Origin of the sequence: Janthinobacterium sp. TND4EL3, assembly GCF_900156175.1 — a bacterium.
Classification (GTDB): Bacteria; Pseudomonadota; Gammaproteobacteria; order Burkholderiales; family Burkholderiaceae_D; genus Janthinobacterium.
This window is the reverse complement of the sequence record NZ_FTMV01000012.1, coordinates 56,342-114,012: the sequence shown is the minus strand read 5'-3', so window position 1 is coordinate 114,012 and position 57,671 is coordinate 56,342. Positions and strand designations below refer to the sequence as shown.

Here is a 57,671-nt window from a genome sequence, read left to right as displayed (position 1 = left end):
CTGTGCAACCTGCTGGCCTTTGCCGCCGGTCCCGCCCTGCAAGGCATCATCTCGAAGTCATCGGGCGCCGGCGAACAGGGTGAACTGATGGGCTCCCTGCAATCGATCAGCAGCCTCGGCATCATCATCATGCCCTTGCTGGGCAGCATGATCCTGGGCGAAGTGAGCCACCTGCCGGCGCAGGACTGGCGCATCGGCAGCACCTTCTATCTGTGCGCCATCATGCAAACCCTGGGCATCATCGTGGCCTGGCGCTACTTCCAGGCGCAGCGCCAGGCCAGGCTTGCGGTTTCCACCACAAAGTAGTCGGCAGGATAATATTGCATTTGAGAAATAAATAGGCGAAAATGGACAATCCGCCGCGCGTCACCGACGCCCGGCATTCGATGGTGAGCAAGGATGGGTATGACTGACTTTTATTCCAGCGCCTGGCGCCGAACCGTGGCCATGCTGGCGCTGGCGCTGCCGTCGCTGGCGGCGGCGCAATGCTCGCGCGACATCCAGGTGCCCGTCTCGGCCATCGGCGCCAGCGTGGTGATCAATGGCGCCACGATCAGCGGCATCTACCCTGACTTGCTGCGCAGCATGGGGGCCAAGCTCGGCTGCAACTTCATCTTCACGCCCGTGCCCCGCGCGCGCCTGGAAGCCATGTTCGAGGCAGGCAAGGCGGACCTGCTGATTCCCGCCAGCAGCACGCCGCGGCGCGACCAGCACGGCCTGTTCATTCCCCTGATGGGCAACCGCCCCCTGCTGATCTCGCTGCAGGGGACGCGCGCGCCCATCAACACCATGCAGGAACTGATCGAACGGCGCGAGCTGCGCGTGGCCCTCGTGCGCGGCTACGACTATGGCGTGTCCTACCAGGCGCTGGCCAAGGAATTGAGCAGCCAGGGCCGCCTGTTCTATGAAGTCGACGCCCTGTCCGTGGCGCGCCTGATGCAAAGCGGCTTCATCGACGCCACCATCATGAGTCCCACCATCCTGGCCGGCGTGGCGCAGAACGATGCGCGCGTGTATGGCCTGGCCGACCGTTTGCGCCTGGAAGCCTTGCCGGAATTGCCATGGGGCATGAGCGGCGTCTACCTGTCGCGCAAGTCGCTGACGGCGGAAGACCAGGCGGCCCTGCGCGAACTGCTGGAAAAAGCGGGCCGCTCGGGCACGCTGATGGAGGGTTTCCAGCGCCATCACCGCCAGGAACTGCTGTCGCTGAGCATACGCCCCCGCTAAGGCGCCCATGTCCGGCCTGGTCGTCGCCGTCGTGCTGTTTGCCGCCCTGCTGCATGCCAGCTGGAACGCCATCGTCAAGGCGGGCAAGGATACCTTCCTCACGACCGTGCTGGTCTCCGCTGGCGCGGCCCTGATCTCGCTGGCGGTCTTGCCCTTCGTCAATACTCCCGCTCCCGCCAGCTGGCCTTACCTGGCAGCCTCCTCCGTGGCACAGCTCGCCTATTACTCGCTGCTGGCGGCCGCCTACAAGGCGGGCGACATGAGCCACGCCTATCCCCTGATGCGCGGCAGCGCGCCGCTGCTCGTGGCGCTGGCCAGCTGGCCGCTGATCGGCGAACGCCTTTCTTCCATGCAGATGGGCGCCGTCGCCTGCATCAGCGCGGGCATCTTTGCCCTGTATTTTGCCGCGCGCACGCCCGCCATGCCTGGCATCGCGCAAAGCGCAGGGCGCGCCACGGCCTTTGCGCTGGGCAACGCCTGCGTGATTGCCAGCTATACCCTCATCGACGGCATCGGCGTGCGCCTGTCCGGCGCGCCGGCCGCCTACACGATGTGGATTTTTGTGCTGAACGGCGCCGGACTGCTGCTGTGGACCTTGCTGCGCCGCCGCGCCGGCTTGTTTGCGTATGCGCAAACGCAATGGCAGCTGGCCGCCTTCGGCGGCTTCGGCACCCTGGCCTCGTACGGCCTGGCCCTGTGGGCCATGACGCAGGCGCCCGTGGCCGCCGTCGCGGCCCTGCGCGAAACGTCGATCCTGTTCGCCATCGCCATTGCGGCGCTGTTCCTGCGCGAAAAAATCAGCTCCCGCCGCTACCTGGCCATCGCCCTGATCGCGGCGGGCGCCATCCTCATGCGAATCGCTTAGCGGGCGTCGAGCGGCGCGATCGGCAATTCGATCGCGCTGGCCGCCCCTGCCGCGTGGTACACGCGCTGCGTCGCCTTCTTGTAATCGCCTGGCTGGGCCAGGAAGATGTTCGGCACGAAGGTTTGCGGGTTGCGGTCGTACAGGGGGAACCAGCTCGACTGCACTTGCACGGCAATGCGGTGGCCGGGCAGGAAAACGTGATTCGCGTTCGGCAAGGCGAAACGGTAGCGCTCCACTTTACCGGCCGGTATCGGCGTCGGGTGCTCGAAGCTGTCGCGGTAACGGCCACGGAAGATGTCCATCGCCACGCCCAGCTGGTAGCCGCCCATGGCCGGCTGCGACGGCACTTCGTCCGGATACACGTCGATCAGTTTCACCACCCAGTCCGCATCCGTGCCGCTGGTGGCGGCAAACAGCTTGACCACGGGCGCACCGGCGATGCGCACGGCCTCCTGCAACGGCTCGGAAATGTAGCTGAGCACGTCCGTGCGGTCCGCATAGCCGCGCTGGTCGCTGACCAGCCAGGGTTTCCACTGCTCGCCGTCGCCGAGGCGCACGGGACGCGCGACGAAGGGCACGGGTTTGGCCGGATCGGCCACGTATTCGTCGAAAGCGCCTTGCGCCGCATCCGCAGCGCCCGCTGGCGCCGCAAAACCCAGCCTGGAACCGTCTTGCAGGTAGATCGGCGTCAGCTTGGTGTCGCAGGTCTCGCAAGCCAGCGGCCACTGCTGCAGGCGCTGCCACTGGTTCGTGCCGCTCTGGTAGGACACGACGGGCGCCGTGTTCGCCTCCGGCGCGCCATCCTTCAGGTATTGATTGAGGAATGGCTGCATGACTTTTTCGCGGAACTGGCGCGCCGTGTCGCCGTCGAACTTCAGGGCGCCCAGGCTGGAACCGTCATAGTTGACGCCGCTGTGGCGCCACGGGCCGATGGCCAGGTAATTGAGGTTGTTGCGCTTGTCGCGCCCTTCCATCGCCGCGTAGCTGGCATAGGCGCCATAGATATCTTCCTGGTCCCACTGGCCCACCACATGCATGGTGGGCACGATCAGCGGACGCTTGGCGAGGATTTTATCGAGCGCCTGTTCCTGCCAGTAACTGTCATAGGCCGGATGCTCGAACAGCTTTTTCGTGTACGCCAGCTTGTCGATGCCGAATTTCTTCGCGTAATCACCGGCCGAGCCGATGCGCAGATAGGCGTCGTACTCGTCATAGACGCCCAGCACGGGCGACTCGGCGCTGCCGCGCACGCTCGTCTGCCACGCCAGGTAGGACAGGCTCGGCATGCGGAAGGCGCCGTTGTGGAACCAGTCGTCGCCGCGCCAGCCATCGACCATGGCGCTCATGGGGATGGCTACCTTCAGCGCCGGATGCGGATCGACCAGGGCCATCAGCACCGTATGGCCCTCGTACGAGGAACCCAGCATGCCCACCTTGCCATTGCTTTCGGGAACATTCTTCGACAGCCAGTCGATGGTGTCCCACGCATCGGTCACGTTGTCGACCTTGGTATTGTTGAGCGGGCCGCGCACGGGGCGCGTCATCACGTAATCGCCTTCGGAGCCATGCTTGCCGCGCACGTCCTGGAATACGCGGATGTAGCCGTTTTCCACGAGGGTATCGTCGCCCTGCGGCAAGGTGGCCAGCATGCTGGCGCTCGACGCGCGCTGGGCCCGGCGGGCCGCATTGTACGGCGTGCGCGTGAGCATGATGGGCGCCCGTTTGGCGTCCTTTGGCACGACGATCACCGTGTACAGCTTGACGCCGTCGCGCATGGGAATCATCACCACGCGCTTGACGTAATCATTGACATCCGGCATGACCAGCCTGGCGCCGATGTCGGGCGTCATGGGGGGCGTTTGCGCCATCGCGGGCGCGGCAAACAGGGAACTGATAACAAAAGCCAGGCCGGTGAGCCGGACGGGGGACGACACGCGCATACTGTTCTCCAATGATTCATGCCACGCAAAAGTGGCCGAATGGCAATAGTACCCGGAAAGCAAGTTCCGCAACAGGCAAGCCTGTGACGCGGCGCAGCAGATAAATCGGAGCGCAACTTGACAGAACGCGCCTGAACTGCAACCATAACGCCATGAAATTTATCCCGTCACAACACGCCTGCTTGAATTGGTGGTCCCGCTCACTTTCGCGCGGCCACTCTATAGTGATGTGAATTTGATCCACGCCGCCTCGATCGGTGGCGTAACAGGCTCAGCCTGGATCATCCCCGATGCAGGCGGCTCAAAAGGAAACTTGATGAGCTTGCCTAATACCCCCGATACCCCCGACACCGACAACACCCCGGCAGCACCGCTGTCGGCTGCCGCCATCGCTTCGCAATCCGTGATCCTGACGGGCGACCGCCCGACCGGCCCATTGCACCTGGGCCACTTCGTCGGCAGCCTGCGCGACCGCGTCGCCTACCAGAACAGCTACAAGCAATTCATCATGCTGGCCGACGCGCAGGCGCTGACGGACAATATGGACGACATCGACAAGGTGCACCGCAACGTCGTCGAAGTGGCGCTCGATTACCTGGCCGTCGGCATCGACCCGACGAAGACCACGGTCTTCATCCAGTCGCAGATCCCGGAACTGGCCGAGCTGACGTTTTACTACCTGAACATCGTCACCGTGGCGCGCCTCGAACGCAACCCCACCGTCAAGGAAGAAATCCGTTTGCGCGGCTTCGAGCGCGACATCCCGGCCGGCTTCCTGACCTACCCGGCCAGCCAGGCGGCCGACATCACGGCCTTCAAGGCGGGCGTGGTGCCCGTGGGCGAAGACCAGATTCCGATGATCGAGCAGACGAATGAAATCGTGCGCCGCTTCAACCGCATGTACAACCGTGAAGTATTGATGGAATGCAAGGCGCTGGTGCCCGATATCGGCCGCCTGCCCGGCATCGACGGCAAGGCGAAGATGAGCAAGTCGCTGGGCAACACCATCAACCTGGGTGCGACGCCGGCCGAAATCACGGCTGCCGTGAAAAAAGTCTACACGGACCCGCTGCACCTGCGCGTGGAAGACCCGGGCCACCTGGAAGGCAATGTGGCCTTCACTTACCTGGACGCCTTCGACCCGGAAAAAGCGGCGCTGGCCGAAATGAAAGCCCATTACGTGCGCGGCGGCCTGGGCGACAGTATCGTCAAGAAGCGCCTGGACGTGGTCTTGCAGGAATTGCTGGCGCCGATCCGCGCCCGCCGCGAAGAATTCGCCAAGGACAAGGGGCAAGTCATCCAGATGCTCAAGGAAGGTACCTTCAAGGCGCGCGAAGTGGCGGCCCGCACGGCCGATGAAGTCAAGTCGGCGCTGGGCCTGAATTACTTCTGATTATCATTTACCAATAGCAAACTGATGCGCCTTGGCGGAGTCGGGTAAAATCCCGCTTTCGCCAGGGCGCAATGCATTTGGCACCGTGGCATCAGCAATCAGTAGAGAAGAAGACAAACGCGCAATGACCGATACCGCTATCGAACGGCTGCTGCAGCAGCATTTTTCCATCGATGCGCTGCAGCAGGCGCCCGCGCCCCTGCAGCAGGCGCTGCGCATGCTGGGCGGCTGGCTGGCCGCCGGACGCGACACGGCCTACCCGCACACGCCCTACACGGAACTGCTGACGCAGCTGTCCGACATCAGCCTGCCCGCACACGGCATGCCCGTGGCCGATTTCCTGCAAGAACTTGACGCCACCGTGCTGGCCAATACGGCCCAGCTGAACCACCCGCTCTACATCGGCCACATGACGCAGGCCCTGCCCTGGATCAGCGTGCTGGCCGAGGCGTTCACGGCCACCCTGAACCAGAACCAGGTCAAGATCGAGACGGCGTATGTGTCGACCCTGATCGAAAAGCAGATCCTCGGCTGGCTGCACCGCCAGGTGTACCGGCAGCCGGATGCGGTCTACGCGCAGGCCATGGCCGCCACCAGCGGCGCGCTGGGCAATGTCGTCAATGGCGGCACCATGGGCAACCTGACGGCGCTGGCCGTGGCGCTGGAAAGCCAGTTGCCCGGCACGCGCAAGCGCGGTTTGTTTGCCGCCATGCAAGAATCCGGCTACGCGGGACTGGCCGTGATCGGCTCGGCCCGCAGCCATTATTCCGTGAAAAAGGCGCTGGCGACCCTGGGCCTGGGCGAAAACGCCCTGCACCTGGTGGCCGTCGACCGCGACAACCGCATCGACATCGCCGCGCTGGAAGCCACCATTGCCGATTTAAACTTGCGCAAGATCAAGGTCGTCGCCATGATCGGCATCGCCGGCACGACGGAAACAGGCGCCATCGACCCGCTGGCCGCGATGGCGGCCATTGCCGCGCGGGAAAACATCTGGTTCCACGTGGATGCGGCCTGGGGCGGCGCCCTGCTGATCGCGGAACAATACCGCCCCCTGTACGACGGCATCGCCCTGGCCGACTCCGTCGTCATCGACGGGCACAAGCTGCTGTGGGTGCCGATGGCGCAAAGCATGGTGCTGTTCAAGGACAGCGCCAGCCTGAACCTGTTGAAGCACAACGCCAACTACATCCTGCGCGACAACTCGGGCGACCTGGGCCAGACCTCGCTGGAAGGCTCGCGCCGCTTTGACGCCTTGAAACTGTGGACTTCGTTCAAGGTGCTGGGCGTGTCCGGCTACACGACCCTGCTGCGGCAGGCGGCCACCCTGTCCGGCCAGTTGCAGGATTTATTGGCCGACCAGCAGGATTTCGAGCTCGTCACGCGCTCCGACACCTTCATCCTGACCTACCGCTACGTACCCGCGCCCTTGCGCCAGCGCATGGACAGCTTGCTGGCCGGCGGCCAGGTGGAGGCGGCGACCGAGCTGAACAAGCAACTGAACACCTTGACCGCCAAGCTGCAAAACCGGCAAAAGGCCGAAGGCCACAGCTTTGTCTCGCGCACGGTGCTCGAATCGACGCGCTACCCCGGCCCGACGAATGTATTGCGCGTGGTCATGACGAATGTCAAGACGCGGCCCCACCACCTGCGCGCCATCCTGGCCGAACAGCGGGCCATCGGCCAGGCGCTGGTGGCGGAACTGGGCCTGTAAGGAAACACCCACCCATCAGCCTTGACTGGATGCCCGATGCACCGCCTGAGCGCCCTCGCCGATCTGCTACAGCATCTGTTGAAATGGCTGCTGCTGGCCTTTGTCGTCGCCGTGCTGGCCGGCACGGCCTCGGCCGCTTTCCTGGCCGCCTTGGACTGGGCCACGCGCACGCGCCTGGCGCACGCCTGGCTGATCTGGCTGCTGCCCGTGGCGGGCTTTGCCGTCGGCTGGCTGTACTTGCGCTACGGCAGCAGTGTCGAGGGCGGCGCGAACCTGCTCATCGATGAAATCCACGATCCCAAGAAAATCATTCCGTTGCGCATGGCGCCGCTGGTGCTGGGCGGCACCGTCATCTCGCATCTGTTCGGCGCCTCCGTCGGGCGCGAAGGCACGGCCGTGCAGATGGGGGGCGCGCTGGCCGACCAACTCACGCGCATGTTTCACCTGCACAATGAAGACCGCCGCATCATCCTGATGGCCGGCATCAGCGCCGGCTTTGCCTCCGTCTTCGGCACGCCGCTGGCGGGCGCCCTCTTCGGCCTGGAAGTGCTGGCCATCGGCCGCTTGCGCTACGAAGCCATGCTGCCCTGCCTGGCTGCCGCCGTCATCGCCGACCAGGTGGTCCTGCTGTGGGGGCCGCTTTTGCACATTGGCCATACGCATTACGCCGTGCCCTTGATTCCCGCCCTCTCCGCCTGGACCTTGTCCGCCATGGTGATCGCGGGCGTGCTGTTCGGCGTGACCGGTAAACTGTTTGCGCAAGCCACGCACGGCTTGAGCGGCTTGATGAAGCGCAAGATTGCCTACGCCCCCCTGCGCCCGCTGGCAGGCGGCCTCGTCGTCGCGCTCGCCGTGTGGCTGCTGGGCACCGACCGCTATATCGGCCTGGGCATCCCCACCATCGTCGACGCCCTCCAGCAGCCTCTGCCCGCGTGGGATTTCCTCGGCAAGATGGCGTTTACCATCGTCTCGCTGGGCACCGGTTTCAAGGGCGGCGAAGTCACGCCCCTGTTCTTCATCGGCGCGACCCTGGGCAATGCGCTGGGGCCTGTGCTGCACCAGCCCGTCGCCTTGCTGGCCGCCATCGGCTTCGTCGCCGTGTTTGCGGGTGCCGCCAACACACCGATCGCCTCGACCCTGATGGCGATGGAACTGTTCGGCGCGGACATCGGTGTGTACGCGGCCATCGCCTGCGTCGTCGCCTACCTGTTTTCCGGCCATGCGGGCATTTACCGGGCGCAACGCGGCGGACATGCCAAGCGCCAGCCGGCCAAGGATCTCGACACATGACACAGAACATCTACGACAACGACGCCTTCTTCACGGCCTATAGCCAGCTGCCCCGCTCCGTTGGCGGCCTCGACAGCGCTCCCGAATGGCCCGCCCTGCGCGCCATGCTGCCCGATTTGCAGGGTAAAAGCGTGCTCGACCTGGGCTGCGGCTATGGCTGGTTCTGCCGCTGGGCGGCAGAACAGGGTGCACAGCGGGTCTTGGGCGTGGACGTGTCGGAAAAGATGCTGGCGCAGGCGAATGCCATGGGGACGCACGCGTCCGTCGGCTATGCGCGGCTGGATCTGGAACAACTGGCCTTGCCGCCGGCCAGCCATGATCTCGTCTACAGTTCGCTCGCCTTCCACTACATCGAGGATTTTGCCGCCCTGCTGGCCGCCATCCGCGAAGGCTTGAAGCCGGGCGGCAAGCTGGTGTTTTCCATCGAGCATCCGATCTTCATGGCGCCGCGCCAGCCTGGCTGGCTGACGGATGGGCAAGGCCGCAAGACCTGGCCCGTCGACAGCTACCAGCGGCAAGGAGCGCGCGTGTCGGACTGGCTGGCGCCCGGCGTGATCAAGCAGCACCGCACCCTGGGCACGACCATCAATGCGCTGCTGCAAGCGGGTTTCCAGCTGGAACATGTGGAAGAATGGGGACCGAGCGACGAACAGGTGGCGCAGCAGCCGGCCCTGGCGGAAGAGCGGGAACGGCCGATGCTGCTACTTGTCGGCTGCGGCCGGCCGTAACTGCGCCCTCAGCTGGCCACATTGCGCGTAAAGCGCACGGGGACCTCGCCCGCATTCACATAGCTGTACGCTTGCGCGCTGCTGAACACAAAAAAATCGCCCGTGGCCAGCTGCCGCGTTTCCGCCGCCAGCACGAGCTGCAGCATTCCTTCCAGCACGTAGAGCATTTCACTGAAACCGGCCGGATCGGCTTGCGCATCGTAGCGCTCGCCCGGCGCCAGGGTCCACGACCACAATTCCACCTGGCGGCTGGCGGGCGCCGCGCCCAGCAGCACGGCCTGGCTCGCCTGCGATGCGCTTTGCCACATCAGTACGCGCAGGCTGTCGTGCGGCCGCTGCGGCGGCTGCACCAGGTCGACGAAGGCGACACCCAGCGCCGCCGCCACGTGGTCGAGGTTGGCCAGGCTGATATTGGTGCTGCCCGCCTCGACGCCATTGACCATGCGCCGGCTCAGGCCGGACTGGCGCGCCAGTTCCTCCTGGCTGAGGCCGGCGGCCTGGCGCAAGCGCCGCAGATTGGTGGCCAGGTGTGCCAGCACGCCACCGGCCTCGGCTTGACTGCGCAATATATTGCTCCTATTATGATGGGAAATATTTTGCTCATAGCATAGCCTCCCATGAAAACACACGCAAGTCCCCCACCCGCCCTCGGCCTGCCCGAACTGGCCCTGATCGCCATCACCTTCATCTGGGGCGGCACGTTTCTCGTCGTGCAGCATGCCGTGACGGTCAGCGGCCCGCTGGCCTTCGTGGCCGCCCGCTTTGCCGTGGCCGCCAGCATCGGCGCCCTGATTTGCCGGGGCCAGCTGCGCCAATTGACGAAGCCGGAGTTGCTGACGGGAATGGCCATCGGCGTGAGCATCTTTGGCGGCTATGCACTGCAAACCTATGGCTTGATGCATATCACGAGCAGCAAATCGGCCTTCATCACGGCCTTCTATGTGCCCATCGTGCCGCTGGTGCAATGGCTGGTCTTCAAGCAGCGGCCCCGTCCGGCCGTGTGGGCGGCCGTGGCGCTGGCGTTCGTGGGATTATTATTGCTGACGGGCACGGATGGCCTGAACATGGCCTTCGGCAAGGGCGAAGTGATGACGGCCGTGGGCGCCATCGCGATCGCGCTGGAAATTATTCTGATCAGCCGCGTCTCGCCGCAATTGAACATCTTGCGCGTGACCATCGTGCAGCTGGCGACCGCATCCCTGATCGCCCTGCTGCTGATGCCCGTCATGGGCGAAGCGCCGCCGGTGCTCGGCAAGACCTTCATCCTCAGCGTGCTGGCCCTGGGCTGCGCCAGCGCGCTGATCCAGTATGTGATGAACTGGGCGCAAAAGCGCATTTCCGCCACCAAGGCCACCTTGATCTATGCGGGCGAGCCAGTGTGGGCTGGCGTCATCGGCCGCATCGCCGGCGAACGCCTGCCGGCCCTGGCCATCGTGGGGGGCATATTGATCATTTGCGCGGGCATCCTCAGCGAGTGGCGGCCGAAGCGCAGCATGCCCGATACAGCCAAGGCGGTGCAACCGTAAGCCGGCATGGATGGCCTGCATTGAGCAATATCAAGCGGCCAGCATCGACCCGGCGTGCCGGACTTTCAGCGCACACCCATCTCGTCCAGCCAGCCAGGCACGCCCAGCGCATGGGCGGCCCGCACCAGGCTCGCTTGTTCTTCCGCGCTGGCATGCCGTAATTCGGCCGCGACCGATTCCAGTGCGGCAATATCGGCATCAGGATCGCCTTCGTCCTGGCCTTCGATGTAAGTGGTGGCAAGTATCAGTGCGCGGGCCAGGGTATCGATATGCTGCTCCAGTAGTGGTTTAACAATGAGGGGTCAATCGGTGGCACGCCGCAGCGCCGTATTTCCCCGCAAGGCCAGCGGCACGGCCCTGGCCCAGCGGTTCGACGACAGGGAAAACGTCAGCGCGCGCACCTGGTGGTACCAGCCGGCGGGCACGTACAGCATGTCGCCCGGTTCGACGAGGCATTCGATCATGGCCGCCTGGCTTGCTAAGGGGAAACGCTGGAAATCGGGCGCTTCCGGGTCGAAGGGCGAACCGAACAGGATGGCGTTCGCCTCGCTGGGATACAGAAATTCGTCATGGTGCGGCGGCGACAAAAAGATGCGCTTGCGGCCCCACACCTGGGCGAAGATATTGTCGTCGTAATCGCAATGCAAGGGCGTCACCGTGCCGGCCGGCCCCACCCAGAAGCGCGGCGGGCCCATCTTGTCGAAATACGTGGGCCAGTGGCACAAACGGTTCAGCTCGCGCAATTCCAGGTTGCCCAGGTACGGCGGCAAGGCGTGCGTCCCCTCTGCCACCAGGTCCAGATATTGCCCCATCGACATATCCTGCATGGCGCGGTCGGCCGCGAACGCCGTGTTGATGTAGTCGCCCACCCGCGCCCGCACGGGCACGTGGCTGAACTGCTCGCGCAACACCTCTGGCCCCAGTGCCGACAGGGGCCAGCGCTGCACCAGTCCGCGCATCAGGAAGGGCAAGCCCAGCGCGGCCCGCGCGCGGAAGGCGGCGGCGCCCAGCATGGCCAGGCGCGGCACTTCGGTGATGGCGGGCAAGCCCCGCGCCGCCTGCCTGATGGCTTCGCGCATGGCGTCGATGGAGGTGACGCCGCGCACCTGCGCATCCTTGTCTTCGCGCGCCTGCTTGTGCGCGAGGGCCGCTTCGGGCGAACTGAATTCTGCTGGCGGGCGCGGCGGCAGCGTGCGCGGCGGCGTGACTGGCGGCATTTGCCACGGGGCAGATGAATTTTTCTCTACTGACATAAACCTTCTTTGCTATCGATGCCTTGCGCGGCAGCGGCCCGGCGTGCGCTATTTTAAGCGAATGCGGCCTGGCCGGTGCCGGCCAGCGCCAGCAGCACGGGAGCGATGCCCGCGAGGGGCAAACGCCAGTCCACGTCCACATGGGCCAGCGCCCTTTGCGGCATCGCAGGGGCTTGCGCCTCCCGTGGCTCCTGCACCAGCGCCTTGCCGCCACAGGCCTTGATCGTCCGCAAGCCGTCCGTGCCGTCATCGAGATAGCCGCCGAGGATCACGCCCGCCACCTTCGGCCCGAAAACGGCGGCCGCGCTGCGAAACAGCGGGTCGATGGCGGGACGCGTGTGGTGCTCCATGGCACCCCGGCTCAGCTCGATGGTAGCCCGGCCAGCCAGCCCGGTGACGAGCATGTGCCGGTCCGGCGGCGCCAGCAGGACGCACCCGGCCCGCACGGCTTCGCCCGTTGCGGCAAAGCGCACGGGCAAGGCGGAGTGTTTATCGAGAATATCAGGCAGCACGCTCTTGCGCGCCCCCACGTGCATGACGGCCAGGATGGCTGCAGGAAAACTCGCCGGCAAGGCGGCAAAGATGGTGGACAGCGCATTCACGCCGCCCACGGAAGCCCCCATGACGATCAGCGTTACCATGCCAGCCCCTTACGCCCACATCCGTGGATTCTGCAGCGCTTCGCATCATGATTCCGTGCGCCGTCTAACACTGTACGCCGCGTCAGACACGCCTCCACGACGCATCGGCGCCTGGCAAAAGCGTCGCGAGCGGAAGGGAGAGGTGGCCGAGAAGCGCAACCGCACTGACGTGCGGTGAGCATCGCAGGCCGCCTATGCCGACGCGCAGCAGCTTAGGCCAGGCGTCCTCAGACAGGGGTCTTGAAGATGGGATCGACGATAAACTGCTGCGCCTTGATGCGCAGGGTGCGCTCCTCGTCCAGTTCGGCGCGCGTCTCGCCCAGCTCTTCGCGTTCCGCTTCCAGTTCCAGGCGCACGGCGGCCAGTTCCGTTTCCACGCGCGTCAGGCTTTCCAGTTTCAGCTGAACCTGGATCAGTTCCGCGCGGGCCGCTTCCGCCGCCTCTTCCAGGCGCGGGATGCCTTCGAGCTTGAACTGCGCCTTGGCCAGGTCCATGCGCGCCTGCTCGGCCGCCTCTTCCAGGCGCGGCAAGCCCTCCAGGCGCAGCTGCGCCTTGGCCAGGTCCGTTCGGGCCTGGTTCGCCACTTGCCGCTCGCGTTCGAGTTCCTCGCGCAAGGTTTCCAGCTCGCCCGCCTGCAAGTCGAGCAGCTCTTGCTGGCGCTCGTTCTCGCTGGCCAGGTCCATCAATTCCTGTTGATTGTCGTTCATCTCGGCTTCATGCGCACTGTGGCTGGCGCTTAGTTCCTGCCCTACGTAATCGAGTATGGCTTGCTGCAGCACGGGCGACAGCTCGGCTGCGGCGGCGATCCGGCGCTGCGCCCCGGCCTTGCGGCGTTGCAAGAGCTTGCTGATGGTGCCCAGGCAGGCGCCGTTGCCCAGCCGCTCGCGCAGCGCGCGCACCGTGATGGCCTGGCCCTCGGCCGCCATCGCTTCCATTGCCGCATTGATTTGTTCCGCGCTTACTTTTGCCATGTCATCTGCTCTTGAATGTTGCCCAGGGCAATCTTGCCCAGGGGCATTATCTTATGCCAGCAGAGCCAAAGCGTAAAGTATTTCTCAATAGAAATTGCATTTGCACAACGGAATCATGTGCAGCCATGCGGCTTGGCGCCTTATTCTTCCAGCAGGCCGTTTTCGGTCAGCATATCCTGCACCAGTTCCAGGCGCAGCACGGGATTGTCTTGGCTCAGCAGCAACTGCTTTTGCATGGCGTTCAGCGACAGCAGCTCGCACCAGCGGTTCGCCACCCAGCCGCATTCATCGAGTCGGTACGGCGGCTGCAAGGGCATTTGCTCGGGCGGGATTTTTTGCTCCTGCAGGGTGCGGATCAGGGCGCCCAGGGCGTCGGCCACGTTTTGCTGCTCCCGGGGGATGGGAATGGCCTTATCGGGTGGCAAGGTCTCAATTTGCCCCATCCACAAGCCATTTTTCAGCTGTTCGCTGGAGACGATGTGGAAGCGCTGCATGCCCATGCATTTGATTTGCAGCAAGCCCGACAGGGGCGCGGCCCAGTCGACGACGCGCGCCAGGGTGCCCACGGGCGCCAGGGTTTCCAGCTGGCCCGGCTTGCGCACTTCCGCGCCGTCCAGCAGCTGCACCACGCCGAACGGCTGCTCGCCCATGATGCATTTTCGTATCATGTCCAGGTAGCGCACCTCGAAGATCTGCAGCGGCAGATAGCCATCGGGATACAGCACCGTATTGAGCGGGAACAAAGGTATCGAGGTCATGACGCATGATGGCACGAATGCGATATCCGTGCTGCCCGCCTCGTGCGTCCTTTACTTATAGAAACGGCGCTTTTTCGCCCGCTCGGCCGCCTTCGGCGCCAGCACTTTCACGATCTTTTTCTGGATCGTGCCGCCGGCCGAGGTGCCCGGCACGCGGTGCTCGGCCTCAAAACCCGGCTCCTCGCTGCGTTTGAGGGTTTGCCGCGTCAGCGCTTCCACGGCCGACAGCAGTTCGACTTCATCGGCGCAGACGAGCGAGATCGCTTCGCCCGACGCGCCCGCGCGGCCCGTGCGGCCGATGCGGTGGATATAATCTTCCGCCACGGTGGGCAAGTCGAAATTGACGACGACGGGCAATTGATCGATATCGAGGCCACGGGCGGCCACGTCGGTGGCCACCAGCACCTGCACCTCGGCAGATTTGAAGCGGGCCAGCGCGCGCAGGCGGTTCGGCTGGGTCTTGTCGCCGTGGATGGAATCGGCGCGCACGCCCTGCTCCAGCAAGGTATTGACCAGCAGTTCGACGCCCTTGCGTGTCTTGACGAAGACGAGGACCTGGCCCCAGCGCTTTTTCTTCAGCAAGTGCAAGAACAGTTCCGGCTTGCGTTTCTTGTCGCACACGATGACCGACTGCTTCACAGCCTTCACCGTGCTGTTGCGCGCGCTGACCTCGACCGAGACGGGGTCCTTCAGCATGGTCTTTGCCATGGCGCGGATGGCGTCCGAGAACGTGGCCGAGAACAGCAAGGTCTGGCGCTGCTTGGGCATCGTCATCAGCAATATATCAAGTTCGCGCTCGAAACCGAGGTCCAGCATGCGGTCGGCCTCGTCCAGCACCAGCGTCTGCACTTGCTCGAACTTGACGGCGCCCTGCGTCTGCAAGTCGAGCAAGCGGCCCGGCGTGGCCACCAGCACGTCGAGGCCCTTGCGCAGCTTGCTGATCTGCGGCTCGATGGGCACGCCGCCGTAGGCAACGAAGCTGCGCAGCGGCAAATTGCCGCCATAGCTGCGGAAGCTCGCATAGACTTGCTCGGCCAGCTCGCGCGTGGGCACCAGCACCAGCACGCGCACGCACTGGGGCGCCACCACGCCTTCCAAGGTCAGGCGCTGCAGCAGCGGCACGGCAAAGCCGGCCGTCTTGCCCGTGCCCGTCTGTGCGGCGGCCATCAGGTCACGCCCCGCCAGCACGGCCGGAATGGCCTGCGCCTGCACGGGCGTAGGCTTGGCATAGCCGAGCTCATCGAGTTTGCGGACCAGGGGATCGATCAGGCCGAGGGAGGAAAACGTCATGGGGAAAGCAATCTTGGCAAAGTAAAAGGCGGCGCGCACGGGCTGGCCGCGCGCGCAATTGCCGAGATTATAGGCCAGCGGGGATGCCGGCCGGGGTTTCACCGCGAAAACAGACCCGTCAGAACTTCATTTCCAGGGTGGCGCGCGCCTGCGGCGAACTTGGCGAAATGCTGTTGCGCGCGATGACGCCGTTGGCGTCCGTATAGACGGTGTCGCTTTCGAAGTCTTGCGCCAGCAGGTTGGACACGGCCAGGCGCAGCTGGTTCTTCGCATCGAATTTCCACAGCGCATAAATATCGAGGTCGCGCCGCGGCGACGTATAGGCGCTCTGGCGCTCGGTGATGCGCACGGGGCCGCCATTGCGGAAGTTGAAACTGCCGCCTGTCGTCAGCACGCCGTCCGGCGTCTTGTAGTCGAGACCGACATTGCCGCTGACGGGGGTTTGCTGGTCGAGCCGGTTGTTCGGTCCCGGCACCTGCTCCACCTGCGACCAGTTGCGGCTGACGCTGGCGCGCAGGTCGATGGCCGGCACGGGCGCGGCCATCACGGCGCGCAGCGGGAACTTCGCTTCCAGTTCCAGCGTCTGCGTATTGGCGCGGCCATCGTTGACGGGCGTGGACACCCAGCGGTCATTGATGAACAGCAAGCCCTGGCGCGTATAGCCGTCGATGCGGCGGGCCGAGGCGCGGGCGCTGAGCAAGGCGCCTTCGGCCCAGTAATGCTCGTAGGACGCGTCGATACCGAGCGCCAGCTCCGGTTTCAGATACGGATTGCCTTCGCGGTCGGGGTCCGTCTGGCTGTTGTTGGTCGAGGTATTGCGGCGCGGAATCAGGCTCGCCGTCGGTTGCGCCTTGTAGGTGCGCGTCAGGGCCAGACGCACCTGGTCACCCTTGGTATCAGGCAACTTCCACAGGGTTTGCAGCAGCGGGCTCCACACGCTGGTGCGCTGATTCACTTCCTCATAGGTATCGCCCGCGCTGCGCGTATCGATGCCTTCCCAGCGCACGCCCGCATACATGGACCAGCGCGGCGTGATTTCCCATTCGTCCTGCACGTACAGGGCCAGGCGCTTGATGGTGGCGTCGAAGCCTTCGTCGCTGTTGACGGGCGGGCGCACGCTCAGCGCCGCTTCGCGCTGGCGGCGCGTTTCATCGCGCTGCGTGTAGGCGCCATCCCAGCCCATCGACAGGGCATGGCCGGGCAGCAAGGGCGAGGAATACTTGCCAGTGGAACTGACGCCGTTTTCCGTGGACTTCACTGCCACCTGGCGCTCCAGCGCCAGGCCGCTGCCGTCGATAAAGCCTTGCTGCAGGCTGTCGGACGTGTTGCGGGCGGCCGAGGCGCCGATCTTCAATTCCAGTTTGGCGCCGCCGGCCAGCTTGTGCAGCCACGTCAGGTCGCTGCGGCCGAAGGCATTGTGGTTGCTGGAGCTGCCCGTATTCGTGTCGTAGTCGGGGCGCACGCCCTGCTCCGTCTCGGCGCGGCTGAAATTGCGGTGGTTCGAGCGCCCGCCGTTGAAGAAGAATTGCGCCGTCACGTTATCGCCGCCGGCCAGCACCCAGTTCAGGCGCGGCGACAGATTGATGCCTTCCGGACGGCCATCGCCCGTGCCATTCGTGCGGCGCAGCAGGTTTTGCCGGCCGTCGGGCGCGTAACCCAGTTCCAGTCCGGGATTGTCGTAGTGGTAATCGTAGCGGAACAGCGAAGCGGCCATCGAGTACGAGAAATTGCCATCGCGGTCGGACAGTTGCAGATTGACGCTGGGCGAAAAACTCACGTCGCTGCCCTGCACGCCCAGCTTGAGTTCGCGCTGCGCCGTCTTGACGGCCTTTTTCAGCACCACGTTGATGGTGCCGGCAATCGACTGCGTGCTGTACTCGGCGCTGGCCGCATGCAAAATCTCGATGCGCTCGATGACATCCGGCGACAGCGTGTCGAGCGAAAAACCGGCCGGCGCCCGTTCGCCGTTGAGCAATATCTGCGTATAGCCGCTGCCCAGGCCGCGCATGCGGATTTCGCCGCCCGAGCGCCCGGCCGCGCCCGACACGGTAATGCCAGGCAGGCGCTTGAGCACGTCGGTGACGTTCGTATCGCCATACTTGAGGATTTCCTCGCTGTTCACGACCATCTTGCTGGCCGTATCGTCGCGGCGCGGATCGTAGCCGCTGCCCTTGACTTCGACGGTCTGCATGGCGGGCGCGGCGGCCTTGGCGGCCTTCAGCGGCGCGCCGGACGCGTCAGTGGCGGCCGGCGTTTCGGATTGCTGGGCCTGGACATTCCAGGCAAACAGGACAGCGGAACAAACAACGGTAAGGCGGAGGCTACGGCGTGGCATCATGACTTGGCTGAAAAAAGTTGGCTGAATAAAAATGGCTAAATGCTAAAAAACAGGCCGCCGTATTGTGCTGCAATTTTTTCCGACTGACACAGTTTCCTGAAAATATTTCCTATAGCAAATTAAATTCGGTGGCGAACAGTGATACGCCCCCTTGCATACGGCGCATATCATTGCGCGCCACATCGCCGCTATAATGCGTTTTCGCCATTATTCCGATCACCCCGTCAAAGGCTTCCCATCGTGTCTGACCGTCTTGCCGTTTTGCCTCAATATCTGCTGCCCAAGGGGGCGCTGACCAACTTTGCCGGGCGCATCGCCGGTGCCAAGGGCGGCGCCATGACGACGCGCCTGATCCGCTGGTTCGTCGGCCGCTACAACGTCAACATGGATGAGGCGCTGGACCCGGACATCACGCACTACGCCAGCTTCAACGATTTCTTTACGCGCGCGCTGCGCCCCGATGCCCGCCCGCTGGCCCAGGCCGACTACGTCTGCCCCGTCGACGGCCGCATCAGCCAGTTCGGCACCATCGACAAGGACCAGATCTTCCAGGCCAAGGGCCACCATTTCAGCACCACGGCCCTGGTGGGCGGCGACGCGGCGCTGGCGGCCCGGTTCGAGCATGGCAGCTTCGCCAACCTGTACCTGAGCCCGCGCGACTACCACCGCATCCACATGCCGTGCGACGGCCGCCTGACGCGCATGATTTATGTGCCCGGTGAACTATTTTCCGTCAACCCGACGACGGCGCGCGGCATTCCCGGCCTGTTCGCCCGCAACGAGCGCGTCGTCTGCGTGTTCGACACGGCCAACGGCCCCTTCGTCATGACCCTCGTCGGCGCCACCATCGTCGGCAGCATGGCCACCGTCTGGCACGGCGTCGTCAACCCGCCGCGCACGGGCGAGATCCGCGACTGGAGCTATGCGAACGACAATGTGGTGCTGAAACAGGGCGAAGAACTGGGCCGCTTCCTGCTCGGTTCCACCGTCGTGATGCTGTTCCCGAAAGACACCGTGCAATTCAATGCCAACTGGCAACCGGCCGGCCCCGTGCAACTGGGCGAAGTCATGGGCAACGTGCCCAGGTAGATCGAGGCTCCTCGGCCTCCCCTGACCTGTCAACGCCTGACAAAACCGTAGCGAGCGGAAGGGAGCTGTGGCCGAGAAGCGCAACTGTACGAAGGTACAGTGAGCATCACAGGCCATAGATCACGACGCGCAGTAGGTTTTGACAGGCGTGACTAAACAGGCGCATCCGTGCGGTACATTTCCTCCATCAAGTCCAGGAACGCCCGCGTCTTGGCCGGCATCAGGCGCCGGCCGGGAAACACGGCCCAGCCCGTGACCAGCGGGAAACTCCACTCCGGCAGCACGCGCACCAGCTCCCCCGTCGCCACATAGGCCTTGGCGAAGCGGTCCGTGCTGGCCGCGATGCCCACGCCCGTGCAGGCCATGCGCACCAGCAATTCCGGCGAGTTCGCCAGCAGGCGCACCGGTAAATCGCGCTCCCACGTCGTCTTGCCGCGCATCAAAGTCCAGTGCACGAGGCCATGCACGGCCCGTGGCAGGCTGAGCAAATCATGGCCATACAGGTCGTCGGGATGCTCGGGCAAGCCGTGCACGCTCGTGTATTGCGGCGAGGCATACAGCGCCAGCGTACTGAAGGCTACGCGGCGCGCCGCCAGGCTGGCATCGTCGGGCAAGTTGCCCATGCGGATGGCCAGATCGAAATTTTCTTCCAATAAATCCACGCGGCGCGCCGACAAGTCCAGTTCCAGCGAAATGGCCGGGTAGCGGCGCACGAATTCGGCCAGCACCTGGCGCATCAGCGCGTCGCCGAAGTCGGCCGGCATGGAAATGCGCAGCAAGCCGCTGGGGCCCGCCTGGCGGTGCTGGGCCAGCGCGCCGGCCGCCTCCGTTTCTTCCACCACCTTGCGCGCATGTTCGAGCAGGCTGGCGCCAAACTCCGTCAGCGCCAGCTTGCGCGTGGTGCGCAGCAGCAGCCGTTCGCCCAGCCGCGCTTCCAGCTGCGAAATGCGGCGCGACAGGGTCGACTTGGGCAAGTCCACGCGCACGGCGGCGCGACTGAAGCTGCCGCACTCGACAACGCGGGCGAACAGCAGCAAATCTCCGGGATCGATATCCATATATTTACCTGTAAACTCAATTGTTCCATGGGTGGATTAATGTTATCCATTTTAACGGCTTCCGCATCAATTTTGGAATTGCTATAGTTCATCCATCGCAAGACACCTCACAACGGAGAAAACAAGATGAACATCCTGCAAATCAATTCCAGCGCCCGCAGCACCGGTTCCGCCTCGACCCGCCTGGCTGACGCCATCGTTGCCCGCGTACAAGCCGCCAACCCTGGCGCCACCCTGGCGCGCCGCGACCTGGCTGCCCAGCCGCACCCCGTGCTCGACGAGCCTACCCTGCAAGCACTGTTCACCCCGGCCGACAAACGCACGCCGGAACAGGCGGCCCGCATCGCCCTCGACGACGCGCTGATTGCACAAGTGCAAGCGGCCGACGTCATCGTCATCGGCGCGCCCATGTACAACTTCGGCATCACCGTGCAACTGAAAAGCTGGTTCGACGCGATTGCCCGCGCCAACGTTACCTTCAAGTACACGGAAAACGGCCCCGTGGGCCTGCTGACCGGCAAGAAAGTCTATGTGGGCCTGTCCCGCGGCGGCTTGCACCGCGACAGCGCCAACGACAGCCAGGTGCCTTACCTGAACACCATGTTCGGCTTCCTGGGCATGACCGACGTGCAATACGTGTATTCGGAAGGCATGGGCATGGGTCCGGAAGCCGTGGCCAAGGCGCAGGCGCAAGCGGACGCCGAGATCAACGCGATCCTGGTGTAATTCCCAGCAGTGAACGGGGCGGCGCACTGGCGCCGTCCTCGCCTAGAGGAGAAAGCAATGAGCGACATCACCACCGTCACCAAGCCACGCGCCGTCGAGCGCGTGATCGCCGGCCAGGCCGTCATGGATGGCGCCGGCGTGAAGATCAACCGCGTGCTGACGCAGCAGCTGCAGCGCCGTCTCGACCCGTTTTTGATGCTCGACAACTTTGCCAGCGACCAGCCGAACGACTATATCGCCGGCTTCCCCGAGCATCCGCACCGGGGTTTCGAGACGGTCTCGTACATGATCACGGGGCGCATGCGCCACAAGGACAGCGCGGGCCACGAAGGCTTGCTGACCTCGGGCGGCGTGCAATGGATGACGGCCGGCAGCGGCGTGATCCACTCGGAAATGCCGGAACAGGAAGCAGGCGTGATGGAAGGTTTTCAGCTGTGGCTGAACCTGCCCGCGCGCGACAAGATGCGCACGCCGTGGTACCGCGATTTCACGAGCGAGGAAATTCCCCGCTACACGACGGACGCGGGCGTGGCCGTGCAAGTGATCGCCGGCACCAGCCATGGCGTGGCGGGCGCCGTGCAGCGCGAGCTGACGGAACCGCTCTACCTCGATATCGACTTGCCGGCCGGCAGCAGCTTCGAGCAACCCTTGCCGCCCGGCCATAACGCCTTCCTGTACACGTTCCGTGGCGAAGTGCGGGTCGATGGCAAGGCCGTGCCCGCCCTGCGCATGGCCATCTTCGCCAACACGCCGGGCAGCAACGGCGTGCGCATCGAAGCGCCGGAAGGCGGCCGCGTGATCCTCGTCGCCGGCCAGCCCTTGAACGAGCCCATCGCGCAGTATGGCCCGTTTGTCATGAATACCCAGGCGGAAGTATTCCAGGCCGTACAGGATTTCCGAGAAGGCAAGTTTGGCGAGTCCGCTACGTAGTAATAATGTTCCGCATCAAGAAAAACTTGCAGCGCCTCCGGGCCTGCAGGTTTTTTGTCGTGCCGACTATGTTGTTGCTTTTCAATTACACTGACGGCAACCTCATTCAACGAAGCACTCCATGCAGCCGACGCACACCGAACACGACGCCACCCATTTGCACGCCCATCGCAAAGGCGATGCCAAGCACACGCATTCCTTCGAGGGCCGCAGCCAGAGCATCCTCGCGTGGGCGCTGGGCCTGACCCTGTCGTTTGCCGGCATCGAAGTGGCGGCCGGCTTCCTGTCCAATTCGCTGGCCCTGATTTCCGACGCGGGCCACATGGTCACGGACGCGGCCGCGCTGGGCCTGGCCCTGCTGGCGCAACTGATCGCCCGCCGCCCGCCCTCGCCGCGCCACTCGTTCGGCTTTGGCCGCGCCGAGGCGCTGGCCGCCTTCGTCAACGGCCTGGCCATGCTGTGCGTGGTGGGCTGGATCTGCTATGAAGCCGTGCAGCGCTTTTCCGCCCCGCAACCCGTCAAGGGCGGCATGGTCTTCATCGTCGCCTTCATCGGCCTGGCCATCAACGTGGTGGTGGCGTGGGTATTGTCGAAAGACAAGCAAAGCGTGAATACGCGCGCCGCCCTCGTGCACGTGATGGGCGACTTGCTCGGTTCGGTCGCCGCCATCATCGCGGGCGCCGTGATTTACTTTACGGGCTGGATGCAGATCGACCCGCTGCTGTCCGTACTCGTGTCGCTGCTGATCCTGAAATCGACGTTCGGCGTGCTGCGCGAGTCCTACCACTTCCTGATGGAAGGCGTGCCGCACCACATCGACTACATCGAGGTGGGCACGGACGTCGAGCAGGTGGAAGGCGTGATTGCCGTGCATGACCTGCACGTGTGGGACATGTCGCCGGGCCAGCCGGCCCTGATCGGCCACGTGGAAATCGAGCACCTCGACCATTGGCCGAAGGTCTTGCGCGCGATCAAGAAAATGTTGCTGGCCAAGCATGGCATCGACCATATTACTTTGCAGCCGGAGACGGCGGCGATGGCGGGCTTGCATGAAGGCGACAAGACGCATTAACACCAGGTTCAACAAGCGTCACAACGCCTGACAAAACCGTAGCGAGCGGAAGGGAGAGGTGGCTAAGAAGCGCAACCGTACGAAGGTACGGTGAGCATCGCAGGCCGCCTATACCGACGCGCAGTAGGTTTGGTCAGGCGTCAGCTACGGCGCGCCTCAAGCACCCCGCTCACGTCTTTAATTACATTCAGCGCCTTCAACAGCTGCGCCGTCGAGCTGATCTCGGCCGTAAACGTCATGCGGGCCTGGCCCTTGGCGCTTTGGGTGTTGACGCCGATCACGTTGATCTTTTCGCGTGAAAAGATTTCGGAGATGTCGCGCAGCAAGCCCTGGCGGTCGCCGGCCAGGATAAAAATGTCAACCGGATACACGGTGTCGTGGCCGCCCGTGCTGCCCCACTCGGTAAAAATCACGCGCTCGGGCGCCTTGGCGCGCATTTCCTCGAAGTTCTTGCAGGTGGCGCGGTGGATCGAGACGCCCTTGCCGCGCGTGACAAAGCCGACGATGCTGTCCGGCGGCGCCGGCTTGCAGCACTTGGCCAGCACCGTCATCAAGCCTTCCGTGCCGACCACCAGCACGCCGGACTTGGCGCCCTGCTCCACGCTGGAAGCGCGGCTCTTGCCCACCAGCACGGCGTCTTCCGGCACCACCACTTCGCCATTGTCGTGCAGGGCCTGCTCCACGTGGCGCAGGCTGAATTCATCCTTGCCGACAGACAGGAACAGCTCGTCGACTTTCGCAAAGCCCAGCTTTTGCGCCAGCGCCTCGAGGTTGACGGCCGTCTTGCCTTCGCGCTGCAGCGATTTTTCCACCAGCGCGCGGCCGTGGGCCAGGGTTTCCTGCATGTCGATGGCATGGAACCAGGCGCGGATCTTCGAGCGCGTGCGCGTGCTGACGGCGTAGCCGGCGCTGAGCCAGTCGCGCGACGGCCCGGCCGTGCCCGGCGCGCCCTTGGCCGTGATGATTTCGCAGGTCTGGCCGTTCTTCAGCTGCGTATTCAGGGGCACCATGATGCCGTCGACCTTGGCGCCGCGGCAGCGGTGGCCCACGTCCGTGTGCAGGTGATACGCAAAGTCGACGGGCGTGGCGCCCACGGGCAATTCCAGCACGCGCGCCTGCGGCGTCATGACGAAGATGCGGTCGTCCAGGGTGGCCGATTTGAGCTTTTCCACCCATTCGCGCTGAATTTCTTCCTGGCCCACGACGGCGTCGGCCACTTCCGTCTTCCACGCCAGCAACTGGCGCAGCCAGGCGATCTTTTCGTCGTACTTCTGGCCGGCAAAGTTCGAGCCGCCCTCTTCCTTGTAGCGCCAGTGCGCGGCCACGCCATATTCGGCAAAGCTGTGCATTTCATTCGTGCGGATCTGCACTTCCAGCGGCCGGCCATCCTCGGCCGTCACCACCGTGTGCAGCGACTGGTAACCGTTCGGTTTCGGCCGCGAAATGTAATCGTCGAATTCTTTCGGGATGGGGGTCCAGATATTGTGGACCACGCCCAGCACCGTGTAGCAAGTTTTCACGTCGGCAACGATGACGCGGAAGGCGCGCACGTCGTACAGGGCCGTGAAATCGAGTTCCTTGCCGCGCATCTTGTTCCAGATGCTGTAAATATGTTTCGGGCGGCCAAATACTTCCGCCTGGATACCGGCCGAAGCCAGTTCCGTCTGCAGGCGCAGAATCGCCGAGGACACGAAGCCCTCGCGCATCATGCGCTTTTCTTCCAGCATCTTGGCGATGCGTTTATATGCTTCCGGCTCGATGAAGCGGAACGACAAATCTTCCAGTTCCCACTTCAGCTGCCAGATGCCGAGCCGGTTGGCCAGCGGCGCGTACAAATCCAAGGTTTCCTTGCCGTACTCGCGCGTCATTTCGTTGAACAGCTTCAAGTCGGCAAAGTAGCGCAAGGTCGTCACGCAGGCGGCCAGGCGCACCAGCACGACGCGCATGTCGGAGGCCATGGCCAGCAACATCTTGCGCAAGGTTTCCACCTGGGCCACGGCTTGCTGCGCCGCATTCTTGCCGCGCCCGCCGGCGCCGCCGTGCTGCGCCTGGGTCAGCGCGCGCAGCCGGATCAGCTGGCGCACGCCGGTTGCCAGGTCGCACACCTGCTTGCCGAAGCGCGGTTCGATGTCAGCCGCCGTGTCCGGTTCCAGCAGGGTCAGTTCGAACATCAGGCCGGCGATGCGCGTTTCCGCATCGCTGCGCAGGAACGCCAGCGTCGTGGCCACGCCGATGGCGAACTCCAGCGCGGAGCGGCCGGCAAAGGTCTGCTTGTCACCATACGCTTCGGTGGCGTACGCGAGCGCGTCCAGCACGCGGGCGCTGTCCGGCGCACTCAAGCCCTCTACCAGTTGTTCCGAGGTGGCGCTATTCGGGGCCGAGATGGAAACCATGTATTACCTTATTAACTTAATAAATCAACAACTTAATGACTTAGCGCTCTGCAGCGATGATGACGATTTCTACCAGGCAAGCAGGATTGGCCAGCTTGGCTTCCACCGTGGCGCGCGGCGGCGTGTGGCCGGAAGCAACCCAGTCGTCCCACACGGCGTTCATGCCGTCGAAGTCCTTCATGTCGGCGATGTAGATCTGGCAAGACAGGATGCAGGTCTTGTCGCTGCCCGCTTCCATCAGCAGGCGGTCGACGTGACCGAGCACTTCGCGCGTCTGGCCAACGATGTCCTGCGTCGTGTCTTCGGCGATCTGGCCCGCCAGGTAGATGGTGCTGTTGTGTATCGCCACTTCGGAAAGGCGTTTGCCTACGTGCAGTCGTGTAATTTCCATGCTTCTTCTTTCGGTTGTTTCAAAATCGGTACAGCGGTACTGCTTGATATCTGATTACTTGCCCAGCAAAAACTTGCGCGCAATGGCAATCTGGTCGTCGTGGATGAAGGTGGGCGCATGGCCCACGCCTTCGATCTCGACCAGCTGCGCCTTCGGGCCACGGCCCAGCATGATCTGCGCAGTCGCGTGCGACAGCAGATCCGATTCCGACCCGCGCACCAGCAAGGTGGGGCAGCGCACGGCATCATACGCGGCCCACAGCATGGCTTCATCGCTGGCCGCCGATTCCGGCGTGGCCGAGCGGAACGGCATGGCCAGGCCCATATCATAGTGGCGGCGCCAATGGCCATCCTTGTCCTGGCGCAAGACGTCCACTGCCAGTTTATGCCATTCCGCATCCGTGTGCGGGCCGAAGCTGGCGGACACGTCGCGCACAAATTTGGCGCCCTGCTCGAAGGTATCGAAACGCAAGTCCTGGCCGATGTAGTCGCCGATGCGCTGCAAGGCTTCAGGCGCCAGGGTCGGGCCGATATCGTTCAAGACCAGCTTGCTGATCGGGCTGTGCGGCAGCGAGGCCAGGCCCAGGCCGATCAAGCCGCCCATCGAGGTGCCGAACCAGTCCACCGTCTGGCGCTCGCCATTGGCCAGCACGCGCGCCAGCAAGGTCACCATGTCGCTCACATATTGGGGCACGCGGTAGAACTGGGGATTGGCCAGCCAGCCCGAGCGCCCGCGCCCCACCACATCGGGGCAGATCACGCGGTAATCGCTGGCCATGGCGCGCGCCAGGCTGTCGAAGTCGTCCGCCACGCGCGTCACGCCATGGGCGCAGACGAGCACGTTCGGATTGTCAGGCGCGCCCCATTCCTTGTACGACATGGTATGCAGGCCTGCGGGGGAGATGCACTGAACGGATTTGATGCTGGCTTCGATCATGCCAATTCCTTATTTGATATAAAAAGAGCACCGCTTTTTAGTATCCCGCGCGCGACGCTACGGCAGTGTAGCGCAGCGCGGGCAATGCTCCAAGCGCACGCCTGAAATGCTGCGCCGCAGCACAGCCCTCGCACGTTCACCATGGCGCAATACCCGATATAGCGAAACTGCATATCTGCGGTTATCCACAATTGAGCCGGCCCGGCAATGGGCGGATGATCGCAGCATCAACCCGCAAGAGGAGACCACTCGTGAAAAAACCATTCTATAAAATCCTGTACGTGCAGGTGCTGTTCGCCATCGTGGCCGGCGTGCTGCTGGGGGTGTTCTACCCTTCGAACGCCGTCGACATGAAACCGCTGGGCGACGGCTTCATCAAGCTGATCAAGATGATCATCGCCCCCGTGATCTTCTGTACCGTGGTCTCCGGCATCGCGGGCATGCAGGACGTCAAGAAGATCGGCCGCGTGGGCGGCAAGGCGCTGCTGTACTTCGAAGTGGTCTCCACCTTCGCGCTGGCCATCGGCTTGCTGGTTGCCAATATCCTCAAGCCGGGCGCCGGCTTCAACGCCGATCCGGCCCACCTCGACGCCAAGTCGATCGCGCAATACACGCACGCCGAAGGCATGAGCACCGTCGACTTCCTGATGAATATCATCCCGAAGACCTTCGTCGATGCCTTCGCCAAGGGTGACATCCTGCAAGTGCTGCTGATCGCCATCCTGTTCGGCTTTTCGCTGTCCCTGCTAGGCGAGCGCGGCCGTCCCGTCACCAAGCTGATCGACGAGCTGTCGCATGCCATCTTCGGCATGGTCAACATCATCATGAAAGTCGCTCCGATCGGCGCCTTCGGTGCAATGGCCTTTACCATCGGTAAATACGGCCTGGCGTCGCTGATCCCGCTGGCCAAGCTGATGGGCTCGTTCTACCTGACCTGCTTCCTGTTCGTCTTCGTCGTGCTGGGCCTGATCGCCAAGTACACGGGCTTCTCCATCGGCCGCTTCTTGCTGTACATCAAGGAAGAACTGCTGATCGTGCTCGGCACGAGCTCGTCGGAATCGGCCCTGCCGGCCCTGATGAAGAAACTCGAGCGCCTGGGCTGCTCCAAGCCCGTCGTCGGCCTGGTCGTGCCGACCGGCTACTCGTTCAACCTGGACGGCACCAACATCTACATGACCATGGCCGCCCTGTTCGTGGCACAGGCCACCAACACGGACCTGACGATCTGGCAAGAGCTCACCATCCTGGGCGTGGCGATGCTGACCTCGAAAGGCGCGTCCGGCATCACGGGCGCCGGCTTCATCACCCTGGCCGCCACCCTGGCCGTCGTGCCGACGATACCCGTGGCCGGCATGGCGCTGATCCTGGGCATCGACCGTTTCATGAGCGAATGCCGCGCGCTGACCAACTTCGTCGGTAACGGCGTGGCCACCATCGTCGTGTCGAAATGGGAAAAGGAACTGGATATGGACAAGCTGCACAGCGAGCTGGCCCACCCCACCCACCCGACCGACGACGCCTACGTTGCGCCGACCGTGAATATCGTCAAGTAAGCGATAGTCAACATTGAAAAGCCCCGCGGAGCGATCCGCGGGGCTTTTTTCATTGCGCGCGGGTTTAATCGCATCATCAACCCACAGTAAATTATCCATCAATATCCATCATGATGATCAATGAATCAAAAACCATTACAGTGGCGTCACCTGTTCGCCATCGGGCTCGCGCATAATGACATTGCGTTAACGCCAGCCTGACACCGAACCATCCACTTTTTGAATGGAGTACCTCATGTCCCTCACGCCCGCCTTCTACGCCACCTGGTCCCCACGTTTGCTGGGTCTGCTTCGCATCATCCTCGGCTTCCTCTTCCTGCAGCACGGCACGGCCAAGCTGTTCGGCATGCCGCACGTGGCTATGTTCGACGGCTTGCAACTGCTTTCCCTGATGGGCGCGGCCGGCGTCATCGAACTGGTGGGCGGCACCCTGCTGCTCGTCGGCCTGTTCACGCGCCCCGTCGCCTTCATCCTGTCGGGCCAGATGGCGGCCGCCTATTTCATCGCGCATGCGCCGGCCGGCTTCTTGCCCATCCTGAACGGCGGTGAAATGGCCGTGATGTACTGCTTCACCTTCCTGTACTTCGCGGCGACGGGCGGCGGCGCCTACAGCCTCGATGGCTTGCGCGGCAAGGCGGGCGCATAAAAAAAGGGCGGACATCGCTGTCCGCCCTCTGATTTCCTGCAACGATCCGTTTAGACGGCGGAAACGTCCAGCTCCGCGCCCGTGGCCGCCTGCACCTGCTCCTTGGTCACGCCCGGCGCCAGTTCCACCAGTTTCAAACCGTTTTCCGTCACGTCGATGACGCCCAGGTCGCTGATGATGACGTCGACCACGCCCACGCCCGTCAGCGGCAGGTCGCACTGCTTGAGCAACTTGTGCGACGTCGTGCCATCCTTGGCCGTGGCCACGTGCTCCATCAGCACAACGACGCGCTTGACGCCGGCGACGAGGTCCATCGCGCCGCCCATGCCCTTGACCATCTTGCCTGGAATCATCCAGTTCGCCAGGTCGCCCTTTTCCGACACCTGCATGGCGCCCAGGATGGCCAGGTTGATCTTGCCGCCGCGAATCATGCCAAACGAATCGGCCGAGCTGAAGTAGGCGGCGCCCGGCAAGGCCGTCACCGTCTGCTTGCCGGCGTTGATCAGGTCGGCATCGACCTCATCTTCGGCAGGAAACGGGCCGATGCCCAGCAAGCCGTTTTCCGACTGCAAGAACACTTCGATATTCTCCGGCACATAGTTGGCCACCAGGGTCGGCAAGCCGATGCCCAGGTTCACATAAAAGCCGTCCTGCAATTCCTTTGCCGCGCGCGCGGCCATTTCATCTCTTGTCCAAGCCATGATCATCTCCCAATCTTGTATTTAGTCGGCGCGCACGGTGCGCTGCTCGATGCGTTTTTCCGGGTTCGCGTTGACCACGATGCGGTGCACGAAGATGCTCGGCGTGTGCACCTGGTCCGGATCGATCTCGCCCACTTCGACCAGTTTTTCCACTTCGACGATGGTGATCTTGCCGGCCATGGCCACGTTCGGGTTGAAATTGCGCGCCGTCTTGCGATAGATCAGGTTGCCGGCGCGGTCGGCCATGTAGGCTTTGACCAGAGCCACGTCAGCCACGAGGCTGCGTTCCATTACGTATTGTTCGCCGTCGAATTCGCGCAGTTCCTTGCCGTCGGCAACGATGGTGCCCACGCCCGTCTTCGTGAAGAAGGCGGGAATGCCGGCGCCGCCGGCGCGCAGCTTCTCGGCCAAGGTGCCTTGCGGCGTGAATTCCAGTTCCAGCTCGCCGGCCAGGTACTGGCGCGCGAATTCCTTGTTTTCGCCCACGTAGGAGGCAATCATTTTCTTGATCTGGCGCGTGGTGAGCAGCTGGCCCAGGCCGAAACCGTCCACGCCCGCGTTGTTGGAAATGGCCGTCAGGCCCGTCACGCCCGAATCGCGCAAGGCGCCGATCAGGGCTTCGGGTATGCCGCACAGGCCAAAGCCGCCAACGGCGATGGTCTGGCCATCTTGGACGATACCGGCCAGCGCCGAGGCGGCGTCAGGATAAACTTTATTCATGGGTGTCCCTCTATCTTTTGTTAAGCTTTGGTCTTGAGTCCATGACTCAGGCAGCGACTCAGCATAAAATACGCGAGTGGAAAGTACAATACCGTAGAACTACCGGCGCCGTGCCTGCAATCCCCCTGTGAGAGTGATACGTATCAGATGAACGCCGCGTCAGCCATCGATTATGAAAGCATCTTCCTGCATGCACCCGTGGGCATGTGCATGTCGGAAAACCGTATCATGCGCAGCTGCAACGAAGCGCTGGCAGCCATGTTCGGCTACGCGCGCGCCCAGCTCGACGACCAGTCCTTCGAGGTACTCTACCCCACGCACGACGAATTCCTGCGCACGGGTGACCGCATCATCCCCATCATGAACGCCAAAGGGCGCTATTCGGACGAGCGCATCATGCGCCGCAGTAATGGAGAATTGTTCTGGTGCCACGTCACGGGCCATGCCATGCTGCCGAACCAACCGCTGGGAGCAGGCATCTGGACGTTCGAAGATGTCAGCGAAAAACGTCCCGTGACGGCCGAACTGACGCCGCGCGAACGCGAAATCGCCGCCCTGCTGGTGGAAGGCAAGACCAGCAAGGTCATCGCCCGCCAGATCGACCTCAGCCCCCGCACGGTGGAAATGCACCGCGCCAAGCTGATGCGCAAATTCGCCGCCTCGACCTCGTCGGAGCTGGTGCACAAGCTGGTGGGACTGCAGCTGCAGCGCTAGGGCTGCAGCCAGGGTGACTTTTCGTTGAACGCCAAGTAAAACCGTCGCGAGCGGCAGCGAGGCTCGGCGCCCCCTTGTGGTCAAGAAGCGCAACCGTGCTCTCGCACGGGGGCGCCGAGCCGGTGAGCATCGCAGGCCGCAAAGCGCGACGCGCAGCAGGTTTTATGGCGTTAAAACGTGCTCATGCCGCCATCGGCGGAGATAATGGCGCCGTTAATAAAGTGCGAATCCTCGCCCGCCAGCAACAGCAGCAGGCCGTCGAGGTCTTCCGGCTTGCCCGGACGTTTATTGGGCAGCATTTCGATCAGCTTCTTGCCCTGCTCGGTGGCAAAGTAATCTTCGTTGATCTCGGTGGAAATGTAGCCGGGGCAGATGGCGTTCGTGTTGATGCCATATTTACCCCATTCCACGGCCATGGCGCGCGTCATGTGCACCATGCCCGCCTTGCTCATGCAGTACACGCCGATCTGCGGCAGCACCTGCAAGCCCGCCATCGAGGCGATATTGATGATGCGGTGCTGTTTCTTCGGGTCGCCCTTGGCGCGCGCGATCATGCGCTTGGCCGTCTGCTGGGCCACGAAGAACGATCCGCGCAAATTGGTGTCCATCACGAACGAGTAATCCTCGGGCGTGACATCGACCAGGCGTTGCGTGGTGGAGACACCTGAATTGTTGACGAGGATATCGATGGGACCGGCTTCCGTTTCCGCGTGCGCGATGGCCGACTTGATGCTGGCGAAGTCGGTCACGTCGAGCGAGACCACATGCGCGGCGCCGCCGTCCGCTTCGATTTCAGCGCGCAACTCCTTCAGCCGTTCGGTGCGGCGCGAGGCCAGCACGACCTGCGCGCCCGCCTGGGCCAGCACTTTCGCAAAGCGCGCGCCGAGGCCGCTCGATGCGCCGGTAATCAGGGCAATCTTGCCCTCGAAATTGACTTCTATGCCCACGAGCTACTCCTGTTTTATTTTAGATAACACTTTGCGCCGTGCCGATGGCAGCGGGGCAAAATACCGTGCGTCGTACTTGAGCAAAGGTAAACGCCATCATTACACAAAATGGCCGGATTTAGATTGCGGCGAGGGGCAATGTCACGCAAAATGGCGCCAAAGTTGCAATCCTCGCCAAAAACAAGCACACTCGTGCTTAAATTTATTCGAAGATTCCTCACCCACCCATTTAGTGACTAACAATCGAGACCATGACACAGCCTAATAACTTAGTTGAACAGTACGGACCGCGCGAGACCATGGAGTATGACGTGGTCATCGTCGGTGGTGGCCCCGCAGGCCTGGCCGCGGCGATCCGCCTGAAGCAGCTGGCCGCGGAAAAAAGCCAGGAAGTGTCCGTCTGCGTGCTGGAAAAAGGCGGCGAGCTGGGCGCGCACATCCTGTCGGGCGCCATCATGGACCCGAAAGCGCTGAGCGAACTGATTCCGAACTGGAAGGAACTGGGCGCGCCCCTGAACACGGCAGTGACGGAAGACCGCATCCTGTTCCTGACCGAAACCAAGGCGTACAAGACGCCGAACTTCGCCGTGCCGGCCTGCTTTGAAAACCACGGCAACTACATCGTCTCGCTGGGCAATGTGGTGCGCTGGATGGGCCAGCAGGCGGAAAACCTGGGCGTGGAAATCTTCCCGGGCTTTCCTGCCGCGGAAATCCTCTACAACGACGACGGCTCCGTGAAAGGCGTAGCGACCGGCAACATGGGCGTCAAGCGCGACGGCCAGCCCGGTCCCGACTTCCAGCTGGGCATGGAACTGCACGCCAAGTACACGCTGTTCGCCGAAGGCGCGCGCGGCCACCTGGGCAAGCAATTGATGGCCAAATATGACTTGAACGCCGGCAAGGACCCGCAATCGTACGGCATCGGCATCAAGGAATTGTGGGAAATCGACCCCGCCCTGCACCAGCCGGGCCTGGTGATCCACTCGACGGGCTGGCCGCTGGACGCGAAAACCTACGGCGGCTCCTTCCTGTACCATCTGGAAAACAACCAGGTCATGGTCGGCTACGTCGTCGGCCTGGCCTACGAAAACCCCTACCTGTCGCCGTATGAGGAATTCCAGCGCTACAAGACGCATCCGGAAATCCGCAAGTTCTTCGAAGGCGGCAAGCGCATCTCCTACGGCGCGCGGGCAATCACGGCCGGCGGCCTGCAATCGTTGCCGAAACTGGTATTCGCCGGCGGCGCGCTGATCGGCTGCGATGCGGGCTTTTTGAACATGAGCCGCATCAAGGGCAGCCATGCGGCCATCAAGAGCGGCATGCTGGCGGCCGAGGCGGCCTTCGGCGCGCTGGGCGAATCGCGCCAGCACGACGAACTGGCCAGCTATCCGGTTGCTTTCGAGCAATCGTGGCTGCACGAAGAGCTGCACGTGGCGCGCAACGTCAAGCCGTGGCTGTCGAAAGGCCTGTACCTGGGCAGCCTGATGACGGGCATCGACCAGATCCTCTTCCGCGGCAAGGCACCCTGGACCCTGCACCACACGCATGGCGACCATGAATGCCTGAAGCCGGCGGCCCAGTCGAAGAAGATCGTGTATCCGAAACCCGACGGCAAGCTGACCTTCGACAAGATGTCGTCCGTCTTCATCTCGAACACGAACCACGCGGAAGACCAGCCCATCCACCTGACCTTGAAGAACGCCAGCGTGCCCGTCGACGTCAACCTGGCCATGTATGCGGGGCCGGAAGCCCGTTACTGTCCCGCCGGCGTGTACGAGTTCGTGAAAAACGACGACGGCGCCGAACGCCTGCAGATCAATGCGCAAAACTGCGTGCACTGCAAGACCTGCGACATCAAGGACCCGACGCAGAACATCGTGTGGGTCACGCCGGAAGGCGGCGGCGGGCCGAATTATCCGAATATGTAATTGACTGCGGCAAACGCAGCGGCCTCCATGCAACAGCGCGCTCTCACCAGCGCGCTGTTTTTTCATCAAATACATTACAATTTTCAAGCTTTAAGCCAGCAACAACGACATGTTTGCATTACGACAGCAAGAACATAAAAATTCCACTTGGAAAGTTTCTCATAAGCACTTCTAACAGTTACAATCCCCGTTGATAAACATTTCCACTCCCTTCCTGCCATGAATTCGAACGTTCCTCCAGCAGTCTCCCTCGATACCGAACTGCAGCAAGCCATCACCGAGCATAAGGCGGGCCGCTATCTGGAGGCAGAAGAAATCTACCTGTCGATCTTGCAAGCGCACCCTTATCACGCCATCGCCAACCACAATCTGGGCTTGCTGGCGGGACAGGTCGGCCAGCATGAAGCAGGCCTGCCGTATTTGCGGAAGGCGCTGTCCATCGATCCAGACGAAGGTCAGTTCTGGCTTTCCTACGCAAACGGCTTGCTGCAGGCCGGGCAACCCGACGAGGCACTCGACATCATCGACACGGCGATTGCTCGCGGACTCGATAACGAACAATCACAGAAGCTACGCCTACTGGCAACAAAGGAAATTGCTTTGGCAGCCCAGTCGCCATCGCAGCATGACGTCGATCAGATCGTGGCACTGTATCAGCGCGGTGAATACGTGGAGATGGAAGCGGCTTGCCGCCAATTGTTGCAACAATTTCCAGAAGCACCATTTGCCTGGAGCGTATTAGGCACAGCCCTGCAGGTGCAAGGCAAGGAGGCCTTGCCTGTGCTAAAGAGAACCGCTGAATTGACGCCAGATGATGCTCAGGCACATGGCAACCTGGGCAATGCCTGGCAAGCAGCGGGCAAGCTTGACAATGCCTTGGACAGCTATCTGCGCGCACTGGAAATCGACCCGTCATTCGCGGAGGCACACAACAATTTGGGAAGCGTGCTGCGCCTGATGGATCGCCAGGATGAGGCCAAGACCTGTTTCCACAAGGCGATTGCCTTACGTCCCGACTATGCCAAAGCGATGTTTAATCTGGCCAACGTTCTCAAGGAATTAAAGGAATATCCGCTAGCGGTGGAACAATATCGTGCGGTGAGCCTGCTGATACCAGAGGATGCGGAAGTCCAGAACAGCCTGGGCTCCGCGCTGCGCCTGGACAAGAACTATAGCGAAGCCATCGAATGTTTCAAACAGGCCATCTTGTTGAAACCCGACTACGCCGATGCGCATTTTAATCTGGGTACGACCTTGTTGGCGGCAGGGCGCGACGCCGAAGCAGTCATCAGTCTGGAGCAGGCGCTGGAGAATGAGCCAGATAACAATGAGCTTCATTTTTATCTGGGCAATGCGCTGAGAAACAGCGGCCACCCGGAAAAAGCCTTGGACAGCTTCCGCAAGGCCCTGTCACTGAAACCAGATTTCCACGCCGCTGAAATCAATTTATGTTCGCTGCTACAGGTGCATGGCGCCATCGACGAGGCCATTGCCAGCGCCTATCGGGCTCGCGACATCGCCCCGGCACTGGTGGTCAGCCATACTAATTTACTGTTTTGCTTAAGCCATAGCGTCGAAGTGGATGCTGCAACCATGTTTGCCGAACATTGCGCATTCGGAGAGCAATTCGAACGCCTCAGCCGGCCAGAGTGGCCAGAACATGGTAACGACCGCGACCCGCAGCGCTGCCTGCGCATCGGCTTCGTCTCAGGCGACTTCAACGAACACGTCGTGTCCAACTTTGTCATGCCAGTACTAGCCAAGCTGGCCAGCAGCCCTCGTTTATCTTTGTACGGCTATTACAACAACAACCGTAATGACAGTAACACGAAACGTTTGAAGCAATATCTGACCCATTGGAATGATGTGATGGAACTGTCCGATGTAGAACTATCGGAGAAGATACAGCAAGATAAAATCGATATCCTGATCGATCTTTCCGGACATACGGCTTTTCATCGCCTACAGGTATTTGCTACAAAACCAGCGCCGATTCAGGCAAGCTGGATAGGCTACCCTGGCACTACAGGGCTGCAGGCAATGGACTATTATATTTCGGATCGTTTTCTGACACCGCCCGAGATCGTCGGCAAATACATGACTGAAAAGCTGGCGCTGCTACCAGCGTGCCTGCCTTTCCTGCCATCCGCCCTTGCACCGGCAATACAACAAACGCCTGCGCTCTCAAACGGCTACCTGACATTCGGAAGCTTTAACCGGTTAAGCAAACTGAATCGCAAAGTGATCGCCCGTTGGGCGAAGTTACTACATAGAGTACCTACGGCCAAAATGCGTTTGGCGGCCATGCACAAGCAGTCGGATCACACCACACTGGCGCAGTGGTTTAAAGATGAAGGCATCGCCGAAGAAAGGCTGAGCTTTTACCAACGGACACATCTGGGGGATTACCTGGAAATGCATCAGCATATCGACGTATGTCTCGATACCTATCCTTACACGGGCGGCACGACCACCATGCACGCGCTCTGGATGGGCGTACCGACATTGACATTGGCCGGCGATACAGTTCCCAGCCGGGCTGGCGCCTGCATCATGGAACACGTCGGACTCAACGCTTTCGTTGCCGTTGATGACGAGGATTTCGTTCAAAAAGGTATTTTCTTATCGAATAATATAGTTCAGTTGGCCGCCTTGCGCGCCACCATGCGCCAACGCCTTGAGGAATCTGCAATCGGTCAATCTGGCCTGATCGCTGAAGGATTCGAACATGCTTTGCGTGCCATGTGGCAACGCTGGTGTGCAGAACTGCCCCCAGAAACGTTTGAAGTTGAACGCTACGATTGCGATATGCACATGCAAGAAAGTACTTCATGACGCCAGTCAAATTGCCACACCCCATCTACGTCACCCAGCCATTGCTGCCAGAGCTCAAGGATTTTCTCCCTTATCTCGAAACGATCTGGGAGAATAAAATTCTCACCAATGGCGGCCCGTTCCACCAGCAGCTTGAACAGGCCCTGTGCGAGTACTTGGGCGTCAAGCACATTTGCCTGTTTACCAATGGCACACTAGCCCTGATGACGGCGTTGCAGGCGCTGCGCATCACCGGTGAAGTGATCACCACGCCCTACTCTTTCGTGGCCACCGCCCATTCCCTGCTGTGGAACGGTATCAAACCCGTCTTCGTCGACATCGATCCCAGCAGCATGAACATGGACCCGGCCAACATCGAGGCGGCCATCACGCCGCAAACGACCGCCATTATGCCTGTCCATTGCTACGGGCGACCTTGCGACGTTGAACGCATCGAAAAGATTGCCGACAATTATGGTTTGAAAGTCATCTACGACGCGGCGCACGCATTCGGCGTGCGTCAAAACGGGGGTAGCGTACTAAACTATGGCGATCTGTCCGTGCTGAGCTTTCACGCCACGAAGATTTTCAACACTTTTGAAGGCGGTGCGATTATCTGTCCCGATGCCAAAACCAAACAGCGCATCGATCATTTGAAAAATTTCGGTTTCGTCGACGAAGTGACGGTAGTAGCTCCTGGCATCAACGGCAAGATGAGCGAAATCAATGCCGCCTTCGGCCTGCTACAGTTAAAAGGCATTGACGCCGCGCTGCTGCAGCGACGCGCCATTGATGCGCGCTACCGCAAGAACCTGGCAGGGATCGCCGGCATCGCCTGCCTACCTGCATGCGAAGAGCAGCTGATGAACCATGCCTACTTCCCCATACTGGTGCGGCCGGAATACGGCGTGCGGCGCGATGAGCTGTACCAGGTGCTGCGCGACCACGATATCTTTGCGCGCCGCTATTTCTATCCTCTGATCAGTGATTTCCCAATGTATCGCGGCATGCCATCGGCGGCGCCCGCCAATCTGCCGCAAGCGCGCCAGGCAGCGGACCAAGTGATCTGCCTGCCCATCTACCCCGGACTGAGCGACGAACAAATCGACACCATCAGTGCCGTCATCGCCCATACCGCCGCCAACTGACCCCTATTTACCCACGTTTTGCCTATGATTATTTCCACCGCCCACGATTTCGCTAGTATCAACGATACTCATCCATGGGCAGCTCAATTACCGTGCAGAGTCAGTCTGATCCTCCCGGATTTTTTCCGCGCCTGGCGCGACCAGGCTGTCGAACATTGTAATTTCCACTTTGGACGCCAACAGTCAGTGGGTGTCGGCTCCATCGTCAAATACGATAGCTCCACGCAATCGCCGCGTAGCGAAAGACGGCTGCGTCGGCGCCACGCCTTCGGTCTGGCCGCCCAACTTCCACTCCGAACCCGATGGCATAAACGCGGGATAGCCGACAAAACCGCTCCCTTTCCGCTTCTCAGAGGCCGTCCGTGGAGTGCTGGCCGAACTAGCCTGGCGGGGCATGTCACTGAGATGGACCTGGCAACAATGATGCCTTCCTTCGAGACCTGACGACCAACGAGCCAACCGCAAACAAGCCGAGGCGGAAATGCGGCCGCCTGACTTCACGGCCAACGGCCGGTGGCCACGGCCTACCTACAAATATTTATCACCGGCAACACGGCTGCGGATAACCCTGGCAGGCGCACCATAACTGACACACATATCGGGTACGCTCCGCGTCACCACGGCGCCAGCGCCGACCACGCTATGCGCTCCAATGCGCAGGCGCTGCAGCAGTAAGCCACCCATACCGAGGGCACTGCAACTGCCGAGATGACAATTGCCGCCCGTAGCGGCCGCTGGCGCTAGACTGGAAAAAGCGTCCATCACGCTATCGTGATCCAGCGAGGCGCGCGTATTGACAATGCAGCCGGGTCCCATTTCACAGCCTGGATTCACCACAGCACCGGCCATCAACACGCTGCCGGCGCCAATGCGCACCCCCCTGGCCACGCTGGCTTGCGGATGCACGGCGGTAATGAAGCATAGGTCCGGGCACAAGGCGCCCACGCCAGCTGTCACCCTTGCCCGCACATGGTTGTCGCCGATCGCCACCAAGACGCCACCCAAGGCATGCTGTTCAGCCAGTACCGGCAAATCTGTCTCAGCACCCAGCACGCGGTAGCCCATGGTTTCCTCCCCATGCGTCCGAAAGGCATCGATTAGGCCAACAATGTGGTGCTTGCCTTGCCGTTCGATGACATCGATGACCACCTTGGCGTGGCCCGACGAGCCAATAATTACAATATTCATTTTCATATCAAAAAATCAATCTTGGTGCAATCTCTGCGATGCGTGGCAGTATGCAGCATTTTCCTACTGCCGCACCAGCGGCGCGCCCGAACCTTCACATAAATTTAATGCACCTGGTTTAACAGTCGTCTTTGTCCAGTGCGGAAGACCGCACCAGACGGATGCCGGATAGATTGAAGTGAGCCGACTGACATCATACAAATCAGCTTGCAAAAAAGAGGGGGCATAGATTTTTTGGAGCGGAGTGAAAAATTTCCACAAAGAATTTAATAATGAAACCTGACTGGTCGTCTTGTACTGATGAGGGCAACAATGCCACTCAACGAATTTACCTTACAGGAGCAACACATGCTGAGTCTTCATACCAACAATGCATCGCTGTCCGCACAGAACTCGATCGCCAAGACGCAATCGCAACTGTCGACCTCGATGACCCGCCTGAGCACTGGCTACCGCATCAACTCGGCCATGGACGACGCTGCCGGCCTGCAAATCGCCACCCGCCTGAAAGCCCAGACCAGCGGCATGACGGTCGCGATGGCAAATACCCAGAACAGCACCTCGATGCTGCAAACGGCTGAAGGTGCGTTTGCCGAAGTGACCAACATGCTGGTACGCATGAAAGATCTGGCAACGCAAGCAGCCGATGTCTCATCGAATCCAGCGGACAAAACCGCCATGCAGGCAGAATATGATGCACTGGGCCTGGAATTGTCCAACGTGATGAAAAACACCACTTTTGGCGGCGAACCACTGCTCGTCAGTGGCACTGTCTCCAAAACCATGACCTTCCAGATCGGCGCAGCGAGCTCGGAAACCATGAGCATCGATCTAAGCAAAGCCATGAGTAGCATCGGCTCCGCCTTGAGTTCGGCAGCCGCAAACTACAGCAATGCAACTACCGCTACCGGTGCAGAACTGACCGCCAACGCCAACACCGCCATCGGCAGCCTGGTGTCGGCCATCGAAAGCATCAGCGTTGTACGCTCCGCCTTGGGCGCCGCCGCCAACCGCCTCGATCACGTCAACAGCAACCTGTCGAACATCGCCACCAACACCAAGGCCGCAACCGGCCGCATCATGGACGTTGATTTCGCTACGGAAAGCTCGAACATGACCTCGTCGCAGATGTTGCTGCAAGCCGGCACCGCGATGCTGAAACAAAGCAACAGCATGTCCTCAATGGTCATGTCCTTGCTGCAATAATATCGAACGCCACACGCGAACAAACAGGCCCCGGCAAGCGATTGCAGGGGCTTTTTTTATGGTTAAAAAAGATTTCCATAAAGAATTTAATAGTGGAACCTGTCTGGTCGTCTTGTACTATTGAGGGCAACAATGCCACTCAACGAATTTACCTTACAGGAGCAACACATGCTGAGTCTTCATACAAACAATGCATCGCTGTCCGCACAGAACTCGATCGCCAAGACGCAATCGCAACTGTCGACCTCGATGACCCGCCTGAGCACTGGCTACCGCATCAACTCGGCCATGGACGACGCTGCCGGCCTGCAAATCGCCACCCGCCTGAAAGCCCAGACCAGCGGCATGACGGTCGCGATGGCAAATACCCAGAACAGCACCTCGATGCTGCAAACGGCTGAAGGTGCGTTTGCCGAAGTGACCAACATGCTGGTACGCATGAAAGATCTGGCAACGCAAGCAGCCGATGTCTCATCGAATCCAGCGGACAAAACCGCCATGCAGGCAGAATATGATGCACTGGGCCTGGAATTGTCCAACGTGATGAAAAACACCACTTTTGGCGGCGAACCACTGCTCGTCAGTGGCACTGTCTCCAAAACCATGACCTTCCAGATTGGCGCAGCGAGCTCGGAAACCATGAGCATCGATCTAAGCAAAGCCATGAGTAGCATCGGCTCCGCCTTGAGTTCGGCAGCCGCAAACTACAGCAATGCAACTACCGCTACCGGTGCAGAACTGACCGCCAACGCCAACACCGCCATCGGCAGCCTGGTGTCGGCCATCGAAAGCATCAGCGTTGTGCGCTCCGCTCTGGGCGCCGCCGCCAACCGCCTCGATCACGTCAACAGCAACCTGTCGAACATCGCCACCAACACCAAAGCCGCCACCGGCCGCATCATGGACGTCGATTTCGCTACCGAAAGCTCGAACATGACCGCTTCGCAAATGCTGCTGCAAGCCGGTACCGCGATGCTGAAACAAAGCAACAGCATGTCCTCGATGGTCATGTCCCTGCTGCAGTAATCTTTGCCTGGCCGCTTGCGGCCAGCAACGCCAAGCCAGGCTGCGGCCTGGCTTTTTTTATGTGCGAAACGTATTAATTTGACTATATTGCCTTTCGATTTAACAATGCCGGCGCCTTAGTCGCCTATAGAAGATAGACCAGACTCACCTCACCGCCCACCGGAGCCGCTACGTGCTGAGCATTCACACCAATATCGCCGCAATGTACGCCCAAAGCGCAGCCGCCAGTGCGCAAAGCCGGCTATCGACGTCGATGCAACGCCTCTCCACCGGCTTTCGCATCAATTCGGCCATGGACGACGCGGCGGGGCTGCAGATCGCCACGCGCCTCAGCGCCCAGGTGAGCGGCATGACGGTGGCCATGCGCAATACACAGAACAGCACCTCGATGCTGCAGACGGCCGAGGGCGCGTTTGGCGAAGTGACCAGCATGTTGGTACGCATGAAAGACCTGGCCACGCAGGCGGCCGACGCGTCCTCTCACCAGACCGACCGCGACGCCATGCAGGCCGAGTACGATGCGCTGGGACTGGAACTGTACAACGTCATGACGAATACCTCCTACGGCGGCAGCCTGTTGCTGGGTAACGGCAGTGCCGGCAAGGGCACGCTGTCAGAGGCGATGACCTTCCAGATCGGCGCCAGCAGCAGCGAAACCATGCAGTTCGACGTATCGGGCAAGATGGATGGTCTGGATACCTTATTGAAAGCCATTTCCGCCAACTTTGCGCCAGGCGCCACGGCCGGCAGCGAAATTGCCACGAATGGCGGCGCTAACAGCATGATCGACCAGTTGGCGGCTGCTCTCGACCAGGTCGGTGGCGTGCGCTCGGCCCTGGGCGCGGCGGCCAACCGCCTCGACCACGTGCACAACAATCTGGCCAATATGCTCACCAATACCAAGGCCGCCGTCGGCCGCATCATGGATGTCGACTACGCGGCGGAAAGCGCCAACATGGTGTCGGCGCAAATGTTGCTCCAGGCCAGCACGGCGATGCTCAAGCAAAGCCAGAGCATGCAGAAACTGATACTGTCACTGTTACAGCCATGATGGCTGATGCAGCCTGATTCACCAGCTCGTATAGACTCTCTTCCGGACACAGTGGCATGGCGATAGACCGCATTTCATCGGGTAATCCGGTACCCCTGATTACCCAGCGCCTCGACGTCAGCCCCGCGACGCCGATGACGCCGGGCGTGGTGCAGCCGCTGGTGCCCATCGGCCCCTACATGGCGGCCGCGCCCGATGCCGGCACCCTGCCCGCCCAGCTGCAGCAGCCGGGCCAGGACAGCCTGGCTTCCCTCATCAAGCCCAATGCCGATGGTGCCGGCGGCGCCATGCCGCGCGACAGCAGCGCCATGCAGGTCAATCAACTGTTTTTTACGCGCCAGCTGGTCTGGCAGCCGCCCGACGCGGCGCAGCTGGCCGCCTCGTGGCGCGTGATGGTCAAGACGTATGGCGAGCAATACGCCGCCCTGCAGGAGCAGGCGCGCGGCCAGCACGTGCCGGGCAATCTGTTCATGGCCGAGCAGCAGCCGGCCCTGCTGCGCGAAGGTCCGCGCCCGCCCTTGAGCATCGACAGCGAAGCGTGGCGCTTTGCCGTGTATGGCTGGGGCGGCCAGCGCCTGCTGCTGCGCGTGCTGGCCAGCGATACCGACGAGGAAGAAAGCCCGCCCAGGCGCCGTGGCAAGGTGGCGCTGCGCGTCGAACTGATCATCATCGGCATCGGCCGGGTCGTGATCCAGATGGAGCCGTCCGGCGACGGCGTGCTGCTGGAGCTGGCCGCCGACGAAGACCACGCGCTGCGCCATCTGCGCCTGGCGCTGCCCGAGATCGCCGACGCCGTGCGCCGCGCGGGCCTGCGCATCGTGCGCTGCCGCCTGAACCGCCAGCTGCATGCGCAGCGCGTGCATGGCAATTACCCGATGCAGGCGGGCGCCGCTGCGCTGTCGCTGCCCCTGTTCCGCGCCATGGCCGAAGTGGCGCTGCTGCTGACGCAGCCGGAAGCGGAAGCGGCGGCCGATCCTGATGCGCCTGCAGCAACCGCAACCGAAGAGGAAACCATCTTCATCTCGAAGGAAGTGGCGGCGCCGCTCGGTTACGACTACGGCGATAACATTGATCTGCCGCAAGAGGATGTCTTGCTGCTGGCCGGCGGGTCCGAGCCGCAGCGGGACCTGCTGCCGCCCATCGACGAGCAGGATTGATACAGCACAAAAAAACGGTGCCCGAAGCGCCGTTTTTATTACTTACCCCACCGTTTAGCCCACCGTGCCGATGATGCTCACTTCGCGGTTTTCCGGAATTTCGTTGTACGACAGCACATGCAGGCCCGGCGCGAACAGGCGCGCATAGCGGGCCAGCAGCGGACGGATCTGCGGCAGCACCAGCAGCAGCGGCGGCGTGGCCTGCTGCTTCATCTGCTCGCGCGCCACCGGCATGTTCACCTGCAGCTGCGACAGCAGGTGCGGGTCGATCGGGTAATTATCCAGGGTCACCTTGCCCGACTGGCGCGCCTGGTTCAAGGAACCGAGCAGCATGTTTTCCAGTTCGCCGCCGAGGTTAAACGCCTGCATTTCCATCTTCTGGCCAAACAGGCCGCTGACGATCTGGCGCCGCAGCGCGCAGCGCACTTCGGCCGCGAGCAGGATCGGGTCCTTGGTCGTTTCCGAACTGTCGAGCAAGGTGGTGGCGATGGGCACGATATCCTTCAGTGACACGTTTTCCGCCAGCAAGACACGGAACACGCGCAGCATCTGCGTGTGCGTGAGCGCCTTGTCCAGCGCGCCGGCCAGCTTGGGCGACAGGGCCGTCAGGCGCTCCATCAGGTTGGACACGTCTTCGTGGCGAAACAGTTCCGGCAGGTATTCGCGCACCATCTTCGACAAGTGCGTGGCGATCACGCTGGGCGCCTCGATGACCTGGTAGCCGAGGCCCAGCGCATGCGCCTTGGCGCCCGGTTCGATCCACGTGACGGGCATGCCATAGGCCGGTTCGATGCCGGGTATGCCGTCGAGCTGGCCATACACATTGGGCGACGGGATCGCCATCAGGCGGTCGGCCTGCACTTCCGCCTGCGCCACCACGGTGCCCGACAGCACGATCGAGTACTGCGACGGTTTCAGGGTCAGGTCGTCGCGCACGCCAATGTTCGGCAGCAGCAAACCCATGGCTTCGGACAGGCTCTGGCGCACGCCCTTGACACGCTTGTTCAATGGCTCGCCTTGCGTTTTATCAACCATGCCCACCAGTTTATAGCCGAGCATCACCATCAATGGCTGCACGGCCGGCAATTGCTGCCACTCCAGTTCGGCAGGCTTGTCATCACGCAGGGCCGCTTCGATGGCTGCCATGCCGGCCGCGTCGGGCCCCTTCACGCGCTTGGTCAATCGCCAGGCCACGAAGGCCAGCACGGCGGCAAAAGTCATGAACATGAACCATGGCATGCCCGGGATCAGGGCCAGCGCCACCATCATGCCGGCCGCGCTGAAGATCACCGTGGGCGACGTCAGCACCTGGCCCGCCACCTGCTGCTCGAAGTCGCCCGAATCGCTGATGCGGGTGACGAGGATGGCGGCGGCGGCCGACAGCAGCAGCGCCGGGATTTGCGCCACCAGGCCATCGCCGATGGTCAGCAGTGCATACTGGCGGAAAGCATCGCCAAACGACAGGTCGTGCATCAGCGAGCCGATGGCCACGCCGCCCACCATATTGATGATCAAAATCAAGATGCTGGCGACGGCGTCGCCGCGCACGAACTTCGACGCGCCGTCCATGGCGCCGTAGAAATCCGCTTCGGCGGCCACGTCCTTGCGGCGGATCTGGGCTTTTTCCTGGTTGATCAGGCCGGCGTTCAGGTCGGCATCGATGGCCATCTGCTTGCCCGGCAAGGCGTCCAAAGTGAAACGCGCGGAGACTTCGGAAATACGCTCGGCGCCCTTGGTGACGACGGCGAAGTTGATGATCATCAAGATCACGAAGACGACGATACCGACGACGAAGTTACCGCCGATCACCACGTTACCGAAGGCCTCGATCACCTTACCGGCCGCGTCGGCGCCCGTATGGCCGTGCAGCAGCACCACGCGCGTGGACGCCACGTTCAGGGTCAGCCTGAGCATGGTGGTGGCCAGGATCACCGTCGGGAAGACGGAGAAATCGAGCGGCCGCTTGGCCGAGACGCTGACGAGGATGACGATCAGTGCCAGCACGATATTGAACGTGAACAAGATATCGAGCAGCACGGGCGGCAGCGGCAGGATGATCATCGCCAGGATCACCAGCAGGAACAGCGGCGTGGCGAACTTGTGGCGGCGCATTTCGGCAACCAGTCGGTTCAGGAAATTCATGAAGGTACTACCTCGCTCAAATGAGATGGCACGACCACCTCGGTGGGAAATGGGGGCTGGGCGGCACGCTGCCCAGTACGGAATGCTTTCAGCTGCAGGATATAGTTGAGCACCTGCGACACGGCCTGGTACAGCTGCACGGGAATCTGCTGCTGCACCTGGCTGGTGTTGTAGATGGCGCGCGCCAGCGGCGGCAGCTCCAGCGTTTCAATCTGGTGTTCCTTCGCCACTTGCCGGATGTACAGCGCCATCTCGTCGACGCCCTTGGCAACGACAAACGGCGCCTCGGCGCGGTCCTGGTCATACTTCAATGCAACGGCGTAATGCTCGGGGTTGACGATCACCACGTCGGCGTCGGGCACGGTCTTGCGCACGCTGCGCCGGCCGATCTGCTGCTGCAGCTGGCGGATGCGCTGGCGCACTTCGGGCCGCCCTTCGCTGCTTTTATGCTCTTCCTTGACGTCCTGCTTGCTCATGCGCTGGTTGCGGGCAAAGAAAAAGGCCTGCGCCGGCACGTCGATGATGGCGAACAGGATGAAGACGGAAATGAGCGCCATCAGGCCGTCGAGCATCAGGGCCGAGCCATCGAGCATGGCTTGCTGCAGTGGCCGGTGCTGCAAGTCCACGTATTGCGACAGGCTGGAGCGGCTGACGTGCACCAGCACCATGCCCAGCACGGCGGCCTTGGCAATGGACAAGCCGAATTCGAAACCATGCTTGGGCGACACCAGGCGGCCCAGGTTCTTTGCCGGGCTCAGGCGCTCCATCTTCGGCATCCAGTTCTTGCTGCTGATGACCCAGCCGCCCGGAATCAGGGAGCCGAGCACGACGAACAGGGGCACGCAGAACAGGGGCACGATCATCTTGATCAGCAAGCCCACCGAGGTGATAAACGCCATCGACATGGCATTGTCGAGCGCGCCCTTGCTGTCGAGCGGCATGAAGGCCATGGCGAACAGCCCGCGGAAGGTGTCCAGATAGGACGGCAGCAGGAACACGAACAGCTTCATGCTGATCAGGATGCCCAGCGCCGTCGACAGGTCGCGCGAGCGCACCACCTGCCCTTCCTGGCGCGACTTCTTCAGCTTTTGCTGTGACGCCTTTTCTGTCTTGTCGCCCGTGCTGCTATCAGCCATGCGTCACACCTTTCCGTGCGCTATCCATGGGCCACCCGCATCTGTTCGGCGATCATATCGAGCACGCGATTGGTCATGGCGATGTAGTGCTCGGGAATGAAGCGCACGATCTGCGCCAGCATCAGCAGCCCGAACACGGTGATCATGGAAAAGCCCAGCGAAAACAGGTTCAGCGACGGCGCCACGCGGTTCAGGAAACCGAAGCCCAGCTGGACCACCATGGTGGAAAACACGATCGGCAGGGCCAGCAGCATGGCGGCGGCGAAAATCCACGCCACGTTGTAGGCCACCGTCTGCAGCAGCAGCGGGCCGTAGCCCTGCCCCACGGGCCAGGCCTTGAAACTGGCGCCGATCACGCCCGTCAGCACCAGGTGGCCGTCGATGGCGAAAAACACGATCATGCACATGATGGTCAGCAGGCCCGTGATGACGTCCGACGAGGTGCCATTGAGTGGGTCGTTCATGACGGCCATGGAAAAACCCACCTGGCTCGACACCAGGTAGCCGAGCACGGACATCACCGACATGGCGAAGTGGAAGGCCAGGCCCAGGACGAAGCCGATGACGGCCTGCTCCAGGGTTGCGACGATGGCGTACAGGGAAAACGGATCGATCTTCAACAAGTCCTGCGAGATGCCCGAGGCCTGCATGACGGGCAGCATCAGGATGGCCAGCACCAGCGACAGCAGGATCCGCACGGTGACGGGCACGGCGCCGTCGCCGATCACGGGCGAGGCGCTGAGCATGGCCAGGATGCGGCAGAACGGCCACCACACGGCCAGCAGAAACGGCAGCACCTGATTGAAAATCTGATCCATGGCGCGCGGCGCTATCCGACCAGGGTGGCGGCGCGCTGAAAAATGGACACGCAATAATCCATCAGGTAACCGGCCATCCAGCGTCCGGCCAGGATCAGGGCCAGCAGGGTGACCAGCAGGCGCGGCAGGAAACTCATGGTCTGTTCATTGATCGACGTGGCCGCCTGCACCAGCGCGACCAGCAGGCCCATGAGCAGGCCGGGCACGACGAGGATGACCACCAGCAGCATCACGACATGCAGCGCTTCGATGATCAGGTCAACGGCGACTTCAGGGGTAAACATGGGTCAATACGCCTGTATGCTGGTGACTAAGGTATTGACGGTCAGCGTCCAGCCGTCGACGAGCACGAACAGCAGCAGCTTAAACGGCAGCGAAATGACGAGCGGAGACAGCATCATCATGCCCATCGCCATCAGCACGGACGCCACCACCAGATCGATGATCAGGAACGGTATGAACAGCATGCAGCCAATCTGGAAAGCCGTCTTGAGTTCGGACAAGACAAACGCGGCCAGCTTGACCGTGAAGCTGTGGTCTTGCGGGCGCGTGGTCGACGGTTCGCCCGCCAGGTGCGCGATCTGCGCCAGGGCCGCCTTGCTCGTCTGCGCCAGCATGAAGCGCGAAATCGGCACTTCGGCGATCTTCAGGGCTTCCTGCATGCCGATCTGGTCGCGGTCGTACGGTACAAACGCTTCCTTCCACACCTGGTCGCCGATGGGGCGCATGACGAGCAGGGTCAGGATCAGGGCGATGCCGGTGACGATACGGTTGGGCAAGCCCTGCTGCAGGCCCAGGGCCTGGCGCAGCAGGGACAGCACGATGACGAAGCGGGTGAAGCTGGTCATCATCATGACCATCACGGGCAGCAGCCCGAGCAGGGTCATGACGACGAGGATCTGCATCTTGACCGACAGGTCGGTCTTCGCGCCCGGTACCACGCCGGAGAGTAAATCCTGGGCGCCGGCGGCGCCGCAGCACAGCATCAGAACAGGAAGGGCAAGCGCCGCCGCCAGCGTGCCGCGGCGCCGGCTCAAACCGGGTACCGCCAGCTTCATGCTGTCATCAGGTCGAGATTGAGGCCGTCGAGGTCGATGACTTTGAGGCCATAGTTCTCGCCGGCCACCACCACTTCGGCGCGGCCGATGGGCGTGCCGTTGACCTTGATCACCAGCGGTTCGCCGGCCAGCATGTCGAGTTCGATCACGCTTTCGGGGCCGATGGCCATCAATTCTTCCAGCGAAATGCGGGCCGAGCCCACTTCCAGGGTCAGGGTGACAGGGATCTTGCGCATCATTTGCGGAATATCGCGCCGCGCGCGGGTGCTGGCCACGTCGGCGACGTCGCCCTGGTCGATGATCATATCGTCGCCCAGGTCTTCCAGCAGGGTTTCGCTCTGGTTGGTATCGGTCATATTCATATTATTCGACATCTTCAAATGAGGTTAAACAGAGCTTGCCCTTGTGTTCGGAAACGGCTGCCGTAAATAAGCGGGAATCGTCGAGCATCACATCGGTACGGCTCAGGCTGACGGGGATCACATCCCCCACGCGCAGGTCGAACAGGGCGCCCAGCTGCACTTGCTTGCTGACCAGGCGGCCTTCCAGGGTGACCTGCAGGCGCGACGCCAGCGGGCGCACGCTGCGCAGGGCCTTTTTCGCTTGCGCGCGCTCGGGCAACAAGCCGCGCAGCACGTCGGCCATCAGGCGCTTGTCGAGCGAGAACCAGAAGTAACCGCTCTGCCCCGCCTCGACATCGCTGAGCGCAACGGTGACGATCCAGGCGCCGCGCGCCGGGTGCACGCCCGACTGCACGCCGATTTCAGCAGCCGTGTCGATGGCGCTGGCCTTGCCCAGCGCTTGCAGATTTTTGTGGATGCGCGCGAACAGCGTGGTAACCAACTGTTGTCCCAGTACCACAGCCAGGCGCTCTTCGGTGGCCGTCACGCGCACCTGGGCGGGATCGGGCAAGGCGCCCTTGGCCCCGGCGCTGCCGTAGCGATAGTTCAGCACACTGAGCAGTATCTGACGTTCCAGCGTGAAGCCGGCCTGGCCGGCCGGCGTGGAAAAACTCAGCCAGCGGTTGACGCTGTCCTCGTGCTCGACGCGCGACAGGGTCACGGCGTCGATCTGGAAATTGCCCCAGTAGCGCCGGCTCATGGGCTGGCGCAGCGCCCCAGCCAGGTCGTCGCGCAACTGGGCGCCGAATACATGCAGCAAGTGGACAGGACGTCCAAGCAGACAGGAATCCAGGACTTGATGGCGTACGGTTTGATCTGTCTTGGTAATGGTTGTCATGTAGTGGTCATGTCGGTATTGCGGTGGCAGAACAAATTATACGGATCGCCCGAAATTAAATACAGCCTCATCTTGGCATTGCTTACTGTAGCGCAAGCAAACGATTGCGCATCGTAGGCGCATGCTGGATGACTACGGTGCTGAACAATACATGAAAATCCTAAATATTGCCATGTATCAATATTCCTTGAGCCAAAGCTCTCTTTACTTTATAGTTGCCGCGAGGTAAGCTTATAGCGACAAAATGTAGATTTACAGTGCGCCATTCCGCTTAGCTGATCCCGGTTTTTATGGCAATTCAAGTCCCTCTTGTTGCCACCTGTAAACTTTTATCAGTTGTTTGTTGCATGTCATGGCCATGTGAGTCAATGCGTGGGTTTGCTGGATTTGTTTGAATCTGCTTGCAGCGGATGGTGTGGCAACTGATAAAACTGATGGGCCCAGGGAATCGGGCCGGGGCGGCACGGCGTGGCATGCCGTTGCGCCGGCATGGCAACACCAGTATTTCTGATTGATACGTCACCGCATATTGAAAGTAGAGGGCAAGATGAGCAATGAACTCGCAGGTTTGATCAAGGCCGATCTGGCAGCACTGAGCAACGACGCGCGCGCCCTAGGCGCCAGCATCGCGCCGGCCGCCCAGTTCGGTGCGCCGGAACAATCCGGCTTCTCCTTCGCGCAAAGCATGAAAGACGCCGTCAGCAAGGTCAACGGCGAAGACCGCCTGGCCGCGCAAAAAATGAGCGACGTCGACAGCGGCAAGAGCGATGACCTGGTCGGCGCCATGCTGGCCAGCCAGGAAGCGAGCCTGTCCTTCTCCATGTTGATGCAGGTGCGCAACAAGGTCATGGGCGCCGTCGATGAACTCATCAAACTGCCTCTGTAATCTTCACGTCCTGATCCACGCCCAGCCTCCCAGCGAAAGTTACCCCAAGTGATTACCCCCATGAAGTCCGCATTTGCGCGCTGGCGCCTCGGCGCCCAGCCCGCCATCCCGCCCGCGCTGCTGAAAAACCTGGTTCCCATCGTCGTGCTGGCCATCGGCATCACCGCCATGGTGACCATGTATGCCTGGCGCGACCAGGCCAACTACAAGCCGGTCTTTGGCGCGCGCGAAAAAGTGGCCGTGACGGACATGATGGCGACGCTGGACGCCGAGCACATCCCCTACCGTTTGCATCCGGACAGCGGCCAGGTGCTGGTGCCCGACGCCATGCTGGGCAAGGTGCGCATGCTGCTCGCGTCGAAGGGGGTGACGGCCCAGTTGCCGGCCGGCCTGGAATTGATGGACAAGAATGACCCGCTGGGCGTGTCGCAATTCGTGCAGGACGTGCGTTTCCGCCGCGGCCTGGAAGGCGAGCTGGCGCAAAGCATCATGACGATGGACGCGATCGCCTCGGCGCGCGTCCATCTGTCAATTGCAAAATCAACATCGTTTGTCGCCAGCGACGGCGACAAATCGTCCGCCTCCGTGGTGGTGGCGCTGAAACCGGGCCGCACCCTGGCGCCGGAACAGATCGCCGCCGTCATCAACATGGTGGCCGGCAGCGTGGCCAGCCTGGCGCCCACGCGCGTGAGCCTGGTCGACCAGGGAGGCAACCTGCTGTCCTCGCACATCGACCTGGCCGACGGCTTCGACGCCTCGGCTGCCGGCAATGAAGGCGCGAAACGTTTCCAGGATGAAATTCGCCGCAACGTCACGGGCCTGCTCGGTCCCGTCATCGGCGAAGACAACTTCAAGCTCAGCGTGACGGCCGCCGTGAATAACGACCGCGTGGACGAAACGCTGGAAAAATACGGCGAAGCCCCGAAAGTGACGAGCGAGGCGATGCGCGAAGAGCAGGAACGCAACCGCACCGTGGCCGGCGTGCCGGGCAGCCTGTCGAACCGCCCGCCCGCAGCGGCCGTGCCCGCCCCCGCCGATGCGGCCGGCAACGCGCCAGCCGATGGCGCACCGAAGCCGGCCGATGACGGCACGGCGCGCAAGAACGCCACCACGCGCCAGTATGCCTACGACCGCAGCATCACGCAGATCAAGCGCAGCCGTGGCCGCCTGGAAAAACTCAGCGTCGCCGTTGTCCTCAACAGCGCCGCCGCACCGGATCCCAAAACGGGCTGGACGCCCGCTGAACTGGGAAATATTGAAAAAATGCTGCGCAGCGGCCTGGGCATCAACACCCAGCGCGGCGACAGCCTGAGCCTGACGGCACTCGCCTTCCCTGCCAAACCGCCTGTGGCGCAATGGTGGGAAGAGCGCGATACCGTCGTCGATTTCAGCAGCTGGCTGCTGTATGCGCTCGGCGCCGTGCTCGGCTACTTCCTGATCCTGCGTCCGCTGCTGCGCCTGCTGACCACGCGCCTGGCGCCGCCGGCGCTGAAACAGCTCGACCCCGCCCTGGCGCTGGGCGGCAGCGTCGCCGCCGCCGGCGCCGGCGCAAATGGCGCGGCCGTTGCCAGCACTCCGGCGCTGGGCGTGAGCGGCAGCCCGCTGGCACTCGAAGGCGAGGCCGCCGCCGGCAACAGCATGCCGGTCGTGCCGCTGCTGGAAAACTATGACTTGCCGCCGCCCGGCTCGGCAGTCGACGTGATGGTCGACCACCTGAAAGTGCTGGCAGAAAAAGAACCCGAGCGTGTCGCCGAAGTCGTCAAACAATGGATGCAGAAAAATGGCCGAACTCAACAACAATAATTTCCCTGACGATGCAGAAGTCGAGAACGTCAGCCTGAACCCCGTGGAACAGGCCGCCATCGTGCTGCTGAGCATGGGAGAAGAACAGGCCGCCAACGTGCTGCGCTGCCTGTCGCGCGAAGAATTGCTCGAAGTCACGCAAGTGATGTCGCGCATGAGCGGCATCAAGGTCGAAGCCGTGAAAACGGCCATGCAGACCTTCTTCGACGACTACCGCCAGCAAAGCGGCGTGCACGGCGCCTCGCGCAGCTACCTGAAGCGCTCGCTGGACATGGCGCTAGGCAGCGATATCGCCAACAGTGTATTGAACAACATCTACGGCGACGCCATCCGCCCCAAGATGGCGCGCCTGCAGTGGGCTTCGCCAAAATGGCTGGCCGAATACATCGTCAACGAACACGTGCAGATGCAGGCCGTTTTCCTGGCCTTCTTGCCGCCCGCGCTGGCCGGCCAGATCCTCGACGCCCTGCCCGTCGACGGCCGCGACCTGGTGCTGCTGAACCTGGCGCGCCTGGACGAGATCGACCGCGACCTGCTGGTCGAGCTCGACGAGCTGGTGGGCCGCTGCCTGGGCACGCTCGACACGCAAAGCACCAGCGTGGAAGGCATCCGCCAGGCGGCCGAGATCCTCAACCGCATGCCGGGCAACCGCGCCGCGCTGGTCGAGCTGCTGCGCGCGCACGATCCGGACGTGGTGTCGGAAATCGAACTGAGCATGTACGACTTCCTGATCCTGGCCACGCAGAGCGATGTCACGCTCACGCGCATCCTGGAAGACGTGCCGATGGAACAGTGGGCCATCGCGCTCAAGGGTGCGGAACCGTCGATCCGCGAGGCCGTGCTGAAAACCATGCCGCGCCGCCAGGCGCAAAGCTTCGAGGACATGATGCGCCGTTCCGGCCCCGTGCCGCTGTCGCGCATCGAACAGACGCGCCAGGAAATCATGGCCACCGTCAAGGGCCTCGCCGACGCTGGCGAGATCGAAGTGCAGCTGTTTGCCGAAGCGGTGATCGAATGAAGCACTTTCGCTCGTATCGCTTCCCGCCCCTGTCGCAATTCATCGCCGCCGGCCAGCGCGCCGCCAGCGAGGATACGGACGGCCAGTGGCAGGCGTCCGTCTCGGAAGGCTTCGAGCAGGGCCAGCGCGACGGCTACGAAGTGGGCCTGGTGCAGGGCCAGCAGGACGGCTACGACGCCGGCCGCAGCGACGGCATGGCGCAGGGCCGCGAAGAAGGCCGCAATGAAACCCTGGTGGCGCTGGACCGCCTGGCCCGTCCCGTCGACGCCATCTTGCGCGACCTGAAGAAGGTGCGCGCCGATTACCGCGAAGCGCAGCGCAAGGAAGTGGTCGACCTGGTGGCCAAGGTGGCGCGCCAGGTGATCCGCGCGGAACTGGCCTTGCAGCCGGTGCAATTGCTGGCCCTGGTCGACGAGACCCTGGCCTCGATGCCGCCCACGCGCGAGGAAATCGACGTCTTCCTCAACCCGGAAGAACTCAAACGCATCAGCGAACTCGATCCGAAGCGCGCCAAGCGCTGGAACCTGATCGCCGATGCGCGCCTCGACGCGGGAGAATGCCGCATCAAGGCGGGCGACAATGAAGTCGATGCCGGTTGCCATCAGCGCCTGTCGGCCTGCATGGAGCAGGTCAGCAGCCACCTGGCGCTGGCCGCCGAACACGCTGACCAGGGCGCGCCTGCATGATCGCCGACACGCTGCGCAGTTTCGAGATCGGCGATATCCCGGTCGCGACCCCGACGGGCCGCCTGGTCGGCGCTTCCGGCCTGCTGCTGGAAAGCGCCGGCTGCCGCCTGCACACGGGCCAGCGTTGTCAAATTGAAACTGTCAGCGGCGAGTGGCTCGACGCGCAAGTCGTCGGCTTTCGCGAAAAACTGTCGTATTTAATGCCATTCAAGAAGGCGACGGGACTGACCACGGGCGCGCGCGTGCTGCCCCTGCCCGACAAGGCCAGCCTGCAGATCGGCCCGTCGTGGCTGGGCCGTATGGTCAATGGCCTGGGCGAACCGATCGACGACCTGGGCCGCCTCGGCGGCGAACATACCCTGGAAGTCACGCCGCCAAAAATCAACCCCCTGAAAAAACAACCGGTCATCGAGCCGCTGGACGTGGGCGTGCGGGCCATCAACAGCATGTTGACCCTGGGCAAGGGCCAGCGCGTGGGCCTGATGGCTGGTTCCGGCGTCGGCAAGAGCGTGCTGCTGGGCCTGATCACGCGCCAGACGGTGGCCGATGTCGTCGTCGTCGGCCTGATCGGCGAACGGGGCCGCGAAGTGCGCGAGTTCGTGGAAAAGTCGCTCGGTGCCGAAGGCTTGAAAAAGGCCGTGCTGGTGATTGCGCCGGCCGACGAGTCGCCCTTGATGCGCATCATGGCCACCGAACTGTGCCATTCCATCGCCGCGCATTTCCGCGACCAGGGCAAGCACGTGCTGCTGCTGGTCGATTCGCTCACGCGCTATGCGATGGCCTTGCGCGAAGTGGCGCTGGCCCTGGGCGAACCGCCGGCCACGCGCGGCTATCCGCCGTCCGTCTTCTCGAACCTGCCGCAACTGGTGGAAAGCGCCGGCAATGGCGCCCACATGGACGGCAGCATGAGCGCCATCTACACGGTGCTGGCCGAAGGCGACGACCAGCAGGACCCGGTGGTCGACACGGCGCGCGCGATTCTCGACGGCCACATCGTGCTCACGCGCGAACTGGCCGAACGGGGCCACTACCCCGCCATCGACATCGCCGCCTCGATCAGCCGCTGCATGGCGCAGGTGATCACGCCCGAGCACATGCAGGCCGCGCGCGCGCTGAAGGCATCGATGGCGCGCCACGCGCGCGTGCGCGACCTGATTCCGCTGGGCGCCTACGTGCCCGGCGCCGACCCCATCACCGACCGCGCCGTGCAACTGCACGGACCCATCGAAGCGTTCCTGTGCCAGGGCACCAAGGAAGAGGCCCCGATGGGGCCGTGCATCGCGCAACTTGAACAGATCATGGCCTAGGAGCATACGTGAGCGACGCCCATACCATCCGCAACCTGACCACCCTGGTCGGCCTGCGCAGCACCGAAGTGGAACGCCTGCAAAGCGAAATGGCGGCGCAGACGGCCGTGCGCGAGCGCTACCAGAAAAACCTGGAACGCCTGACAGGCCTGTACACGGACAGCGGTCCCAGCGGCGCCCTGCCCCTGGCCCTGTCCGTCAACTGCGGCAACTTCAAGCAAGCCGTCATGCAGATGGCCGACCAGCACCGTACCGACCTGCATTTACACGAAGCCAACATGGCCGTGTCGCAGCGCGCCCTGAATACGGCGTGGGCCAAGCGCGAGGTGCTGGACCAGGTGCTGACGCAAAAGCAGAAGTATGTTGCAAATGAACAACATCGGGCTGACGCCAAGCGGCAGGATGAGCTGGCGACCCAATTCTGGTTCCGCGGGCAGGTAAAATGAAGTTTGTGTAAGTTTCTTTCAGGAAAACTTCACAAAACGGGAATGGGGGTCGCCTTGTACCGGTATATCCCTTTATTCAGGAGTCTGGCATGGCAAGCGTAATTACCTCACCGCAATACGATCCGATCCCAACGGCTGAGAAACTGGCGACCAAGGCTGTCGCAGGGCAGAAAGCGGCTCTGGCGGCGCAAACGGCACTGGCCAATAACACCAGCACGGCGCTGGGCAACCTGAAGTCGGCCATCTCGACCTTCCAGAGCGCCATGTCGGCCATGACCAGCAGCAAATCGGTATTGAACCAGTCCGCCACCTTCCCGACCGCCGGCTATGGCACGGCTACGGCAGGCATCAAGGCCGTGCCAGGCTCATACAGCTTTTTCGTGGAAAAACTCGCCACGGCCAGCCAGGTGTCGTATGGTGGCTTGACCGCTACCCAGACCCCAGTTGCCGGCACGAGCACCCTGAAGGTAAAGATCGGCGCCAGTGATTCTTTCGATGTCGACCTGTCCACCGCCGACAAGGATGGCAACAATTTGCTGACACCACAGGAAATTGCAGCCGCCATCAATGGCGACAGCAAGAACAATTCCCGCGTGACGGCCTCCATCGTCACCATCAACAGCACGGCGCAACTGGTGCTGACGTCGAATCTCACCGGCCTGGACAACGCCGCCACGCTGGACTCCGGCGGCGTCGGCGATCCCAATCTGGCGGCCGCGCTGGACACGAATTCGTCCAATTACAAGGAAGTCGTCAAGGCTAATGACGCCACCGTCTGGCTGGGCGGCAAACCGGACGGCACTGCTATCACGCAAGCGTCGAATACCTTCACCAACGTGCAGGATGTGAAAATCACCTTCACCCGCGCCATGATGGTCAGCGAAGCGCCCGTGCTGCTGACCGTCGCCACGGACAGCACCGGCACCGCCGCCAACGTGCAAGCGTTCGTCGATGCCTACAACAAGCTGAAAACCCTGATCGATGGCCTGGCCAGTCCCGGCAACCCGGAAAAGAACGTCGCTGCGGGCATCTTTGCCCATGATTCCGGACTGAACGCGCTGCGCAGCAGCATGGGCAATGCCCTGCGCCTGAGCATCGGTGGCGATTCGCTGGTGTCGTATGGCATCACCGCTCAGCGTGATGGATCTATGAGCCTGAATACGGCCAAGCTGACGGCCAAGCTAGCCACCAATCCGACCGGCCTGGATCAGCTGTTCGGCAATAACAGCCTGTCCGCCCCGGCCGGCGTGCTGGGCAGTCTGGACAAGGTACTTGGCCAGTGGAGCAATATCACCAAGGGCCAGATCATGCAGCGCCAGGCGGCCACGGACAAGCTGCAGAAAAGCCTGCTCAAGAGCGGTGAACGCCTCACGGCCCAATATGACACGGCATACAAACGTTTCCTCGATCAATTTTCACGCCTGCAAGTAATGCAGGAACAAATGAGCAAGACGTCCGATATGTTCGATGCCATGTTCAGCAACAACAAATCCTAAGGCGGATGCGCCTGCCGCGCCGCCCCACGTTAACATAGCGAGAAGACAACAATGTTAAACAATGAAGCTTACGGCAACTACCACGCCGTCAACCTGGATGCCCAGACTGCCCGCGCCACGCCGGTCGAACTGGTACTGGTGCTGACGGACGGCTTGCTGGAAGAACTGGCGCGCGCGCGCGGGCATATCGTGGGCAAGCGCTACGAACAAAAAGCCATCAGCCTGGATAAATGCACGCAAATCATCAATGGCCTGTCGAGCTCGCTCGATTTCGACAATGGCGGCGAAGTGGTGGTCAACCTTGCGCG

53 protein-coding genes (2 of these 53 running past the window's edge) are annotated in these 57,671 nt (G+C 62.3%); 30 read left to right on the top strand and 23 right to left on the bottom strand.

Translation table 11 applies throughout. The features are described from left to right. The 3 genes from BXA07_RS18615 to BXA07_RS18605 all read left to right on the top strand — a co-directional run. Positions 1–306 carry the 3' portion of a TCR/Tet family MFS transporter gene (locus BXA07_RS18615; protein ID WP_076569961.1) on the top strand. It extends 984 nt beyond the left edge of the window, so 306 of the gene's 1,290 nt are visible here — the last part of the coding sequence; the start codon falls outside the window, past its left edge; its stop codon occupies positions 304–306. Between the two features lie 99 nt (positions 307–405). After that, positions 406–1,227: a substrate-binding periplasmic protein gene (locus BXA07_RS18610; protein ID WP_076569715.1), complete on the top strand. Its 822-nt coding sequence runs from the start codon at positions 406–408 to the stop codon at positions 1,225–1,227. Between the two features lie 7 nt (positions 1,228–1,234). After that, positions 1,235–2,092: a DMT family transporter gene (locus BXA07_RS18605; RefSeq protein WP_076569713.1), complete on the top strand. Its 858-nt coding sequence runs from the start codon at positions 1,235–1,237 to the stop codon at positions 2,090–2,092. Here BXA07_RS18605 and BXA07_RS18600 read toward each other — a convergent pair. After that, the gene (locus BXA07_RS18600; RefSeq protein WP_076569711.1) at positions 2,089–4,032 is read right to left on the bottom strand and encodes a CocE/NonD family hydrolase; all 1,944 of its coding nucleotides are present in this window, start codon (positions 4,030–4,032) and stop codon (positions 2,089–2,091) included. The two genes, BXA07_RS18605 and BXA07_RS18600, sit on opposite strands and share 4 nt — an antisense overlap. 316 nt (positions 4,033–4,348) lie before the next feature. Here BXA07_RS18600 and trpS point away from each other — a divergent pair, with 316 nt between their 5' ends. The 4 genes from trpS to BXA07_RS18580 all read left to right on the top strand — a co-directional run bounded on the left by trpS (position 4,349) and on the right by BXA07_RS18580 (position 9,157). Beyond that, a complete protein-coding gene (trpS, locus tag BXA07_RS18595; RefSeq protein WP_226941409.1) occupies positions 4,349–5,425 on the top strand; it encodes a tryptophan--tRNA ligase in 1,077 nt (358 codons plus the stop codon). 124 nt (positions 5,426–5,549) lie between these two features. Next, positions 5,550–7,139, top strand: coding sequence for a pyridoxal-dependent decarboxylase (locus BXA07_RS18590; RefSeq protein ID WP_076569709.1), 1,590 nt, complete (start codon positions 5,550–5,552; stop codon positions 7,137–7,139). A gap of 36 nt (positions 7,140–7,175) precedes the next feature. Then, the gene (locus tag BXA07_RS18585; RefSeq protein ID WP_076569707.1) at positions 7,176–8,429 is read left to right on the top strand and encodes a voltage-gated chloride channel family protein; all 1,254 of its coding nucleotides are present in this window, start codon (positions 7,176–7,178) and stop codon (positions 8,427–8,429) included. Beyond that, positions 8,426–9,157, top strand: coding sequence for a class I SAM-dependent methyltransferase (locus BXA07_RS18580; protein WP_076569705.1), 732 nt, complete (start codon positions 8,426–8,428; stop codon positions 9,155–9,157). Before BXA07_RS18585 ends, BXA07_RS18580 begins: the two co-directional genes overlap by 4 nt. 8 nt (positions 9,158–9,165) lie before the next feature. Here BXA07_RS18580 and BXA07_RS18575 read toward each other — a convergent pair whose 3' ends face one another. After that, a complete protein-coding gene (locus tag BXA07_RS18575; protein WP_083708391.1) occupies positions 9,166–9,723 on the bottom strand; it encodes a helix-turn-helix domain-containing protein in 558 nt (185 codons plus the stop codon). A 51-nt stretch (positions 9,724–9,774) separates the two neighbouring features. On the opposite strand from BXA07_RS18575, the gene BXA07_RS18570 reads away from it, so the two are divergent. After that, positions 9,775–10,683, top strand: a complete 909-nt coding sequence (locus BXA07_RS18570; RefSeq protein ID WP_076569703.1) for a DMT family transporter — start codon at positions 9,775–9,777, stop codon at positions 10,681–10,683. A gap of 302 nt (positions 10,684–10,985) precedes the next feature. Here the strand turns inward: BXA07_RS18570 and BXA07_RS18565 are convergent, their stop codons facing one another. The 6 genes from BXA07_RS18565 to BXA07_RS18540 all read right to left on the bottom strand — a co-directional run bounded on the left by BXA07_RS18565 (position 10,986) and on the right by BXA07_RS18540 (position 17,934). Beyond that, entirely contained in the window at positions 10,986–11,936 is a 951-nt protein-coding gene (locus BXA07_RS18565; protein WP_076569701.1) for a cupin-like domain-containing protein, read from the bottom strand. A 53-nt stretch (positions 11,937–11,989) separates the two neighbouring features. Further along, a complete protein-coding gene (locus tag BXA07_RS18560; protein ID WP_076569699.1) occupies positions 11,990–12,577 on the bottom strand; it encodes a chemotaxis protein CheB in 588 nt (195 codons plus the stop codon). 227 nt (positions 12,578–12,804) lie between these two features. Beyond that, a complete protein-coding gene (locus BXA07_RS18555; protein ID WP_076569697.1) occupies positions 12,805–13,548 on the bottom strand; it encodes a DNA-binding protein in 744 nt (247 codons plus the stop codon). Between the two features lie 140 nt (positions 13,549–13,688). Beyond that, positions 13,689–14,306: an LON peptidase substrate-binding domain-containing protein gene (locus BXA07_RS18550; RefSeq protein WP_076569695.1), complete on the bottom strand. Its 618-nt coding sequence runs from the start codon at positions 14,304–14,306 to the stop codon at positions 13,689–13,691. Between the two features lie 51 nt (positions 14,307–14,357). Continuing rightward, positions 14,358–15,596: a DEAD/DEAH box helicase gene (locus BXA07_RS18545; protein ID WP_076569956.1), complete on the bottom strand. Its 1,239-nt coding sequence runs from the start codon at positions 15,594–15,596 to the stop codon at positions 14,358–14,360. 118 nt (positions 15,597–15,714) lie between these two features. Continuing rightward, positions 15,715–17,934 carry a TonB-dependent receptor plug domain-containing protein gene (locus BXA07_RS18540; protein WP_244556334.1) on the bottom strand — a complete coding sequence of 740 codons (2,220 nt, stop codon included), beginning with the start codon at positions 17,932–17,934 and terminating at the stop codon, positions 15,715–15,717. Positions 17,935–18,174: 240 nt separating this feature from the next. Between BXA07_RS18540 and asd the strand changes: the two genes are divergently transcribed. Further along, positions 18,175–19,023: an archaetidylserine decarboxylase gene (gene asd, locus BXA07_RS18535; protein WP_076569693.1), complete on the top strand. Its 849-nt coding sequence runs from the start codon at positions 18,175–18,177 to the stop codon at positions 19,021–19,023. A gap of 152 nt (positions 19,024–19,175) precedes the next feature. On the opposite strand, the gene BXA07_RS18530 is transcribed toward asd, so the two are convergent. Further along, positions 19,176–20,081 carry a LysR family transcriptional regulator gene (locus tag BXA07_RS18530; protein WP_076569691.1) on the bottom strand — a complete coding sequence of 302 codons (906 nt, stop codon included), beginning with the start codon at positions 20,079–20,081 and terminating at the stop codon, positions 19,176–19,178. Positions 20,082–20,207: 126 nt separating this feature from the next. On the opposite strand from BXA07_RS18530, the gene BXA07_RS18525 reads away from it, so the two are divergent. The 3 genes from BXA07_RS18525 (at position 20,208) to BXA07_RS18515 (ending at position 22,809) form a co-directional block, all read left to right on the top strand. Continuing rightward, entirely contained in the window at positions 20,208–20,807 is a 600-nt protein-coding gene (locus BXA07_RS18525) for an FMN-dependent NADH-azoreductase (RefSeq protein WP_070221553.1), read from the top strand. A 57-nt stretch (positions 20,808–20,864) separates the two neighbouring features. Further along, complete coding sequence (locus BXA07_RS18520; protein ID WP_076569689.1) at positions 20,865–21,737, top strand: pirin family protein; 873 nt, start codon at positions 20,865–20,867, stop codon at positions 21,735–21,737. A gap of 121 nt (positions 21,738–21,858) precedes the next feature. Beyond that, a complete protein-coding gene (locus BXA07_RS18515) occupies positions 21,859–22,809 on the top strand; it encodes a cation diffusion facilitator family transporter (RefSeq protein WP_076569687.1) in 951 nt (316 codons plus the stop codon). 140 nt (positions 22,810–22,949) lie between these two features. Here BXA07_RS18515 and BXA07_RS18510 read toward each other — a convergent pair whose 3' ends face one another. Genes BXA07_RS18510 through BXA07_RS18500 form a run of 3 tightly spaced genes read right to left on the bottom strand, consistent with a single transcriptional unit; the run spans position 22,950 to position 26,529 of the window. Then, entirely contained in the window at positions 22,950–25,202 is a 2,253-nt protein-coding gene (locus BXA07_RS18510; protein ID WP_076569685.1) for a RelA/SpoT family protein, read from the bottom strand. Between the two features lie 40 nt (positions 25,203–25,242). Then, positions 25,243–25,593, bottom strand: coding sequence for a RidA family protein (locus BXA07_RS18505; RefSeq protein ID WP_076569683.1), 351 nt, complete (start codon positions 25,591–25,593; stop codon positions 25,243–25,245). A gap of 54 nt (positions 25,594–25,647) precedes the next feature. Next, positions 25,648–26,529, bottom strand: coding sequence for an alpha/beta fold hydrolase (locus BXA07_RS18500; protein ID WP_076569681.1), 882 nt, complete (start codon positions 26,527–26,529; stop codon positions 25,648–25,650). 215 nt (positions 26,530–26,744) lie between these two features. Between BXA07_RS18500 and BXA07_RS18495 the strand changes: the two genes are divergently transcribed. After that, on the top strand, positions 26,745–28,082 hold the full coding sequence (locus BXA07_RS18495) for a dicarboxylate/amino acid:cation symporter (protein ID WP_244556333.1): 1,338 nt from the start codon (positions 26,745–26,747) through the stop codon (positions 28,080–28,082). A 235-nt stretch (positions 28,083–28,317) separates the two neighbouring features. Beyond that, entirely contained in the window at positions 28,318–28,728 is a 411-nt protein-coding gene (locus BXA07_RS18490; RefSeq protein ID WP_076569677.1) for a DoxX family protein, read from the top strand. Between the two features lie 50 nt (positions 28,729–28,778). Here the strand turns inward: BXA07_RS18490 and BXA07_RS18485 are convergent, their stop codons facing one another. Together BXA07_RS18485 and BXA07_RS18480 are read right to left on the bottom strand one after the other, a co-directional pair. Continuing rightward, on the bottom strand, positions 28,779–29,429 hold the full coding sequence (locus tag BXA07_RS18485; protein ID WP_076569953.1) for a CoA transferase subunit B: 651 nt from the start codon (positions 29,427–29,429) through the stop codon (positions 28,779–28,781). Between the two features lie 21 nt (positions 29,430–29,450). After that, positions 29,451–30,149, bottom strand: coding sequence for a CoA transferase subunit A (locus BXA07_RS18480; RefSeq protein WP_070289089.1), 699 nt, complete (start codon positions 30,147–30,149; stop codon positions 29,451–29,453). Between the two features lie 147 nt (positions 30,150–30,296). Between BXA07_RS18480 and BXA07_RS18475 the strand changes: the two genes are divergently transcribed. Further along, positions 30,297–30,863, top strand: a complete 567-nt coding sequence (locus BXA07_RS18475; RefSeq protein WP_076569675.1) for a LuxR C-terminal-related transcriptional regulator — start codon at positions 30,297–30,299, stop codon at positions 30,861–30,863. A 170-nt stretch (positions 30,864–31,033) separates the two neighbouring features. Here the strand turns inward: BXA07_RS18475 and BXA07_RS18470 are convergent, their stop codons facing one another. Next, complete coding sequence (locus BXA07_RS18470; protein WP_034752351.1) at positions 31,034–31,810, bottom strand: SDR family oxidoreductase; 777 nt, start codon at positions 31,808–31,810, stop codon at positions 31,034–31,036. 251 nt (positions 31,811–32,061) lie between these two features. Here BXA07_RS18470 and BXA07_RS18465 point away from each other — a divergent pair, with 251 nt between their 5' ends. From BXA07_RS18465 to vioA, 3 genes are all read left to right on the top strand, one after another. After that, the gene (locus BXA07_RS18465) at positions 32,062–33,738 is read left to right on the top strand and encodes an electron transfer flavoprotein-ubiquinone oxidoreductase (RefSeq protein WP_170909687.1); all 1,677 of its coding nucleotides are present in this window, start codon (positions 32,062–32,064) and stop codon (positions 33,736–33,738) included. Positions 33,739–33,957: 219 nt separating this feature from the next. Then, a complete protein-coding gene (locus BXA07_RS18460) occupies positions 33,958–36,573 on the top strand; it encodes an O-linked N-acetylglucosamine transferase family protein (protein ID WP_076569671.1) in 2,616 nt (871 codons plus the stop codon). After that, complete coding sequence (vioA, locus tag BXA07_RS18455) at positions 36,570–37,700, top strand: dTDP-4-amino-4,6-dideoxy-D-glucose aminotransferase VioA (protein ID WP_076569669.1); 1,131 nt, start codon at positions 36,570–36,572, stop codon at positions 37,698–37,700. The genes BXA07_RS18460 and vioA overlap by 4 nt, the downstream gene beginning before the upstream one ends. 528 nt (positions 37,701–38,228) lie before the next feature. Here the strand turns inward: vioA and BXA07_RS18450 are convergent. Beyond that, positions 38,229–38,894, bottom strand: coding sequence for an acetyltransferase (locus tag BXA07_RS18450; RefSeq protein WP_076569667.1), 666 nt, complete (start codon positions 38,892–38,894; stop codon positions 38,229–38,231). A gap of 342 nt (positions 38,895–39,236) precedes the next feature. Here BXA07_RS18450 and BXA07_RS18445 point away from each other — a divergent pair, with 342 nt between their 5' ends. The 4 genes from BXA07_RS18445 (at position 39,237) to BXA07_RS18430 (ending at position 43,328) form a co-directional block, all read left to right on the top strand. Then, positions 39,237–40,094: a flagellin N-terminal helical domain-containing protein gene (locus BXA07_RS18445; RefSeq protein WP_076569951.1), complete on the top strand. Its 858-nt coding sequence runs from the start codon at positions 39,237–39,239 to the stop codon at positions 40,092–40,094. Between the two features lie 168 nt (positions 40,095–40,262). Next, the gene (locus tag BXA07_RS18440) at positions 40,263–41,120 is read left to right on the top strand and encodes a flagellin N-terminal helical domain-containing protein (protein WP_076569950.1); all 858 of its coding nucleotides are present in this window, start codon (positions 40,263–40,265) and stop codon (positions 41,118–41,120) included. A gap of 172 nt (positions 41,121–41,292) precedes the next feature. Continuing rightward, positions 41,293–42,171 (top strand): flagellin N-terminal helical domain-containing protein, encoded by an 879-nt coding sequence (locus BXA07_RS18435; RefSeq protein ID WP_076569665.1) that lies wholly within the window; start codon positions 41,293–41,295, stop codon positions 42,169–42,171. Positions 42,172–42,227: 56 nt separating this feature from the next. After that, positions 42,228–43,328 (top strand): hypothetical protein, encoded by a 1,101-nt coding sequence (locus BXA07_RS18430; protein WP_139335645.1) that lies wholly within the window; start codon positions 42,228–42,230, stop codon positions 43,326–43,328. A gap of 54 nt (positions 43,329–43,382) precedes the next feature. Here BXA07_RS18430 and BXA07_RS18425 read toward each other — a convergent pair whose 3' ends face one another. From BXA07_RS18425 to BXA07_RS18395, 7 genes are read right to left on the bottom strand one after another with little or no spacing between them, the layout of a single operon-like run. Beyond that, positions 43,383–45,470: a flagellar biosynthesis protein FlhA gene (locus BXA07_RS18425; RefSeq protein WP_076569661.1), complete on the bottom strand. Its 2,088-nt coding sequence runs from the start codon at positions 45,468–45,470 to the stop codon at positions 43,383–43,385. Further along, positions 45,467–46,606, bottom strand: coding sequence for a flagellar type III secretion system protein FlhB (locus tag BXA07_RS18420; protein ID WP_076569659.1), 1,140 nt, complete (start codon positions 46,604–46,606; stop codon positions 45,467–45,469). Before BXA07_RS18420 ends, BXA07_RS18425 begins: the two co-directional genes overlap by 4 nt. 20 nt (positions 46,607–46,626) lie before the next feature. Next, positions 46,627–47,424 (bottom strand): flagellar biosynthetic protein FliR, encoded by a 798-nt coding sequence (locus BXA07_RS18415; RefSeq protein ID WP_076569657.1) that lies wholly within the window; start codon positions 47,422–47,424, stop codon positions 46,627–46,629. 11 nt (positions 47,425–47,435) lie between these two features. Beyond that, a complete protein-coding gene (locus tag BXA07_RS18410) occupies positions 47,436–47,708 on the bottom strand; it encodes a flagellar biosynthetic protein FliQ (RefSeq protein ID WP_034757874.1) in 273 nt (90 codons plus the stop codon). Positions 47,709–47,711: 3 nt separating this feature from the next. Beyond that, positions 47,712–48,482, bottom strand: a complete 771-nt coding sequence (gene fliP / locus BXA07_RS18405) for a flagellar type III secretion system pore protein FliP (protein WP_076569656.1) — start codon at positions 48,480–48,482, stop codon at positions 47,712–47,714. After that, on the bottom strand, positions 48,479–48,844 hold the full coding sequence (locus BXA07_RS18400) for a FliM/FliN family flagellar motor switch protein (protein ID WP_070220030.1): 366 nt from the start codon (positions 48,842–48,844) through the stop codon (positions 48,479–48,481). The genes fliP and BXA07_RS18400 overlap by 4 nt, the downstream gene beginning before the upstream one ends. Position 48,845: 1 nt before the next feature. Next, positions 48,846–49,643, bottom strand: coding sequence for a FliM/FliN family flagellar motor switch protein (locus tag BXA07_RS18395; RefSeq protein ID WP_083708389.1), 798 nt, complete (start codon positions 49,641–49,643; stop codon positions 48,846–48,848). A 625-nt stretch (positions 49,644–50,268) separates the two neighbouring features. Here BXA07_RS18395 and BXA07_RS18390 point away from each other — a divergent pair. From BXA07_RS18390 to fliS, 8 genes are all read left to right on the top strand, one after another. Next, the gene (locus BXA07_RS18390; RefSeq protein ID WP_076569653.1) at positions 50,269–50,607 is read left to right on the top strand and encodes a flagellar hook-basal body complex protein FliE; all 339 of its coding nucleotides are present in this window, start codon (positions 50,269–50,271) and stop codon (positions 50,605–50,607) included. 60 nt (positions 50,608–50,667) lie between these two features. Beyond that, positions 50,668–52,410, top strand: a complete 1,743-nt coding sequence (gene fliF, locus BXA07_RS18385; protein WP_076569651.1) for a flagellar basal-body MS-ring/collar protein FliF — start codon at positions 50,668–50,670, stop codon at positions 52,408–52,410. Next, the gene (locus tag BXA07_RS18380) at positions 52,388–53,428 is read left to right on the top strand and encodes a flagellar motor switch protein FliG (protein ID WP_076569649.1); all 1,041 of its coding nucleotides are present in this window, start codon (positions 52,388–52,390) and stop codon (positions 53,426–53,428) included. Before fliF ends, BXA07_RS18380 begins: the two co-directional genes overlap by 23 nt. Then, on the top strand, positions 53,425–54,114 hold the full coding sequence (gene fliH / locus BXA07_RS18375) for a flagellar assembly protein FliH (RefSeq protein WP_076569647.1): 690 nt from the start codon (positions 53,425–53,427) through the stop codon (positions 54,112–54,114). The genes BXA07_RS18380 and fliH overlap by 4 nt, the downstream gene beginning before the upstream one ends. After that, complete coding sequence (gene fliI, locus BXA07_RS18370) at positions 54,111–55,421, top strand: flagellar protein export ATPase FliI (protein ID WP_076569645.1); 1,311 nt, start codon at positions 54,111–54,113, stop codon at positions 55,419–55,421. The genes fliH and fliI overlap by 4 nt, the downstream gene beginning before the upstream one ends. A gap of 8 nt (positions 55,422–55,429) precedes the next feature. Continuing rightward, positions 55,430–55,867: a flagellar export protein FliJ gene (locus BXA07_RS18365; RefSeq protein ID WP_076569643.1), complete on the top strand. Its 438-nt coding sequence runs from the start codon at positions 55,430–55,432 to the stop codon at positions 55,865–55,867. Positions 55,868–55,956: 89 nt separating this feature from the next. Further along, on the top strand, positions 55,957–57,363 hold the full coding sequence (gene fliD / locus BXA07_RS18360) for a flagellar filament capping protein FliD (RefSeq protein WP_076569641.1): 1,407 nt from the start codon (positions 55,957–55,959) through the stop codon (positions 57,361–57,363). Positions 57,364–57,414: 51 nt separating this feature from the next. Beyond that, positions 57,415–57,671, top strand: partial view of a flagellar export chaperone FliS gene (fliS, locus tag BXA07_RS18355; RefSeq protein ID WP_076569639.1) — the 5' portion only. The gene runs 133 nt beyond the window's last position; the window shows 257 of its 390 coding nt (coding positions 1–257); its start codon is at positions 57,415–57,417; its stop codon lies off the right edge, out of view.

Coding starts and splice junctions, on each gene's coding strand:
- BXA07_RS18610 (WP_076569715.1), top strand. CDS start 406: ATGACTGACTTTTATTCCAGCGCCTGGCGCCGAACCGTGGCCATGCTG.
- BXA07_RS18605 (WP_076569713.1), top strand. CDS start 1,235: ATGTCCGGCCTGGTCGTCGCCGTCGTGCTGTTTGCCGCCCTGCTGCAT.
- BXA07_RS18600 (WP_076569711.1), bottom strand. CDS start 4,032: ATGCGCGTGTCGTCCCCCGTCCGGCTCACCGGCCTGGCTTTTGTTATC.
- trpS (WP_226941409.1), top strand. CDS start 4,349: ATGAGCTTGCCTAATACCCCCGATACCCCCGACACCGACAACACCCCG.
- BXA07_RS18590 (WP_076569709.1), top strand. CDS start 5,550: ATGACCGATACCGCTATCGAACGGCTGCTGCAGCAGCATTTTTCCATC.
- BXA07_RS18585 (WP_076569707.1), top strand. CDS start 7,176: ATGCACCGCCTGAGCGCCCTCGCCGATCTGCTACAGCATCTGTTGAAA.
- BXA07_RS18580 (WP_076569705.1), top strand. CDS start 8,426: ATGACACAGAACATCTACGACAACGACGCCTTCTTCACGGCCTATAGC.
- BXA07_RS18570 (WP_076569703.1), top strand. CDS start 9,775: ATGAAAACACACGCAAGTCCCCCACCCGCCCTCGGCCTGCCCGAACTG.
- BXA07_RS18565 (WP_076569701.1), bottom strand. CDS start 11,936: ATGTCAGTAGAGAAAAATTCATCTGCCCCGTGGCAAATGCCGCCAGTC.
- BXA07_RS18560 (WP_076569699.1), bottom strand. CDS start 12,577: ATGGTAACGCTGATCGTCATGGGGGCTTCCGTGGGCGGCGTGAATGCG.
- BXA07_RS18555 (WP_076569697.1), bottom strand. CDS start 13,548: ATGGCAAAAGTAAGCGCGGAACAAATCAATGCGGCAATGGAAGCGATG.
- BXA07_RS18550 (WP_076569695.1), bottom strand. CDS start 14,306: ATGACCTCGATACCTTTGTTCCCGCTCAATACGGTGCTGTATCCCGAT.
- BXA07_RS18545 (WP_076569956.1), bottom strand. CDS start 15,596: ATGACGTTTTCCTCCCTCGGCCTGATCGATCCCCTGGTCCGCAAACTC.
- BXA07_RS18540 (WP_244556334.1), bottom strand. CDS start 17,934: ATGATGCCACGCCGTAGCCTCCGCCTTACCGTTGTTTGTTCCGCTGTC.
- BXA07_RS18530 (WP_076569691.1), bottom strand. CDS start 20,081: ATGGATATCGATCCCGGAGATTTGCTGCTGTTCGCCCGCGTTGTCGAG.
- BXA07_RS18525 (WP_070221553.1), top strand. CDS start 20,208: ATGAACATCCTGCAAATCAATTCCAGCGCCCGCAGCACCGGTTCCGCC.
- BXA07_RS18520 (WP_076569689.1), top strand. CDS start 20,865: ATGAGCGACATCACCACCGTCACCAAGCCACGCGCCGTCGAGCGCGTG.
- BXA07_RS18515 (WP_076569687.1), top strand. CDS start 21,859: ATGCAGCCGACGCACACCGAACACGACGCCACCCATTTGCACGCCCAT.
- BXA07_RS18510 (WP_076569685.1), bottom strand. CDS start 25,202: ATGGTTTCCATCTCGGCCCCGAATAGCGCCACCTCGGAACAACTGGTA.
- BXA07_RS18505 (WP_076569683.1), bottom strand. CDS start 25,593: ATGGAAATTACACGACTGCACGTAGGCAAACGCCTTTCCGAAGTGGCG.
- BXA07_RS18500 (WP_076569681.1), bottom strand. CDS start 26,529: ATGATCGAAGCCAGCATCAAATCCGTTCAGTGCATCTCCCCCGCAGGC.
- BXA07_RS18495 (WP_244556333.1), top strand. CDS start 26,745: ATGATCGCAGCATCAACCCGCAAGAGGAGACCACTCGTGAAAAAACCA.
- BXA07_RS18490 (WP_076569677.1), top strand. CDS start 28,318: ATGTCCCTCACGCCCGCCTTCTACGCCACCTGGTCCCCACGTTTGCTG.
- BXA07_RS18485 (WP_076569953.1), bottom strand. CDS start 29,429: ATGGCTTGGACAAGAGATGAAATGGCCGCGCGCGCGGCAAAGGAATTG.
- BXA07_RS18480 (WP_070289089.1), bottom strand. CDS start 30,149: ATGAATAAAGTTTATCCTGACGCCGCCTCGGCGCTGGCCGGTATCGTC.
- BXA07_RS18475 (WP_076569675.1), top strand. CDS start 30,297: ATGAACGCCGCGTCAGCCATCGATTATGAAAGCATCTTCCTGCATGCA.
- BXA07_RS18465 (WP_170909687.1), top strand. CDS start 32,062: ATGACACAGCCTAATAACTTAGTTGAACAGTACGGACCGCGCGAGACC.
- BXA07_RS18460 (WP_076569671.1), top strand. CDS start 33,958: ATGAATTCGAACGTTCCTCCAGCAGTCTCCCTCGATACCGAACTGCAG.
- vioA (WP_076569669.1), top strand. CDS start 36,570: ATGACGCCAGTCAAATTGCCACACCCCATCTACGTCACCCAGCCATTG.
- BXA07_RS18450 (WP_076569667.1), bottom strand. CDS start 38,894: ATGAAAATGAATATTGTAATTATTGGCTCGTCGGGCCACGCCAAGGTG.
- BXA07_RS18445 (WP_076569951.1), top strand. CDS start 39,237: ATGCTGAGTCTTCATACCAACAATGCATCGCTGTCCGCACAGAACTCG.
- BXA07_RS18440 (WP_076569950.1), top strand. CDS start 40,263: ATGCTGAGTCTTCATACAAACAATGCATCGCTGTCCGCACAGAACTCG.
- BXA07_RS18430 (WP_139335645.1), top strand. CDS start 42,228: ATGGCGATAGACCGCATTTCATCGGGTAATCCGGTACCCCTGATTACC.
- BXA07_RS18425 (WP_076569661.1), bottom strand. CDS start 45,470: ATGAATTTCCTGAACCGACTGGTTGCCGAAATGCGCCGCCACAAGTTC.
- BXA07_RS18420 (WP_076569659.1), bottom strand. CDS start 46,606: ATGGCTGATAGCAGCACGGGCGACAAGACAGAAAAGGCGTCACAGCAA.
- BXA07_RS18415 (WP_076569657.1), bottom strand. CDS start 47,424: ATGGATCAGATTTTCAATCAGGTGCTGCCGTTTCTGCTGGCCGTGTGG.
- BXA07_RS18410 (WP_034757874.1), bottom strand. CDS start 47,708: ATGTTTACCCCTGAAGTCGCCGTTGACCTGATCATCGAAGCGCTGCAT.
- fliP (WP_076569656.1), bottom strand. CDS start 48,482: ATGAAGCTGGCGGTACCCGGTTTGAGCCGGCGCCGCGGCACGCTGGCG.
- BXA07_RS18400 (WP_070220030.1), bottom strand. CDS start 48,844: ATGAATATGACCGATACCAACCAGAGCGAAACCCTGCTGGAAGACCTG.
- BXA07_RS18390 (WP_076569653.1), top strand. CDS start 50,269: ATGAGCAATGAACTCGCAGGTTTGATCAAGGCCGATCTGGCAGCACTG.
- fliF (WP_076569651.1), top strand. CDS start 50,668: ATGAAGTCCGCATTTGCGCGCTGGCGCCTCGGCGCCCAGCCCGCCATC.
- BXA07_RS18380 (WP_076569649.1), top strand. CDS start 52,388: ATGGCCGAACTCAACAACAATAATTTCCCTGACGATGCAGAAGTCGAG.
- fliH (WP_076569647.1), top strand. CDS start 53,425: ATGAAGCACTTTCGCTCGTATCGCTTCCCGCCCCTGTCGCAATTCATC.
- fliI (WP_076569645.1), top strand. CDS start 54,111: ATGATCGCCGACACGCTGCGCAGTTTCGAGATCGGCGATATCCCGGTC.
- fliD (WP_076569641.1), top strand. CDS start 55,957: ATGGCAAGCGTAATTACCTCACCGCAATACGATCCGATCCCAACGGCT.